Here is a 55,756-nt window from a genome sequence, read left to right as displayed (position 1 = left end):
GGCTGGGTCTACGGCAAGTTCATCCGGCCGGCGCGCTTCTGACGCGTTTGGGCGGCGACGATAAAGCGTAGGCGTGGCCGGCAAACAACAACCCCTGGTCACGTACTCCCGTATAAGACGCAGCGTTGCCTTGTTTTGTCGGGAGCTGAGGTATCGTGAACAATACCTATGGCAGACTTGCCTCTCATGTTTATAATTTAGACAAATATATTGGAAAGTCCTTCGGCGACATCGAGTATTACCGGCAGAGGCTCCACGGTTGTCGTGGGCCGATCCTGGAACCGGCTGTCGGCAACGGTCGAGCGCTGATCCCGTTGCTGGAGGCCGGTTTCGATGTCTCCGGGTTTGATGCTTCGCAGGACATGCTCGACTATTGCCTCGCCCAATGCGCTGGCCGAGGCTTCGCGCCGGCCCTGTCGCGCCAGACCTTCGAGAGCTTCACCTATGACAAGCGTTTCGAGGCGATTGTCGTGCCCGCTGGTTCCTTGCAGCTGATCGCCGATCATGCAGCGGCATCGGCCGTATTGAAGCGCTCTTACGATCACCTGGCGCCGGGTGGTCGGTTGATCTTCGATCTCTACCCGGGCGACATGGTCGCGGACCTGCAGCCGAATGTGCGCAGCTGGCAGACGGAGGCGGGCGAGCTTTTGACCCTGACTAGCCAGCGGGTGAAGACCGACATCATCGGTCAGACGACCGTATCCCACCTGCGCTACGACCTCTGGCACGAGGGTCGGCTGGCGTCGAGCGAGCTTGAATTCTTCACCATGCGCTGGTGGGGCGTTCAGGAAATGGCGCTGACGCTACAGGCGGCCGGCTTCGTCGATCTCGTCGTTTCCGGCGACTACACCTTCGGCCGTGCTCCAAAGGAAGGTGACCATGTTGTCACCTTCGAATGCCACCGCCCGGCATAGTGCACCGAAGCAAACCGGCAAAAAGAGCCACGCCCGGTCGCCCGGGCGTGGCTTCGGGCTATCAGCGGCAACGGGCCGCGGCGTTGCCCTGGTCGAGCTTGGCGCCATTGACGGTCAGAACCGAGCCCGGCGACTGGGTGATCGTGCCGGCCGACCAACCATTGTCGAGTGTGCAATCCTTCGGCGTGTTGGTGACGTTGACATTGCCGGTGACGTCTTCGGCCGGGCCCGAGAAGTAGAGGCCGGCCTTCCCGGCCTTGTCGACGGTCATGTTCTTCAGCACGATGTCGCGCACCGGTCCTCCAAGGAATTCGAACTCGTTGCCGTAGATGAAGGCGCCATAGGTGCCGGCATTCGTTACCTTGACGTCCTCGAGCGAAATCCCCGAGACCGGATTGAAGAAGATGCCGGCGTTGCGGGTGCCGTCGACGGTCAGTCCCTTGACGTTGACGTTGGTGGTCGTCGCATCGAGGTTCGGGCTAGAGACCAGCATCAGTCCGTTGATGCCGCCAAAGAGCCGCATGTCGTTGATCGCGACATTGGAGGTACCTTGCAGCACCACGAGATCCATGTCCCGGTCCTGCTTGGCATTGTCGACCGTCACGCGGTTGAGGCTGACATCCTTGCCGGCGACGAGCAGCACGCCTTCGCGGCGGGAGTTGCTGATCGTCACGTTATCGAGCGTGACGTTTTGCGTGCCGGTGACCAGTTCGTAATCGGTCCGTCCGACTTTCCTGAACTCGCCGCCGGCAAAGACCCCATAGGTGACCTTGTCGATGACAGTATCGCGCACCGTTACGTTGCGGCTGCCGACGGAGCTGACGGCGGCATAGGGTGCCTTGTTGGGGTTGTAGATCGAGAATTCGCAGGTCGTGTTGTTTTCGCAGATGTAGAGGTCGTGGATGCGGCTGTTCTGGACCAGTGCGCCATCGACCCGCGTGAAGCGGATGCCGTCGTGGTTGGTCGCGGCAATATCGACATTGTCGACGGTAACGCCCTTGGCGTCGGTCGCCGAAATACCCGCAAGACCGCCGCGGACCGAAAGCGACGAGATGGTGCTGCCCGACGCCATGGCAATGACGTCCTGGGCCGGGTTGTAACCGGTGATCGTCGTGGCTGCGCCCCGGTTGACGAAGGTTGCGGTCGCGCCGCTGCGCGCGCCGTTAACGGCGATTGCGCCGCCGCCGCCAAGGAGCGTCTGGCCGTTGCCGAGCGCGAGTGTCCGGTCGAGACCGAGGTTGCCGTCTGCAAGGATCAGCGCGTCGGCGCCGGCAGCGCCGATCAGGGCGTTGATGTCGGAGGCATTGCCGGAGGCCGATGAAACGGTCACGACCCGGCCGGCGTTACGGCCGGTGCCGGCAAGCTGTGCGGCCTCGACGTCGCCGGTGGCGCCGGCATGGGTGCGGATGCGGGTGGCGCGTTCGACACGCTGGGTCATCGGATCGAAGGCGTCGGCGGTCGAGCCGGTCGCGCCGAACGGGATGCGCAGCCGTGCCATGACGGCGCCCTTCAGCTTGTCCTCGTTGTCATAGGTGCCGGTCACGCCGAGCGAGACGGTCGATTCCTCTGAAAGACCCGGCAGGTCGGCAAAGGTCAACTCTGCACGCAGCTTGGCGCCGAACATGTCGCCGAGGTTGCGGCCGCCGTACCAGTAGCTGCCGCCGAAAACCTTCAGCTGAACGTTGGAGTCTTCGGCGAAAACAGGCAGGCGCCCGCCGATTTCGGCGTCGATGCCGCGCCGCGCCCGTTCCTTGCCTTCCTGGAAGACGAGCACGTGGTCGCGCACATAGGCGGCATTGAAGGCGCTCAGTGTCTTGGCGCCGGTCAGGGGCAGGTAGAAGTTGCTGCGCATTTCGAGGTCGCCGCTGAGCGCCTCGAGACCGAAGGACAGCTGGCTGAAGGAATTGCCGTAGTCGCTCTTCAGATAGTCGTAATAGCCGTAGCCGCCGATGACCCACTGGTCGTTGGCGCGGAAGCGATAGCCCGCACCGATGGAGCCCTGTCGGACGGAGTCATTGGCGACGGTCCCGCGTGTATCGATGAAAATCGCATTGCCCGAATCGAGCACGAAGGGGAGGAAGAAGCCGCCGCCGGCAGCTGACCCTCCGCTGAAGAAACCGCCTTCGATTTCCGCCTGCGGACGAAAATCCACCGCCAGCGCAGGGCTCGAAAGAAGTGTGCTGCTTGCCAGGGCAGCCGCAAGAAAATTCTTATTTTTCATATTATTAACTCCGCATGTATGCGGCCTTGGGCGAGGCCGGTTGGGCATGCGGTTAAAATATGTGAGTATAATACTCAAGTTTATTGATCGGTCGTCGGCGAACTATCCAGCGGCGTGTTGACGCAGGCCGCCCGGGTGTGGACGGACGGCCATCGTGTGGGGCCGGTCAGGCCTTGAGGGCCGCGGAATTGTCTTTGGCGTAGGTTTCCAGGCTGCGCGGCGCGTGGCCGGTCAGCGTCTTCACATCGCCGGTCGGGTTTGCCACCCAGCCTTCGCGCACGGGATGGAAGATCGAGGCGAGGAAGCGGGCGTAGTCTTCGGGCACGCCAGCGCCGACCAGCATGCCGACGAAGGTCCCGTCATCGACCGGCGTGTAGGCAACCGGCTTGCCGGTCACACGCGACAGGATCGCTGCCGCCTCGCCATAGCTCAGCGCTTCCGGCCCGGTGAGGTTGAAGGCGCGGCCGTTGAAGGTGTCGCTCGTCAGCGCTGCGACGATGCTTTCCGCGATGTCGCGGGTGTCGATGAAGCTCGTCTTGCCTTCGGCCGCCGGAACCGCGATCGCGCCGTGGCGGATACCTTCTATCCAGTAGCTCTGGAAATTGTCGGAAAACCAGTTCGGCCGCAGGATGACGAAGGGCGCTCCGCTTTTCTCGAGCTGCAGCTCAAGCTGGCGATAGGGGATCTTGTCGTCCGCATCGACGCCGATGACGGTCATCAGCACAACCTTGATGCCGCGTGCGGCAGCGGTGGTCATGATCGGTCCGACCAGCCCGACCGGATCGAGATATCCCGCCGGCGTCAGCACGAACAGACGGTCGACGCCTTCGAGCGCCGGGCCAAAGGTTGCGGCATCCTCGTAGTCGAAGGCGACGGCTTCCGCGCCGTCAACGGCTGTCGCCTTGCGGGACGCGGCCTTGACCGTCTCGCCACGCGCGACCAGTCCCAGCACCACCTTGCTGCCGATCGTTCCGTTCGAGCCGAGAATCAGAATCTTGCCTGCCATCGTGTTTCTCCTAAGTATCCAAATGAAACCATGTTGCTAATGGATACTAGATATTCGTGCGGAAAAATGCTGTAAAGGAGGCAGTTTTTGGTGACATGGTTTCCGCCCGGAAACCGCGATGGGGTGCCCGATGGAGTACGACGTCTATATCCAGACCTGTCCGACCCGCCTGGTGCTGGACAGGCTTGCCGACAAGTGGGCCGTGCTGGTGCTCGGAAAGCTCGATGAACAGCCGGTGCGCTTCAACCAGTTGAAGCGCGAGATCGACGGCGTCTCGCAGAAGGTGCTGTCGCAGACCCTGAAGAAGCTGGAGCGGGACGGGCTCGTCAGCCGCAGCGTCTTTGCGACGGTGCCGGTGACGGTGGAATATGCGATCACGCCGCTCGGCCGCACGCTGACCTCGACGGTCGCGGCGCTGACGCGCTGGGCGGAGGAGAACATAGAGGCCGTGCTGCAAGCCCAGCAAAAATACGACCGCAGCGCCTGAGGCGGCTGCGGCCGGCAAGTTTGCCACGGGCGCAAAGGCGCCTGTGGCCTGGGAGAGAGGATCAGGCGACGAGCTTGAGGCCGATGCCCCAGGGATCGACGAGGGTGTGGCCACTGCCGTTGCGGCTGACGGCGATTTCCAGCGCTTCGAGCTTCGCAAGCGCTGCCGTGAGTTCAGCCGGCTCCTTGTACTGGATCGTGTAGTCCGACAGTCCTGTCATGTGGCCTTCACGTTTCGGCGCGCCGCGCGAGTTCCAGATGTTGGCGGCGACGTGATGGTGGTACTTGCCCGCGCCGAAGAAGCTCGCACCGGGATAGCGTGCCATCAGCCCCAGGCCCAGCACATCGCGGAAGAAGGCGTCCGCCTGAGGAATATCGGAAACCTGCAGGTGGATATGGCCGATGGCCGTCCCGTCCGCCATGCCGCCCCAGTTGTCCTTGGGCGCTTCGTCGTAGAGCGCCTGCAGATCGAGCGGCAGCGTATCCATGCCGACGGTCCCATCCTGCTTAAACGTCCATTCGGCCCGCGGTCGGTCGCGATAGACTTCGATGCCGTTGCCTTCGGGATCGGCGAGGTAGATCGCCTCGCTGACCAAGTGGTCGGACGCGCCCTGCAGCCGGACATTGTTGTGTGCGACATGGGCGAGCCAGCGGCCGAGTTCTTCGCGGTTCGGCACGAGAAAGGCGTTGTGGAACAGGCCGGGCGCGTTGCGCGGTGCTCGCGCGGCGTTGCCCTCGGTCGTCAGCGTGAGCAGCGGGCGGCCGTTGACGCCGAGCGTCTCGCCGCTCTTGCTGGCTTCAATCGGGCTGAGGCCCATGATCTTCTGATACCAGGCGGAAACGGCCGGCAGGTCCTGGACGACCAGATGCGCATGCTCGACATGCGCGGGCATGGCAAGCGCATGGTCGGTCGGCATGTGGAAAGTCTCCTGCGAGGTCATATCGGTCTCCTTGGCATCGAAGCTACGGCCGGTTCGCCGTTTCAGTTTCGTCGAAACTGCTCGGAATATGGGCCGCCTCGTTCGTTCACGGAAGACTGTCAGTCACTTGATGTTGTGTTCGACGCGCGTTGACAGTGATTGTCGTCGCCCTACCTCATTTCGAGTGGGGCCATGCGCGCGCAGCGCTTTCGATTTGATTTCAATCAAAGCCGAAGATGCCGTCGAGGCGCAATCTTGAGACGAGGGATTGGCCTGTGGCAGCAGCCTGGCGATCCGCGTGGGCAACAGAAGGAGTACAGCATGTACAAGAAGATCATCGTCCCGATTGCCATGGATCAGCTCGAACACGGCGAGTCCGTGCTTGGCATTGCCGAAAAGCTGATCGATGAAGGGGGCGAGATTATCCTGCTCAACGTCGTCGAGGACCTGAACGCCTATGCGCAAGGCTACATGATCGTCGACTTCCCGCTGGAAATGGTCGAGGAATCCCGCAAGCAGGCGCTGAAGACGCTCGAGGCGCTTAAAACCAAGCACGGGATCAAGGGCCGCATCGAAATCCGGACCGGCGGGGCCGCCGGCACCATCAACGCCTTTGCCAGCGAAGAAAACGCCGATCTCGTCATCATCGCATCCCATCGGCCGGGCCTCATCGACTACTTCATCGGATCGACGGCAAGCCGGGTCGTCAGCCATTGCCCCTGCGCCGTTCTCGTCGACCGGTAAGCCACGAACAACAAGAGCGCATGCGGCGCGTGACCTTCGCGCCGCCACCGCCAAGGAGTCTTCAGATGGACAAACATGGGCTTGACGACTTTCACGACCGCCTGACCCGTCGCAAGGCCGAGCTGCAGGGGCGTCTGGTCAAGATCGAGCACGATCTCGATGAGCCGATGAACGCTGATGTCCCGGACCGGGTGACCGAGCGGGAAGGGGACGAGGTGCTCGAAGGCCTTGGCCTTGCGGGCCAGGAGGAAATCCGCGGGATCGACGCCGCGCTCGATCGGATCGCCGCCGGCACCTTCGGAACCTGCGTGCGCTGTGGCCTGCCGATTTCGGCGGCGCGCCTGCAGGCCGTGCCTCATGCCCCGCTCTGTCAGGACTGCGCCGCCGAGGTCGCCCGCGGCGGGCGGTAACGTCAGGCGGTCCTGCCGCTTCCCAAATCCACTTTCAGCCGGGGCAGGAACCGCCCGGGGATCACGCTCGACGCGACGACCCCGTCATCGACGGCCCCCATGCGGCGGTAAAAGTCGGCCGCACCGGGGTCCGCGTCGATCGTCATGACCGTTGCACCACGCATGCGCGCCGCGGCGACGCACCAGTCGAAAAGCCGTCGGCCAATGCCTGCCGCCCGTGCTTCCGGTTCGATGAACAGCTTGTCGAGTTCGACGTGGTTGCCGCTCCCGCGGACCTGCGCCAGGCCGACGATGCGTTCGCCGTCCGTGGCCACCTGCAGGTCCGAATCCGTCCAGTCGTCGGCCGTGAGCGTCAAGGCCGGTCGGCATGCTTCAAGAAAAGCCTCGTCATAGCCCCAAACAGCCTTCGATCGCAGGCAGAGGTCGCTGAGCACGTCCGCTTCTTCCGGCTGAGGGGTGCGCAAGACTGACATGATGATCCTCCCGATCGGCGTGTTCCGGCCGTTCATGTGGTCATCGCCGTGGCCTTGGGCAAGTCTCCTTCCAAACTTCGCAGATTTGTTATGGCATTGTTGTAATGCGTTGCAAAAGTTGATGCTTTTGCCGCGCCGCTCCTTCTTTGCGGCGGCGAAGCCTTGTGGCAGTGTGGTGGAAACGTTGTGGTGCGACGGGCATGCGCGCTGCTGGAGAAGAAAAAGCTCGGGGAGAGGGAAGACGTGGAGTTCGCAGGCGTCAAATGGAACTATGACCGCTCGGAACTGATTGCCGACGGCATCGTTCATGGCATCGGCCTGGCGGCTGCACTGGTTGGCGTGACCGCGCTGATCTTCTACGCAACGCTATGGAGCACGACCGGGCAGCTCGCCGCCGCGGCCGTCTATGGCGCGGGGCTGCTTGCGACCCTCTCGATCTCCTTTCTCTATAATCTCTACCCGGTTTCACGCACCAAGTGGTTCCTGCGCCGCTTCGACCATTCCTCGATCTTCGTGCTGATTGCCGCCACCTATACGCCGTTCCTGCAGCGTGGCCTTGATGATCCGTTCCTGTTCGTGATGCTGATCGGCATCTGGGCGATCGCCGGTCTTGGCGTCGCCATCAAGTGCCTCTTTCCGGGGCGCTTCGACCGGCTGGCGATCCTGCTCTATCTCGCCATGGGCTGGAGCGGCGTGCTCGCCGTCGGCCCACTGCTGTCGGCGCTCACGGCGACGACGCTCGTGCTGATCCTGATCGGCGGCATCATCTATTCAGCCGGCGTGATCTTCCATGTGTGGGAAAAGCTGCGCTTCCAGAACGCCATCTGGCACGGCTTCGTCGTAACAGGAGCGGCGGTGCACTATTCGGCCGTGCTGACCTGTTTCAGCGCCGCGTCCTGAGGGGCGATCAGTTCGGCGCTTCGCCGGCCGCCGCAGCGATCGGTGGATGCTGACAGCCTTCCGAAGGCCTCAGGGCCTCCGCCATGCGCGAAATCACGCCGTCGAAGCTGGTGAGCCGGGTCTTGCGGTACTGCAGGCGGAAATAGGCGGCGCTGCCGTCGCAGAGCGCGATGGCGCGGGTATAGAACACCTCGTCACCGCGCGCGCCCGAGAAACTCGCCCAGGCCGCCGTCACGCGGGAATAGGAAATCCGCCAGTCACCCTCCCGCTCGTAACCCATGCGGTCGTTGACGTCGGTCTCGAAGTCACCGTCCATGAGCGTGCTGCCGAAGACCGAAAGGGTCGCGCCGTTGTCGCTGGCATGAAAACTCGCGCCATCGCCATTATCGCCCTCGCTCTGCAGTTCGAAGCCGGGCGGAATGTCGAGCACATAGCCAAATCGGGCGTTGGCGTAGGGAACCCAATCCTCTGCCGCCGACGTCGTCAGGGCGGAAGGGAGCAGCAAGGCGAGGGCAGTCAGGATGCGTAGCATGCGGACCTCCTCTCGCTTGCTCGATCTATTACTTCTAGCGCGGTTGGCGCCACGGGGCGGTTCCCGGCGGAACAGCACCCCATGCCACTCCTTCCAGGCTCCGGTGTCAATCCTCGGTAAACGTCATCGCATGGCCGTTCAGGCAATAGCGCAGCCCCGTCGGCGGCGGGCCGTCGGGAAAGACGTGACCGAGATGGGCGTCGCAATCGGCGCAGCGGATTTCCGTGCGCACCATGAAGTGGGAGCGGTCCTCGATCTCGCGGATCGCCTGATCGTCGATCGCGGCGAAGTAGCTCGGCCAGCCGCAACCGGAATCGAACTTGGTGTCGGAGCGGAACAGCGCCCGGCCGCAACAGACGCATTCGTAGGTGCCGGTTTGTTTGTTGCTGAGGAAAGGACCGGTGAACGGACGCTCGGTGCCCTGCTGTCGCGTGATGCGATACTGCTCCGGCGAGAGCTGCGCCCGCCACTCCGCATCGGTTTTCACCACTTTCGGCGTCTTTACGGTCGTCATGAAAGTCTCCTGTCGTTGCGGCGACTATATAGGAATGCGCGACCGCGCGCGCAAACATCGCCAGCGCCCGTTCCGTGACGGACCTCAAGCGATTTCGCGGCGGATCACCGCCGGCCCGGCGCCGAGCCTGCGTTTGCTGTCGTTGTAAAAGGCGATGAACTCGGCCGCCGGCAGCGCCTTGGAGAACAGCCAGCCTTGGCCGTATTGCACGCCCCGCTCGATGAGATAGTCGGCCTGTTCCTGCCGCTCGATCCCCTCGGCGACGATGTAGAGATCGAGCGATTTGGCGATGTCGATGATATGGGGTGTGATCGAGCTGGTGGCCGAATCCGTGCCGATCGTGTCGATGAAGGACTTGTCGATCTTCAGCGCATCGAGCGGAAGCTCCTGCAGGTATTGCAGGCTCGAATAGCCGGTGCCGAAGTCGTCGATGGCCACCGAGTGGCCGCGCCGGCGCGCTTCCTCGATCGTCGTCCGGGCGGATTTCACGTCCATGAAGCCGCGTTCGGTTGCCTCCAGCCAGATCTGTTCCGTGATTATGCCGGTGTTTCGAAGCGCCGTCTCGATCACCGGAAGGATGCGCCCGGATTTCAGATCGTCGGCAGCGAGGTTGATGGCGATGTGCAGCGAGCGGTCTGCGACGAGCACGCTCTTCAGCTCGGCGATCGTCGCATAGAGAACCTGATCGGTGATCTCCTCGATCAGCCCGTTTTCCTCCGCAAGAGGGATGAAGAGATCCGGCCGGACCATCTGCCCATCCGGCCGCCGCCAGCGCACCAGAGCCTCCGCGCCGACGCAGATACCGGTCTTGAGCTCGATCAGCGGCTGGTAGTGCACGATGAACTCGCGCCGATGCACGGCAATCGAAAGCTCGCCGAGCGGCGACAGGCGACGCCGGGACAGCCAGACGACGAGGCCGACCATCAGCGCCGCGACCAGCGCCCCGCCCGGCAGCAGCAACAGGCGTTCCCGATCCATGTCGCTGAGAATGGCGATACTGGGCGCAGTGGCAACCGCGATCCAGTTGGCGTCCCGTGACGTTGCAAAGAGGTCGTCGGCATTGCTGCCGGTCTTCGGAAGATCGGCAAGCTGCTCCGTGAGCCGCGGGTCAGGATCGTTGAGGGTACTGACCAGCACGCCGTTTTTGGTGGCGACGGCAAGCCGGGTGCCGGGCTCCGCGATCACGTCCACGAAACGGACCGGGTTGGTCAGCACCGTATAGGAGCGGTACCGGAACGCCGTCATGGGCGCGCCGGTGCTGATTGTCGGATACATCCGCGGGATGACCTCGACGCCGTTGCTTGCGAAGAAATCGGCCGGTGGTGCGCGGGTGAGGCGGCGCGGCGGGTAGCCCCACGAGGTGCACCTGAGCAGCCCGTTCTCGAAATAGCCGATGTCCTCGATGGCGGTGGTGTTGACGACCAGCGAGCGCAGCGCCGCGATATGGGTGGCCATGCATGGCGGAAGGTCGAGCCGGTCGGCTGTCTTCAGCGCCCGCGACGCCTCATCGAGCGCGGCGTCGGCGCGCATGATGGCATAGTCGGCGAGGCGGGCAAGCCGTGCCTGCTCGCTACGCACGGCGATCGACCAGGAAAGGTAATAGGCCGCCAGCATCGGCAGGATCGCGCCGAGGGCAGCCAGGATACTGGCGATGACGACTATGCGAGATCGTTCCAAGCGGGTCCCGCCCATTCGATGTGTGGTCTTCTGTTTCGTGCCTGCCGCTAGCGACTGCGGCACCGGCAACCGCGTCTCAGCCGTTGCAAGGTCTGCCGGCGTCGTCGTCGCGTCTGTTCATTCTGAATTGAGGGTGTCTGCAAATACAACTATCACGTCTTGCAGTTCGGTTTCCAGAATGTTCGATCGATCCCCCGCCACCCGATGAAGATGTTGCTAACAGCATTTTAATTGTTGTTGGCGGCCGCCGCCTAAAGCGCGCGAATCTGGTATTGCAGGGGCTCCGCTTCGGTTCGTCCGGCCGAACTGGCAGACACATAACGCCGATTTTATCTGGATAAGGCTTGAGACCCCAACACCCTTCTTTTATGTCGGGGGTTCGATCGATTATACGATGAATTAGAAGGAGCAGGCCTGGACGATGGATGTTGCGGCCCTGACATTTCTGGCCCTTGCACTGCCTTTCGTCGCGGCATTGCTCGCGCCGCTTCTGACGCGCCTTCTCGGCCACAATGCGGCCTGGGTGCTTGCGCTGTTCCCCTTGGGCGTCGTTCTGCACTTCGCCGGTTTCTGGCCGGAAGTGGCCAAGGGCGAGGTGGTTACGGGCGGTTACGCCTGGATACCCTCGTTCAATGTCAGCTTTTCCTGGCTGATCGACGGGCTGTCGCTGACATTCGTCCTGTTGATTGCCGGCATCGGCATGCTGATCGTGCTTTATGCCGGCGGCTATCTGAAAGGCCACCCGCAGCAGGGACGGTTCTTTTCCTTCATCCTGATGTTCATGGGCTCGATGCTCGGCCTCGTGGTCTCCGACAGCTTCCTGATGCTGTTCGTGTTCTGGGAACTGACCTCGATCACCTCGTTCCTGCTGATCGGTTTTGATCATTCGCGTGAGGCGGCGCGGCGCGCGGCCCTGCAGGCGCTGGTCGTGACCGGGGGCGGGGGCCTGTTCCTGCTCGCCGGACTGCTGATCATCTGGAACGTCAGCGGCGTCACTCAGCTCTCGCTGCTGTCGGCCTTCGGGCCGGAGATGCGCGAAAGCCCGTTCTATCTGGCGGCACTCCTTCTCGTTCTCGGTGGCGCTTTTACCAAGTCGGCGCAGTTCCCCTTCCATTTCTGGCTGCCGAACGCGATGGAAGCCCCGACGCCCGTCTCCGCCTACCTGCACTCGGCGACCATGGTGAAGGCTGGCGTATACTTGCTGATGCGGCTGAACCCGGTGCTCGGCGGCACGCCCGAGTGGCAGATCCTTCTGCCGCTCTTCGGGGGTGCGACGCTCGTCATTGGCGCGGCTCTTGCCTGCCGCCAGACCGATCTGAAACTGATGCTCGCCTATACGACGATGGCGTCGCTCGGCCTGCTGGTCATGCTGATCGGGCTTGACGTGCCCCATGCGATCGAAGCGGCGGTGCTCTACCTCGTCGCCCATTCGCTGTTCAAGGGCGCCCTGTTCATGGTCGCCGGCATCATCGATCACGAGACCGGCACGCGCGACGTGACGAGGCTCGGGGGCCTTCGCTCCGCCATGCCGCTCACCTTCGTCATCGCGCTTGCCGCGGCGTTCTCGATGGGCGGGCTGGTTCCCTTCTTCGGCTTCATCGCCAAGGAGGAGATCTACTACGCTCTCTCCGGTTTTGATCGCCGTTCCCTGGTCTTTGCCGCAATCGCGATCCTCGGCAACGCGCTGATGTTCGCGGTGGCCTTTGCAGTCGCGCTGAAGCCGTTCATCGGCGCCAAGGTCGAGACGCCGAAGGCGGCGCACGAGGCGCCGATCCTGCTCTGGCTCGGCCCTGCGCTGCTCGCGGCGAAGGGGCTCTCCGCCGCCTTGCTTTCGGGGCTGACGCACGAACTGGTATCGGCGCCGATGGCGTCGGCGGTTGCCGGCGAGCCGCGGGCGGTGACGATATCGGTCCTTCCTCACGTTGGCCTACCCTTGATGATGTCGATCGCGACCGCCGTAATCGGCATCGGCTTCTATCTGAAGCTTGACCGCGTGCGCGCCTTCATGGCGACGATCCTTTCCGATATCGGCTGGGGTCCGGATCGCGGCTTCGATCAGTTCATTCGCGGGCTCGTCCGTTTCTCCGTCGCGCTGACGCGACGGCTGCAGTCGGGGCGCCTCGAAGTCTACATGACCGCCACCTTCATCCTGGTTGCCTTCGTGCTCCTGGTCGTGCCGATCGCCTATGGCGAGTTCCCGCGCGCGCCGTTCTTTGCCGCAGACGTGCCGCTGCATGAACTGGCGATCATGGCGATCGCGGTCATCGGCCTCGTCGCGGTGGTGCTTGCCGCCGACCGGCTGACCGCCATCGTCTCGCTCGGCATCCAGGGCTTTGCCGTCGCCGTCATCTTCCTCCTCTACGGCGCACCGGATCTGGCCTTTACCCAGTTCATGATCGAGACGCTTTCGGTTGTCGTGCTTGCGCTGGTGATGACGCGGCTCCGGCTTTCGCCGTCGGACCATCGTCCGCTTGCGCAGAAGATCCCGGATCTCGCCATCGCACTCGCCTGCGGTCTTGGCTTCGGGCTGATGCTGCTGAAGGTGACGGGGGTGCCCTTCGATACGACGCTCACCGACTTCTTCAACCTCTATTCGAAGTCGATCGCCCACGGCGCCAATGTGGTGAACGTCATCATCGTCGATTTCCGCGGCACGGACACGCTCGGCGAGATCGCCGTGGTGATGGTCACGGGCCTTGCGATCCTGTCGCTCGTTCGCCTGAGGGCAGGTTCGCTCCGGCGTATCGCCGATAACGATCCGGATGCGGAGGAGGGCGCATGAAATCGGTGATTTTCCGCGCCGTCGCGCCGTTCCTGACAAGCCTGATGGTGTTGTTTTCGATCTTCGTCCTGTTGCGCGGCCACAACGAGCCGGGCGGCGGTTTCATCGGCGGCCTCATCGCGGTGTCGGCGCTGGCGATCTACGGCATCGCCTGCGGCGTCGAGACGGTGCGTCGTGCGATCTATTTCCACCCGATGGCGATTGCCGGGGCGGGCCTCCTGGCCGCGACGGTCGCCGGCCTGGTCTCTATCGCCGCCCGCGTGCCCTTCATGACCGGCCTGTGGATCTATCCTTCGGTGCTCGGCCTGGAAGTGCCGCTCTCGACGGTGATGCTGTTCGATTGCGGCGTCTATCTGGTGGTCGTCGGCGCGATCAGTTCGATTGCGCTTTCGCTCGAAGAGCGGGGAGGCGAGTAATGGAGGCCTGGTTCGCTCTGCTTGTCGGCATCTTCTTCACGGTCGCCGTCTATCTGCTCCTGTCGAAGTATATCATCCGGGTGCTGCTTGGCGTCGCCATCCTCGGCAATGCCGTCAACCTCTTGATCTTCACCGGCGGTCGGCTGACCCGCGGCGTGCCACCGGTCGTCCCTGGCGATCAGAATGCGCTCGTCGGTCCCGCCGCCAACGCCCTGCCGCAGGCGCTGATCCTGACGGCGATCGTCATCTCCTTCTCCTTCTTCGCGTTCCTGCTGGTTCTCGCCTGGCGGGCCTACGAGGAGCTGCAAACCGACAACACCGACGAGATGCGCGTTGCCGAGCCGAAGGACGAGCCGGCCCCGCCGCTTGGATACTGACCGACCCATGGCCGCTACAACCTCTCTTCCCGCAGATCTCTCCGCCGCGCTCGTGCTCGAGCCCGTCGCGTCTGCCGACTGGCTGGTGATCCTGCCGGTTGCCTGGTGCCTCGCAATCGGCGCGCTGCTCGTAATGCTGCGCCGGAAGATCGATTGGCATCCCTACGTCGCCGTTGCCGGACTGGCCGGGCTCGTTATCATCGACGTGCTTCTTCTGCGCCATGTCCTTGCAAGCGGACCGGTAACGATGGTGATGGGGCGCTGGCTGCCACCCTTCGGCATTGCCTTCACCGTCGACCTGACCGGCGCGCTCTTTGCGCTCACCGCCTCCGTCGTGGCGCTAGCAGGCGGCATCTATTCGCTTGCCGATATCAACGACAGCGGCCGGCGCTACGGCTTCTATCCGTTCCTGATGCTGCTGATGGCGGGGGTGTCCGGCGCCTTCCTGACCGGCGATGTCTTCAATCTCTACGTCTGGTTCGAGGTGCTGCTGATCTCGTCCTTCGGCCTGATCGTGCTCGGCTCCGAACGCGAGCAGATCGACGGCGCGGTGAAGTACGGCTTCCTCAACCTCGTTGCGACCACCCTGTTCCTGATCACCACAGGGTATCTCTATGCAAGCTTCGGCACGCTCAACATGGCCGACATCGCCCGCAAGGCCGAGGGGCTCGCGGGCACTGCGCCGCTGATGACGCTGACGGCGCTGTTCCTGCTTGCCTTCGGCATGAAAGCCGCAGCCTTCCCGGTGAATTTCTGGCTGCCGGCCTCCTATCATACGCCGCGCGTGGTGGTCTCGGCCCTGTTTGCCGGCCTTCTCACCAAGGTCGGGATCTACGCGCTCATCCGCGTCACCGTCATGCTGCTGCCGGTCGAGCGCGAGGAACTGAGCTTCGTCATCGCCATTGCCGGCGCGCTGACGATGCTCGTCGGCGTGCTTGGTGCGCTGGCGCAGTCGGACTTCCGCCGCATGCTCGGCTATCTCGTCGTCTCCGGCATCGGCTCGATCCTTGCCGGCGTCGCCGTCGGCGGCCCGGGCGGTATCGGCGGCGCGATCTTCTATGCGCTGCATTCGATGCTCGTCATGACCGCGCTTTACCTCGCGTCCGGTGTCGCAGCGAGGCTTGGCGGCAGCTTCTCGCTTACCTCGCTGGCAGGCCTCTATCGCCGCCATGCCGGTTTCGCGGCGCTGACGCTCATGCTGGCCTTCGCCGTCTCCGGCCTGCCGCCGTTCTCCGGCTTCTGGCCGAAGGTCATGCTGGTCAAGGCGGCGCTCGATATCGGCGCCTGGTGGCTGGCAGCCGTGCTGCTTCTGACCGGCTTCCTGACGACCATCGTCACCGGCCGTTTCTTCCTGCTCGCCTATTGGCGCGATGCGGGGTCCACTGAGGGCGCCTCTGCGTCCGCGACGATCGCGCCGGCGGCACTATTGCCGCTTGCCGCCTTGACTGTGCTGGCGCTCGCCATCGGTCTTTATCCCGAGCCGCTGCTATCCATGGTTCAGAATGCTGCCGCGGGCCTTTCCGAACCGTCGGCCTACCTGAACTCGGTCTTCCCGGGAGGTGCCCCGTGACCAAGTTCCTGACCATCAATCTCGTGTTCACGGCCATCTGGGGCGCGATCAGCGCCAGCTTCTCGCCGGCCAACCTGATCCTCGGTTTTGCCGTCGGAGCGTTGTCGCTCTTTCTCATCCGGCGCGAGCTTGAGCCCGTTGCCTACCCGGTGCGCCCGATCAAGCTCTTCCTGCTGACCGCGCTGTTCTTCAAGGAACTGGCGATCTCGGCGACCAAGGTCGCCTTGTTGGTCATCCAGCCGAAGATGGTGCTGAAGCCGGGCATCTTCGCCTATCCGCTGACGGTCAAGAGCGACTTCGAAATCGCGCTGCTGGCCAATCTCATCACGCTGACGCCGGGAACACTGTCAGTTGACGTCTCCGACGACCGCCGGACGCTCTATGTCCATGCGCTCGACTGCGCCGATCCGGGCGGCCTCAGGCGCGATATCGCCAATGGCTTCGAGCGACGGATCAAGGAGGCATTCGAATGACCCTGTCGGCGCAGATTCTCGCCCTTGCCACCGGCTTTGCGTTTGTCGTCCTGTCCGCAGCGCTCCTGATAACGGTCTGGCGCATCATTCGCGGGCCGACGCTGCCGGACCGCGTGCTCGGCCTCGATATGCTGGTCGCGATCGCCATCGGCCTCATCGCCGTCGTTGCCATCCGCACTGGCTTCAACCTCTATATCGACATTGCCATCGCGCTCGGCCTTGTCGGCTTCCTGGCGACGGTTGCTTTTGCTCGCTTCGTGCTGGCGCGCGGCCTATCGCCCGAGAAAGCCGTCGCCGACGGACGCGTGCCGCAGGCCAAAGGCGGGTCCGCGCCAAGGGGCAAATCGACGCAGCGCAAGCGCAAGGGAGGACGCCGATGAGCCCGGTGCTCGATATGGCCGTTACCCTGCTGGTTGCCGTCCTGTTGGTCGGCGGTGCGATCTTTTCGCTGCTGGCGGCGATCGGCATCGTCCGTTTCCCCGATCTCTATACGCGCATGCATGCGGCCTCCAAGGCCGGAACAATCGGATCGGGCCTGTTGCTTCTGGCCGCGGGCGTGCATTCTCTCGATCCGGCTATTTTGATTCGCGCGCTTGCAGGCTTCTTTTTCTTCGTTCTGACTGCGCCGATCTCGGCTCATCTCTTGGCAAAAGCCGCACATCAGGCAGGTTACAGGCTGACTAAGCTGTCTGTCATAGATCAGCTTCCGCAAAAGGAAGAGCCGCGTCGCGACTGATCGACGACAGTTCTGAAACTGTATTTCAGAACATTACGATCGAGTGTGGCCATTTTAGCAATTTGGAGATAAACTTGCTAAGTGCCGCTAAATTTATGTTTGGACATTTCGCGCATCGATGTTAATCGAGTAAATGTAAAGTGTCGTCGTGGAAAATACTTTGATCTGAAATTCCAGCTTGAGTTGTGAATGTTGATCGTTGCTTTGAGAGTTCGGTCGTCACCGGTGACTCGGCAGCAGGTTTTGTAATCAAGTTCCAGCTCTTGATATCGCGGCCGGTGTTTCTCCTTGCCGCGTTGATGGTCCATCCCAAGGCAGCCAAGGCTTCCTGACGGCTCTTGCAAGCGTTCCTCCCCCGAAACGCCGTTTCGGGTTGTGCTTAAGTCCGATAGGAGAAAGAAATGACTGAAACAGCGCTTGGCGCGAGCCATGAACTTCTGGTTGAGCTGACGGCGGAAATCGTTGCCGCCTACGTCAGCAATCATGTGGTTCCGGTCGCCGAGCTTCCCACGCTGATCGCAGATGTGCATTCGGCGCTGAACAACACGGCGGCTCCCGCGCCGGTCGTCATTCCCGTCGAAAAGCCGAAGCCGGCCGTATCGGTTCGCAAGTCCGTTCAGGACGACCAGATCACCTGCCTCGAATGCGGCGGCACCTTCAAGTCGCTGAAGCGCCACCTGATGACCCACCACAATCTGTCGCCGGAAGAATACCGCGAGAAGTGGGACCTGCCGACCGATTACCCGATGGTCGCGCCCGCCTATGCGGAAGCACGCTCGCGCCTCGCCAAGGAAATGGGCCTCGGCCAGCGCCGCAAGCGCCGCGGCAAGTAAAACTGGTCGTCCCGCTGAAGATGCGGGCAGCCCGTGATGGCTGCCTGGCCGTGAGCGGGAAAATTCAATCACGATGGCCGGGCCTCTGCGCCCGGCCATCGTGTTTCAGTCGCCTGGTCCACGGGCGCCCGCCACAAATGGATGCAGCATCTCAACGTATCATGACCGCCCTTGGCGTCTGATGCGTGGGGCATCCAGCGCGGTTCAAAAATATGCATTGATCTCCGGGTATGGCGCCGCATGCTCAAAGAGCGCCTCGGACCGCCCATCAGCGAGGAAGTTCGTCACCAATGTCGACGTCTGCAGCCACAACGTCTGGGGAATCCATGACCCGACGCTGATCCGAGAAACACCAAGCTCGGATAGTTCAGTGGCGGCAGGCAGGCCGGGCCAGGCAATGACGTTCAGCAGGAGTTCGGTGCCTTTTGCGATTTCACGAATCTCGGTGCGATCGGTCACCCCGAGCACGAACAAGCCGTCGGCTCCCGCGTCCCGGTACTGCCTGCCGCGGGCAAGCACCTCCTTCACACGGTCGCTGGCGGCTGCGAGTGCTCGCGCGTAAACGTCCGTGCGCGCGTTGATGTAGAGTCTGATGCCAAGCCGCTCCGCCGTCTCTCGGGCCTGCTCGATCTTGCGGCAGAGCAGATCCGGCGTGCCGGCGCCATCCTGGATGTTGATCCCAACCGCGCCGGCCTCGATGAAACGAGCGGTCGTCCCGGCGATCTCCGCCTCGTCATCGGTGTAGCCCGCTTCAATGTCGACGCTGAGCGGCACACTGATGACGCGGGCGATTGCTGCGACGCTTGCCATGCTCGCCAATGTCTGCGCGTCAGGCCGCCAGGCGAAGCTCCGCCTCGTTCTTGATGCGGCGGATCATCGAGCGCAGGCCGTTGGCGCGCTGGGTCGAAAGGTGTTCGATCAGGCCGATCTTGCCGAAGGTGTCGATCGCGTCGATCCTGGCGATTTCGGAGGCATGCTTGCCGGAGTAGATGGCCAGCACGATCGCGACGAGCCCGCGCACGATATGGGCGTCGGATTCGCCTTCGAAGTTGAGGACGGGATCCTCGGGATTGCCGGCCGCATTGGTCACGAGCCACACCTGGCTGGCGCAGCCCTGAACCTTGTTTTCCTGCGTGCGCTTGGCTTCAGGCATCTCCGGCAACGCCTTGCCGAGCTCGATCACAAAGCGATAGCGATCCTCCCATTCTTCAAGAAAGGCGAAATCGTCGATGATCTGGTCGAGCGTCGTCATGGTCCGGTCCATTCGTCGGGTGATTATAAACTCGCCGGCCCTTGCCGCGAACACTTTCATCCCTGTTCTTGCCCGCCGCCGTCAGGCGCTCGGGCTTTCAGCCATCATATAGGCGATGGCAGAGCCATTGAGAACCGGCAAATGTGCGACGGATACGGCAACCGCTTTCCCTGTCAGACCGAGATACTTGTCGGGATGCTGAGGGAAACGGTCGTGCCACCGCCGGCGCCCTCGATATTGCCGGTGGCGGCCGAAAGCGCCTGGCCGGCAGTACGGGCCTCATCCGCATCACGGCCGGATCCCTTGGCGCGCAATTCCTGCTCCGCCTTGCGCAGCAGTTGCTTCACCTGTTCGGCAACGGATTTGAGTTCGGCTGCCACCTTCGCCACGGGATCGGAGCCGTCGTTATCCCCGCCGAATTCGCGATAGGCGCGTTCGGCAAAGCTTGCCGGTCCCGATGAGGGCTCAGCCTCACTGTCAGCCGCGGCGGCATCGGCTTGCGCGCCGGACGCGTCCGCTTGCCCGCTACCGGCATCGGCAAGCTCGGTAGCTGCCGTGGAGGCCGCAGCCGCGGCGGATGAGACGCCGTTGACAGCTCCCCCGCCGCCGGCGCCGGCCAGTTGCTGGGCGGCCGTGCCGAGCTGTTGTGCAAGCTGCTTGGCAAGCCTTGCAAGCGTTTCCGGGTCCGATGCGAAGAACCGGAGCATTCGGAGCTGCTCCTTGACTTCGTCGAGCTTCTTCTTGACGGCAGCAGCGCGGTTCGCAGCACTTTCGTCGTCGCGGCCAAGAAGCAGGGCGGTTGACGCAGGGCTCTTGCTTTCGCCCACTGTTCCGGGGGCGGCGCCGGACGTTGCCGGGCGTGTCACGCCAGCGTTCGAGAAAAGCCCATAGATCTGCATTGTCTGCCTCCGCCTGTCGGTGCGGCGGACCTAAACAGGCAGGGCTTGCGTGTGGCTGTGCGGCGAGAAAATCAGCGGTTGCGGGCGCAAAAGAAAACGCCGCGAGGGGATGGGTTCCTCGCGGCGGCCGCAACAGGACGGCAAGTCAGGCAGTAAGTCAGAAATGTGCGGAAGGGGTGCTGTTACTGGATAACGGCAGCCTTGGGGTCGAGGCGCTTTTCCGGAACCGGGGTGCGCTTGAAGACGGGTTCGGCGTCGATGGTGCTGACCTCGGTCGCCGGAGCCGCCACATCCGCCGCCGGCGTGACCGTACCGGTCGTCACCTTGGCATCCGGCGTCGTTGCATCGGTTTCGGCAAACTGGGTATCGAGGAATTCGTAGGCGATGCGGGCGCCTTCGCGGGCCCGGTGACCCAGGGCAACGAAGGTTTCGGCACCCTTCTCGCAGACATCCGGCTTCTGGATGCAGATGGCGCTGATGTACTGGAACGCCTCATTGGCAGCGGAGAAGGTGTCGCCCAGTTCTACTTTCGGGGCGTGTTCGAGTTTCTGCGCGCTCGAAGGGTCGAGGAATGGCAGCAACACCAGCACCAGCGAAAACCAGAATGTCGCCTTGATGAGAAACCACATGTTCTGCCCATCCTTCGTTCGGCTGCCGCGGCCCGCCAGTCTTGTAGCCGGCTTTTGCACCTTCGGCATCCCGCAGCGCCGTGGTATCCCCTGATACCCGTTCACGCCACCTTCTAAACCTTAGGAGCCTGCCGGCGTTCTCTTGGTGCCCGGCCCCTTGTTGAGATCGACATTACGGTGGGAATCACAAGACGGCTTTTCGAAATCGAGCGGCATTTGCTTCAAATTTTAATGAAATGCCGGTGTCCGGCGATTTGCGGGGGCATTTGTGTCGCATTTTAGCGTTTGCCGTTAAGGTTCGTGGCAGAGCCGCGCGCGGCAACCCCGAAGGCAGCGGGAATCGCACCGCAAAACCCGCGCCACAATCGTTAACACAGTGCAGAAAATGCACAGAAATCCGCTGCTTACGCCCCATTAACCACAAGAAATGAAGGTCGCCCGATTTGGCTCAAAACGGGATTTTTCGACCGTTTCGCACGGTTCCAGCACGGCCGCGTTTATTCTTTCATTAAGCCGGGGATGCGAGATTCCGACATGTCACGAGGCGGCTTGAGTCTCGATCCAAAGGGTCGTGAAAACACAGAGTGTCGGTCTCGCAAGAACAACAAATGTAGCAGGGTAAAGCGTGAGCGTATTGCGTAACATGGCTGGCAGATGGACGTCCCGTGTGGACGAGGTCGCGGCCCTGTGGCTTCCCCGTCGTGAAGCGTCTTCGCCGGCCGACCTCCGCCATGCGAAGCGCCTGCGTACTCTCGCGGCTGTTTCCTTGACGGCTCTGCCGGTGGTGCCGCTTGCCCTGTCGCTCGCCATGCCCGTGTCTTCGGCTCTCCCTCTGGGCACCGCTCTTTGGGCCTCGGCCTCGCTGCTTGCGGCCGCTGGCGCGATTGTTCGCGGCCGCGCGCCGGAAGAGGTGGCCGCCGTATCGGATCCGGTCGTGCCGGACCTCTCTGCCGCCTATGACCTCTTTGCGGGCCTGGTGACCGTGCACGATCTGCGCGGCAACGTGCTGTCCGTCCATGGCCGCGACGCGGCCGAGCATCTGACCCTGATGCGCGATCCGGCGGGACGCGGTTTCATCGAGCAGATCCACGTTTCCGATCGCATCACCTTCCTGAGCGCGATCGACATCCTTCGCCAGGGCGGCGACCGGGCGACGGTCGACATCCGCATCGAGCGGCGCACGTTGCCGATCGAGGGCGAACAGTTCGTTTACATGTCCTGCGAGCTGGCGCCGCTGCGCGACGACAATGGTCGCCTGGTCGCGATCCTCGCCCAGTCGCGCGATGTCTCGCAGGAAGCGGGCCTGCGTGCCGAAGCTGCAGCCAGAACCGCTGAGGCGGTATCGGCAAACGATGCCAAGACTCGGTTCCTGGCCGCCGTCAGCCACGAACTGCGCACGCCGCTCAACGCCATTCTCGGCTTTTCGGACGTGCTTGCAGGCGAGTATTTCGGCAAGCTCGAGAACGATCGCCAGCGCGAATATGTGGGCCTGATCCACAAGTCCGGCGAGCACCTGCTTTCCGTCGTCAACACCATGCTCGACATGAGCAAGATCGAGGCCGGTCGCTACGAGTTGATGCCCGAGCCCTTCGGTGTCGCCGAGGCGGTTTCCGCCTGCGAGGCGATGCTGTCGCACCAGGCCACGGAAAAGGGCGTCAAGCTCGCAAGCCGCATCACCCGCGGCATCGGCGAGATCAACGCGGACCAGCGCGCCTTCCAGCAGATCCTCATCAATCTGGTCGGCAACGCCGTCAAGTTCACCGATCAGGGCGGCGTCGTCACGATCGACGCCGAGGCAGACGGTGGGATGCTGAAGCTGTCCGTCAGCGATACCGGCATCGGCATTGCGGCCGACAAGCTGGCGCTGCTTGGTCAACCTTTTGTCCAGATCCAGAACGACTATACTCGCCGCTACGAAGGCACCGGCCTTGGCCTCTCGCTGGTCAAGGGCCTGGTTGCGCTGCACGGCGGAGAGCTTTCCATCCGCAGCCGCGAGGGCGAGGGGACCGTTATCGTCGTCACGCTGCCGCGCGATGGCTCCGGTATCGCCTGCGCGGAGCAGGAAGAAGCACGTGCGCCGGTGACGGTGGAGTTTCCGCCGCGCCTAAAGGATTGTGATGTCGCCCCGGCCGCCGAAGGGGGGCGGTTCGAGGGGAAAAGTTTGAACGAGGAACGGGGATATGGCGCCGCGCAAGCGAAAACAGCCTGAACGGAAGAAGGCCGCGCGGCAAACGCCCGGCCTGGCCGTGCGCGGGCTGGTCCTTGCCGGACGGGGTGCTGGGCTTGCCGGTCGTCTGATGGCGCGCCATCCGCTGGTGTCCGGCGGCTCGGCCGCCTTTCTCGTCGTGTTCTCTTTCGTTGCTGCTAATGCCATGTGGTATCAGCACGGCACGCACCCGTCGCCGCTTCTGCGCACCCGCGTTCCGCTTGTCAGCGCCGAAACGGCGCAGCGCATCGCGATCGCCAAGGGCGAGGAGATCGAGCCGCGAAAGGTAACCACCTTCGTCATCGAGCGCGAGGGTGAGGCAAAAGCTGAAAACGTCGAGGATGTGATCGCGGCTGCATCCGCGGATCCGCAGTCGGAAAAGCCGTCGCCCGAACGGGTGGCGAGCGTGCCGGATCCGGCGCAGTCGAAGCTTGTCTCGGAGATCCAGAAGGAACTGGGCCGCATCGGCCTTTATGACGGCGCGCCGGACGGACGGAGCGGCCCGCGGACGGCTGCGGCGATCCTCCGCTTCGAGGAGCGGGCGGGCCGCACGGGGACCGGCGCGGCGAGTGTCGAGCTGCTCCAGGTCTTGAGATCTGCACCGGCTGAAAAGGCTGCCGCGGTTCCGGCTGGACGGCCGCTTTCGGAAGCCAAGGGCGGCGGCGTGGAGATTGATCCGGTCGCTGCAGCCATCCGCTCGGCCGAAAAGGAAAGCACCTTCGTTCCGCGTGCGGAAATTCCGGTGTCGAGCGAACTGGTGCTGAACATCCAGAAGGGTCTCAGCAACCTCGCCTATGCGGACGTGGCGGTCGACGGCGTTGCCGGAGAGCAGACGCGCGCAGCGATCCGCCACTTCGAAAAACATTACCGCCTGCCGCAAACCGGCGAACCCAATCCGCAAGTGCTGAAGAAGCTCAAGGAAATCGGCGCGCTCTGACGCGTTTCACGCGCGCTCACCCCTGTCGTCGCTCAGGCGCGATTTGCCTCCTTCGCCGCGCGCGTGTATCAGCCTCCCATGCGCCTGAAGTCCCATATCTTCGTCTCGTCCCTGCTGCGTCGTGCGTTTTCGCTCGGTGGCTATGCGGCGGTGCTGCGCAAGGGAGCGGAGGACGCTGGCGCAATCTTCATTCGCCAACGGACGCGGGTGGGTACCGAGACGCTCTTTGCCCCGGCGCCGCAGAACTTCTTCGCCGACGAGATCGATCTCGGCCGCAAGTTCGAGGTGCGGCTGCAGGACAGCGACGCCGAAAAGGTCGATGCGGCGCTTGCAAGCGAGATCCGCTTCGATCCGGATTGCTGGATCGTGGAGATCGAACTGGACGACCGCGGCGACCTGTTCGAGGTCGTTGCCGACGATGGCAAAGGCCGACCCTGACACCTCTTGCCGATTGCGCCGGCCTGCTTGACTCTCCACTTGGTGGAGGCCGTAGGACGCGTTCATGGACGATCAAATCTTTTCGATAGGCGAAGTTTCGAAGCTGAGCGGCATACCGGTCCGGCGGCTTCGGTTTTACTCGGACAAGGGGTTGCTGCCACCCTCCGCACGGACGGAGAGCGGCTACCGCATGTATTCCGGGGCCGACCTGGCGCGGCTAGACCTCGTGCTTGCCCTGCGTGAAGCGGGCGTGAGCCTCACGGACATCGGCAAGATCCTGGCCAATAGAACCTCGCTTGCCGACGTTCTGGCGTTGCGGCTTCGGACGCTCGAAACGGAGATCCGGTCAAAGCGACGGATCGCCACGGCCCTGCGAATGGCTTTGAAGATCCATGAACCCTCCCCAACGGATCTCAGGAGATTGTGGACCGTGACCAGGATTTCAAAGACGGAATTTCGTGCCGCGCTCGAGCGTTTCTATGATGACGTCGCCGGCGGCGCGCCGATGGAGGCGGCGTGGAAAAAGAAGATGATGGATGCCGGTACGCCGGATCTGCCCGAAGACCCGACAGCCGAACAGATCGACGCCTGGTCGGAACTGATGGAGATGCTGTCCGACAAGGCTTATGCCGCCGAGATGCGCGCCCACATGTCGAACCTGTGGACCGAGGAATTCGACCCCGCCGCCTACGCCCAGGCGGCGGACGCCACTTTCGCGCGGGTGAGGGCAGCAATCGACAATGGCCTGGGGCCTCAGTCGGCCGTCGCCAGAGAAATCGCCGCCGACTGGCTGGCGCAGTCGGCAAGGGCGATGAAGCGGGCGCCGGATGAGGCTTTCCTGGATTGGCAGCTCGAACAGTACCGCAAGCACCACGCGCGTTCGGCGCGTTACCAGGAATTGATGGCAATACTGCAAGGGCAAGCGCCGCAGGCCCCGACCGGTCGTGAGTGGAGTTGGATCATCGACGCGATGAAACAGCTCTTCTAGGGTAGGGACCTCGGCTCCATTGGGCCGACATTGCCGGACACATCTCGCGTGGCGTGGGCGGAAGCATGTATCAGCCGCGGCGGCGGCCAAACAGTCGCTGCGGCTGCACGTTGACGGACGTGGCTGCAACCTTGCGCGCGCCGACGTGGCGCGTGTCGTTGGCGGTGTTCTCGGCAAAATAGGCTTCGTGCCGTGCCGCGGGCGTAGCTTCTTCGGCTTCCGCCTTGAGCCAGGCATCCAGTTGCGCGCGGCAGGCGCTGCGGTCCATGGCGCCGATCAAGGCTGCCGCATGGCTGGTGTCGCCAAAGGGCTCGCGAAGATGCGGATAAAGGGCCTGAAGCACGAAACCGGCATCGGCCGCCTCGATGTCGAGCGCGACCAGGCTCGTTGCCAGCAGCTGTCCGGAAATATCGAGCAGGATACGCTCGACCTGCGCATCCCTGGTGTCGAGGGCCTGGCCGAGGACACGCGAAAACAGGATGATCTCGCCGCTCCTGGCAAAGCGCACGAGCAGTGCAGCCATGACGTCGGTAATCGTCGTCGACGACGGCGTCTGTGGAATATCGCGCGAACGGGCGCCGGCAAGTGCCTTGATCTCGCGGCGAAGCGCTTCTTCGCGCGCCGAGCGCAACGAGGCGGCCTCGTCTTCCTGGCTCGTTTGTTCGGCTTCTGCCGCGTTCACGGCGCTGCTGCGCGCTGCCAGTCCCGGCGGGTTGTGATGTTCGACGAGCGCATCGACGACGAGGGGGGAGAGGTTCGGGCGGCGGCCGATGGCGGCCGCATGTTCCGGCCCGCGCTCGCGGATGATCGTTATCAGCGTCCGGTCCGCGATGGCCTTCGAGCGGGTCAGGAAAATCGCTGCGATGGCAATCGGCATGCCGCCGATCAGTGCTGCGACAGTCTCCGGAATTTGCTGGCATTGCGAAAGGGCTGCTGCGGCCTGGCGGCGGGCTTCGTTGCTGGAGCCGAGGAACAGCGGCTCGAACAGCTCGGCAAATTGCTTCATGTCGGACTTGCGAGGGAAACGCAGGCTTTCGAAACCGGTGACGGTCGCCATCAGGACGACGTCCTTCAAGCGGCCAGTCTGTGGCCTTTCCAACTCACGAAAGCGATCCGTCACGATAATTCCCTGCACGCAAAACATGATCGCCATTGCCGGCGATCCGGAACGGCACACGTCGCAAAAATTAGAAGAAAAGCGTTAGCGCACTGTTAACTATGGATGTTGGAGCTTTATTCAGGCTTGCGGCACCCCCAGGGCGCGCGATGCGCCCATGGATCGCGCTATCGCACGGCAAAACTCGGGGACATCCGCAGCCATAGCCTTAAAAAATCCACATGCTGTCATGAGTTATCGCGGCGACGGTGAAGGGCCCGGACGCCCGCCGACGTTTGGGGCCATGTGAAGAGGGGCCTCTCCATGGGAGATATGGAACTGTGAAGAAATTTATTCTGCGCGTAGCGGCGGTCTGCGCGCTCCTTGTGGCCCCGGCGATTGCGCAGGCTGCCGAGGGTTTTGCCACCGCCAACGTCAACATGCGCTCCGGCCCGAGCACGCGCTACCCGGCGGTATCGATGATCCCGGTGGGCGAATCAGTCGAAATCCACGGCTGCCTTGCCGACCTTCCCTGGTGCGACGTGTCGTTCTACGGCGGTCGCGGCTGGGTTGCCGGGCGTTATGTCCAGGCCGACTATCGCCGCAACCGCGTCTATGTCGAGCCGCGCTATTATCGCCCGCTCGGCATTCCGACTGTCGTCTTCCAGTTCGACAGCTATTGGGATCGCAACTACCGCGGCCGCGACTTCTATCGCGAGCGCGACCGTTGGCGGCGCGGACCGGATTGGGTCGATGACCGGCGTGATCGCCGCGACTGGGAGCGGCAGCGCGAGCGCGACCGCCGTGACTGGGAGCGCGATCGCCGAAAGGAACAACGCGACTGGGAACGCAGGCAGCGCGACGAGGACAAGTGGCGCGACGACGACTGGCGCCGTCAGCGCACGGAACGCGAGGACCGCCGTGACTGGGAACGCCGCAGCGATGGCGGCGTGCGCGTTCGGCAGGACGACGGCACCGTCTATGAGCGCGCCCGCCCGGCTCCGATGGTGCGTTGCCAGATCGACGATCCCTACTGCGAGAACTGATCCGGGCGCCACGCATCGGCGCGGCCCGGTGTGATGAAAAGTCTGAATGGAAAAGAGCGGGCGGCCCTGGTCGCCCGTTTTGCGTTTCGCAAGACCCGCTTTCGACCGACTTTGGCGGAACCAAACGCCAGCCGGCGCGTTGAGCCCGCGCAGACAAGGGAGCGTTGTAATGGTCGAAAAGAAACTGCAGGCGGTGGAAAAAGTTGCCGTGAGTGAAGCGGAATCAGGCGCTCGCGCCGAGGTCGATGCACAGATCGCCGAGTTGCGCGCGGAAATCGCCCGGCTGACGGAAACGGTCTCAGCGATCGGAACGAGTACGAAGGCGGTTGTGCAGAGCGAGGCGGATCTCCTCGCAGAACGCGTGAGAGAGCGTGTGCGTGACGAGCCGCTATCGACCCTGGTCGCCGTTGCGGGTGTGTCCTTCCTGTTCGGTTTGATGTCCCGCCGTTAGCGGGAGAGGCGAGCCTTCGCCCGGATTGCCGCTGTTACCTTGGATACATCGCCAGGGCCGGTCGGCAGACATACTGAACGCAGGTTGGGATTGCAGAGCGTGTATTAGTAATCTGTTAACCAACCTGTGGCTCAATCGAAGTGGACCCGGTATTATCGGGCTGCGTCGTGAACCAGAACAGCAACATCCGGGCAACCGGAAGAAGGAGCAAACGAGAAAGGCGCGCCTGTCCAGGGAAGATCTGGGAAAATGCGCTGGCCCGAGAAGGGCAGGGTGAAATCTGTACGGTAGTTCATCCGTCTCAAGACTTTGTGGAGACGAGCATGGCAGACGTGATCAGAATTCAGGACCGCAAGGTCCGTATACCGCCGCACCGGCCTCCGGCCATTTCGGGTGGAGCGAAAGTGCTGCTGTTCACCGGCATCCGCTACGAGCGCCTCGATCGCGACCCGCAGCCGACCGCACCGGACGGACGCCGCATCAAGAAGCAGTGAGCCCCAGCGCTCCTGTGCAATAGGCGACCGAAACGGTCGCGTTCCAAGTCACTGTTCTTGCCCGCTATCTCGGGCCTATCCCCTATGCACCGCTGCGCTCGACGTGGCATCGGATCATCGCCGCGTATCTCGGCGCAGATTTATAAGCTTGCTGCCGTTGCCCAACGTCCATCCAGGATCGTCTAGCGACGGAACGGCTCGCAGGTCGATTCCGCAAGGAAGTTGCGGACCTGTTCTTCGAAGCTGTCGACCGGTGCCATCGCTCTCAGCACGGCAAAGCCATCCTGTTCCTTCATCTCGATCATGATCGATTGTGCGAGCGCTTGCGGCGGAGACTTTCGCAGCTCGACCAACTGGATCGGCGTTGCGACGATGAGGTCGAGCTTGCCGTTGACCGCGGTGTGGTCGTTCATGCTGAAGACTTCATTCGAATTGCCGTCGAAGACGGCGAGCGACCAGAACGGCACGTTGCCGCTGGCAAGGAAACGCGCCGGTCCGTCCGAGATCGAGAAGCTGCAGACCGCGGTTCTCAGATAAGGATCGTCGTTGGCAAGGCCGGTGGGGCCAGGCGTGCTGGTCAGCGCAAAGAAACTGTCCATCTCCAAAAGCCCGAGGACGCGGGTATAGGCGTCACGGCCCGTGAACTGCGGCAGCGCCAGCACGATGATGATGTGCAGCAGCGCAGCGCCGACCAGGCCGAGGATCGTGGCAAAGAGAACGCTACGCATCGCCGCAACCCGTCTTGGTGATCACCGGCATGGCGAGATCGATCAGGCCGGACGAGCCGGCCGTCGGCGTATCGAGCAGCGTCAGCACCAGCCGGAACGTGCCCGCGTGGCGCACGGCCAGCCAGTTGTCGGGCTGCGCGTTCGGCGACACATGGATGGTGAAGTTGCTGTTTTCACCGCGCAGGACCGTCCAGGAGTTGAGCGCGGAGGGGAGGTCGGAGCCGGGCCGCAGCGGCAGGCCCTCTGCATTCGCGGCGTAAAGCGTCCAGAAGCGGGCCTGTGGCGTTAGCCCAGCAACATCATAGGAGCAGGCCGCCTGGAGCTTTTCGCCCTTGCTGTCGGACTGGGCGCTGAACATCAGCCCTTCGGCACCGCCATAGAGCAACTCGCCCGCGCGCGCCCGATGCGCCTTGGCATAGGGGTCGGCATTGGCCGTCTGCGCCTCGGGAAAGGCGACCCAGGGGCCGATCGCGATCGAGCCGAAGCCGACGGTCGCTTTCAGCGCCCATACCGCCGAGGCGATGCCGCCGCCGAAGGCGATGGCAAGGGTAAGCGCGACGAGGAAGGGGATTCGAAACAAGGGCGACTCTACCGGATATGGTCCTGCGGCGTAACGCCGGCGGGTTGACCCTCTATCTCGCCGAAATCCCGGCCCGGCGCAACGGCGACGGCCTCGAAGCGGATTGCGCGGCAGCGATATGCGACGGGAGCGGACATGCTGGTGTCAGTTGCTGGCGGCATCGACATTCGCCTGTCCAGAGCGCGGTTCTTCCGCCGCGCCGAGAGCGGCGACCTTGCCGCCGGCCTTCTCGGGTGCCTTCAGAGCCGGTGCCTTTTCGAAGGTCTCGCCAATGCTTCGCAGCAGCCGGGTGACGTCGGTCGAAAGCGAGCGCGGCCGCACCAGCGGCGGCAGCGCGTTTTCGTCCGGCTTCGCTGACGCCACCTGCGGCGGCTGCTTTGCCGGCGCCGTGGGCGCGGTGATCCCCGGGATCGTCCGGTGTTCGATGCCCTGCTCGGCGTAGTCCATCAGCCGCTTGAAGGTCATTGCCGGCAGCGAACCGCCGGTCATGTTGTTGGTCGAGGTGTAGTCGTCGTTACCGAACCACACCGCGGTCGTATAGTCGCCAGTGAAGCCGACGAACCAGGCGTCGCGATAGGCCTGCGTCGTGCCGGTCTTGCCGCCGACGACGATGCCGTTGTCGAGCGCGGCCTTGCGCGCCGTGCCGATGATCGGGATCTGCGTCAGCATGGAGTTCATCGACGTGTTGGCGGTTTCGGAGAGGATGCGCCGCGCCGGCGGCGCATCGCGTCCGAAGTCGTAGAGAATGTCGCCGTCATAGTTGAGGATCTGGCTGATCCCGTGGCGTCGTGACTGCATGCCGCCGGCCGGGAACACCGCGTAGGCGGTCGCCTGGTCGAGCACGGTCACTTCCGATGTGCCGAGCGGCATGGTCTTGTCGGTGCGGATCGGGGTCTCGATGCCCATGTCCTTGGCCGTCTGGGCGATCAGGTCCGTGCCGAGCTTGTCCTTGGCGAGGCGCACGGGAATGGTGTTGATCGACTTGGCGATGGCCGTCAGGATGGTAATGCGGCCGGCATAGCTGCGGCCATAATTCTGCGGCGACCATCCGCGCCAGGTGATCGGTGCGTCGACGACGACCGTTTCCGGCGTCATGCCTTTTTCCATCGCTGCCGCGTAGGTATAGACCTTGAAGGAGGAACCCGGTTGGCGCAGTGCGCGGGTCGCACGGTTGAACTGGCTCTCGCCATAGTCGCGGCCCCCAACCATGGCACGCACGGCACCGCCGTTTTCGACCATCACCAGCGCACCCTGCTTCACGCGGAAGCTCTCGCCATATTGGCGCAGGCTCGATTCCACCGAATCCTCGGCGGCATTCTGCAGGCCCATGTCGATGGTGGTGCGCACGATCAGCGAATGTTGCGCGAAGGGGCGGGCGATGCGCTGGACTTCGTCGAAGGCCCAGTCGAGGAAGAAGTCGGGCGCCTTCACCTGGGCGCGGTCGATGACCGTCGCCGGATTAAGTCGCGCGGCGATGACCTGGCCTTCGGTCATCAGGCCGCCCTGGACGAGGTTGGTCAGAACCTCGTTGGCGCGTCCGCGTGCGGCCGGCAGGTTGACGTGCGGCGCATAGCGCGCCGGCGCCTTGAAGAGGCCCGCAAGCATCGCCGATTCCGCAAGGCTGACATCGGTGATCGACTTGCCGAAATAGAACTGCGCCGCGGCCGCCGCACCGAAGGTACCGCCGCCCATATAGGCGCGGTCGAGATAGAGCCGGAGGATTTCCTTCTTCGACAGGTTGCATTCCAGCCAGACGGCGAGGAACGCTTCCTTGATCTTGCGTTCGATCGTCCGCTCGTTCGACAGGAAGAGGTTCTTGGCGAGCTGCTGCGTCAGTGTAGAACCGCCCTGCACGACACCGCCGGCGCGGGCGTTTTCGGTCATGGCACGGGCAAGGCCCAGGAAGTCGATGCCCCAATGGTCGAAGAAGCGCCGGTCCTCGGTCGCCAGCACCGCCTTGATCAGGTGATCCGGCAGTTCGTCGATCGGCACCGAGTCTTCGTGGATAATGCCGCGATGGCCGATCTCGTTGCCATAGCGGTCGAGGAAGGTGACGGCGAAATCGCTCTGGGCGCGCCAGTTGCCCTTGGTTTCCTCGAAGGCCGGAAGGGCGAGTGCCAGCATCAGCACCGAGCCGACGGTGCCCCAGTTCATGCCTTCGCCGAGCACCTCGAAGACGGCCTTCTTCCAGCCCGTGACGCGGAAGCGGCGGAAGAAGATGGTGGTGTCCTCCCACCATTGCCCCAGCTTGAAGCCGGCATTCCAGACCGTGGAATCGATCCAGGAGTCGATCCTGAGAAAGATGTGCCGTTTCTTCGGCCGATTATCGTCTTTCCTCGGTTCCCGCACGGTCTCAACCACCTGAAGGCTCTACGGCATCATGCCGGCGCCATGTAATATTTGCACGGCGTCAAATTCCAATCTACTTGCATATCGCGCCGCCGGCCTTAAAAAACCGGCAATTTTCTGCGAAATTTCTGTATCGCGAGCGATTTGACGAAAGTGTGATGACGATGGGCGAAATGCCTTTCTGGAAGGCGAAAAGCCTTGAAGACATGACCGATACCGAGTGGGAAAGCCTCTGTGACGGCTGCGGCCTCTGTTGTCTCAACAAGCTCGAGGATTGGGACACGGGCGAGATCGCCTGGACCTCGATCCGCTGTACGCTTCTCGACGGCGAGAGCTGTCGCTGCAAGGACTATCCCAACCGCCAGGCGACTGTGCCCGACTGTATCCAGCTGACGCCGAAGGCCGTGCGCGAAATCACCTGGCTGCCGCCGACCTGCGGCTACCGGTTGGTGGCCGAAGGGCGCGATCTCTACTGGTGGCATCCGTTGATTTCGGGCGATCCGGAAACGGTTCACACCGCCGGCATTTCCGTGCGCGGCCGCACCGTTGCGGAAGACGGCATCGATGTCGACGATTACGAGGATTATCTCGTCACCTGGCCGCTGGAAGTGGGACAGGAAAACGCGGACTAACAAGGGGTTAGCCGAAGTGGCGGAATCGTTTTGGCAGTGCGGCGCCGGCAGGGCCGTTCTGCCGCAACGCACCTCTAGTGGCTGCCGCCGTTCTTCTTGACGAGGCTTTTCGGCGCAACATTGCGCCACGCCGTTTCCATCGATTGCCGCACGAGATCCTCGTCGGCCTGGACGAAGTAGAACGACGTCCAGCCGCGATCGCCCCAGCCTCCGGGCACTGCCGCACAGACGCCCGGCTCCATTTCCAGAAGCATGCGCTGCTGGTCGGGGGTGAACTTGAAAACGGCACGACCGGCCTCCGGCAGGGTCATGAAAATACGCTTCCCGACGCGAAAATCTCGCGTCCCGAAATGCGCATTTTCCTCCGTTCCAGGCAGGCTCAGCGCGAGTCTTTCGATCTCTTCCGTCAGCATGAAGAAAGATTAACATGCTTTTGCCGAATGGCAAAAAGGCTGAAAATCACTACAAAAATTGCAAGGGGTGCCCTTGATGCGCGCGCTCGACAAGGGCGCTAGCGGAGCCTGATCGGGCTGCCTGGATGGGCTTTGGCATCGGTGGTGGCGCGCCCGCCGCACGGGGCGGGAAAACATCGCGACCGGCGGTGATAGCCTCACCGCCGGTCCGCTAAGGACTCACCGAAAAGCGCTCTGAACGAGCGCTGTCCGACGACAATCTAGGGAAATCGAAGGGCAGGGCCGGTGACGCGCAGGCGCGCCACTCAGGCGGGCCTCATTCCGCCGGTGCGACCGGCTTCGGCGTTGCGTCGCTCGCGGCGCGCATCTCACGCCATTCGCTCTCGAAACGGTCGAGCAATGATTGCGGTACTTTGGACTGCTGAGATGCGGGCTGGTTGTTTGCGAGCGTCTGCATGCGATCCTCCCGGGTTCTGTGACGGTTTCGTGATGTATGATGTGGCGGACAATTTCACATCGCAAAGGCTTTGTAAATCAGTGGCTTAAATCATTTAAACGATTGAAAAATCTTTAAATCGATTAATTTTTCGTTTATACACAGCACGCATCGCGCCTGGTCGTCAACAGGTTTAAGTTGCAGCTATTTTTGAAGTAATTTGCGCGCATAGATTGTGGCAAAAGGGTCGGCCGGTTCGCAGTGCTTTGTCTAAGAAGACGACACTGCTGCGGGCGTGATCGGTGCCGTGGTGACGCATTGCCTCGCAAGGGCCGAGGGCCGTAATGGCCGAGCCTTGTTTGAAAGGGCGCCGAACCTGAATCAGTCTCTGAAGTGTTTGAATCTCGCTGCGAGCGACAGCCGCCAAGCGATTCAAAAGAATCGGCAAAATGGGTGCGAAGCCATGCCGCCCTCGATCGGGAACGGCGCTGCTTAGGTCAGCAAAAAGATCCTAGCAAAACATGCTTAACGAAAGCTGACGGTTGGGCTGTTCCGTCTGGTGGCCTTGGGTTCCCGGCCGCGTTCCTCGCGTGATCGCGTCGCCCAAACTGTCGCAGGAAGCGGCTATGGCTAGGCAACGGATTGACCGATGCGGGTTTCCTCCAGGGAAGAATCGCCGCAATCTAAGGTCGGATTTCGGGGGAGATGATGCGTTTCCCGATAGTGCTTGCCGGTCCGAAAGGCCGACATTCATTTGCCATTCAGCCTCGTTCGTTTATTCCTTCTGCCATGATGCTTCCCAAGTCGAAAGTGCGTTCATGTCTTCACCAGTGATCATAGCCGCGCTTGCTGCAGGCCTCGCCGGCTTCAGCCCGCCAGCGATCAGCGTGCCGTCGGATATTGTCGTTCGTGTGGCCGGCGATTGCAGTGCGGCTGCCGCGCAGGTCGTTGCCGACACCGGCGGCGAGTTGCTGTCGGCGCAGCCGACGTCCGACGGTCAGTGCGTGATCACCGTGCTTGTTCCCGGCAATGGCGGCAGGCCGAAGAAGGTAACCGTCAAGGTGCCGATGTAGGCTATCCCTGCAGCGCCGCGTGCCGTATCAGGCGTACGAAGGTCGCTGTAGCACTTTGAATGGCTGCGTGTTCTTATCCTTAAATCGGCCAGATTTGGCGAAACATGCAGCAGGATGGCCGCGAGAGGAAGTAAAGACGGATGCGCATTCTGATTGTCGAGGACGACGCCAACCTGAACCGGCAGCTCGCCGAGGTGCTGAAGGAGGCCGGCTACGTCGTTGACCAGGCCTATGATGGCGAGGAGGGGCACTATCTCGGCGACGCCGAGCCCTATGATGCCGTGATCCTCGACATCGGCCTGCCGGAGATGGACGGCATCACCGTCCTTGAAAAATGGCGTGGCGACGGCAAGACCATGCCGGTCCTGATCCTGACGGCGCGTGACCGCTGGAGCGACAAGGTGGCTGGCATCGATGCCGGCGCCGACGACTATGTCGCCAAGCCGTTCCACGTCGAAGAAGTTCTCGCCCGCATCCGCGCGCTGATCCGGCGCGCTGCCGGCCATGCGAGCTCGGAGATCGTCTGCGGCCCGGTCCGCCTCGACACCAAGGGCTCCAAGGCAACGGTCGATGGCGTGGCATTGAAGCTGACGTCGCACGAGTTCCGGCTGCTCTCCTATCTCATGCACCACATGGGCCAGGTGGTTTCGCGCACGGAACTGGTCGAGCATATGTACGATCAGGATTTCGATCGCGATTCCAATACGATCGAAGTGTTCATCGGCCGGCTGCGCAAGAAGATCGGCAACGATCTGATCGAAACGGTGCGCGGTCTCGGATACCGAATGCAAGCGCCGGGCAATGGCAATTAGATCGCTCACCGCCCGCGTCCTGGTAGTTTCGACCGTCTGGGCGGTCGTCTCTCTGGTCGTGATCGGCGTGGTCATTTCCGAACTCTATCGCCAGGGCTCCGAGCGCGGCTTCAAGGATTTGCTGAGGGCGCAGCTTTTCAACGTCGTCAATTCGATCTCCGTAAACGAGAGGACGGTGCTCTCGGGCAGCCCGCAGCTCGGTGATCTCAGGTTTTCCCAACCGCAGACCGGCTGGTACTGGGTCGTCGATCCGATCGGCGAGTTCGATACGCCGCCTTTGATCTCGACCTCGCTCGGCAACGGCAAGCTGCCGATCGCCAGCGTCGACGAGGTGCCCTTCGATACCGGCTATGTCCGCTTCTACACCACCAAGGATCCCTTCGGGAACGAGGTCGAGGTCTCCGAGACCGAGGTCGTTCTCGACATCCAGGGCCATACGGCGCGCTTTCGCGTGGCGGGCAACCGCGATGTGCTCGAGGCCGACATCAACCGCTTCACCCGCAACCTGACGATCGCGCTCTCCATCTTCGGTCTTGGAGGGCTCGGCGTGAACGCGCTCACCATCCTCTTCGGTCTTAGGCCTCTCGATGAGGTCCGGCGCTCGATGGAAAAGATCCGCGCCGGCGAAAGCGAACGGTTGGATGGTGCATTCCCGCGCGAGATCCAGCCGCTCGCCAACGAGGTCAACGCGCTGATCGACAGCAACCGCCGCATCGTCGAGCGCGCCCGCATGCAGGTCGGCAATCTTGCCCATTCGCTGAAGACGCCGATCGCGGTGCTGCTGAACGAGGCGCGGGTGCTCGAGGCATCGCACGGCGAGCTGGTGCGCACCCAGGTCGATGCGATGCAGACCCAGGTTCAGTCCTATCTGAGCCGCGCCCGGATCGCGGCGCAGCGCGAGTCCGTGCTGGCGCGGACCGAAGCGCAGCCGGCGCTCGAACGCCTCGTGCGTGTCATGCGCAAGCTCAATCCGGAAAAGCAGGTTCATCTGTCTATCAACCCGCCGGGACTGGTTCTTGCCATGGAGCTGCAGGACGTCGAGGAGACCGTCGGCAACCTGCTCGAAAATGCCGCCCGCCACGCCCGAGCAGAGGTATGGCTGAACGTCAGGCCGGCGCCGAGCGAGGTTCATGCCAAGGAACCAGGACGGCAGTGGATCGTTCTCGATATCGACGACGATGGGCCGGGGCTCAACCCCGACCAGATCGCCGTGGCGATGAAGCGCGGCAAGCGGCTCGACGAAAGCAAGCCGGGAACCGGGCTCGGTCTTTCGATCGTCAGCGAGATCGTTCGGGAGTACCAGGGCACAATCACCCTGTCGCGACGGGACGAGGGAGGCTTGCGGGCGGAACTGGTTTTGCCGGCGGCCGTTTAGAGGGTGCGGGAGAAATACGTGGGTCTGGCGTCGCTCGCATGCGAATCCATCGTGATTTAGGGGTCACACCCGTGCTTGAAAATGTCACACCCGCGGGGCCCGCCGTTGCCTCGGCGCGCGGGGAATGCCAAAAGAAAATCAAGGACTAGTCGTCACCGTGCTCGAATGGAACGAGCTTAAGGATGCGGCTTCGGATAGGATGATTGAGTGTCGCGGATCATGAGGAACCAGGCAGAAATGACACGGGCTATTGTCGTCGGCGGCAGGATCGTTGTGGTCGCTTCGGCCGTCGCACTGGCCGGATGCGGCACGACGGGCAGCAAGGGCGCGGCCGGCAGCCTCGGCTCGACGGCGACGCGCGGCGCCACCTCGACCAATTACATCGCGGCACTCCAGGGCGGGGTGATCGCGCGTCTCACCGATCTCGACATCGGAGCATCCGACCGCCAGAGGGCGCTTGAGGCGGAGTACCGCGCACTTGAAGCGGCCCCCGGTGGCCAACCGGTGACCTGGGACGGGCGTGGCGTCAACGGTTCGGTCGTTGCAGCCGCTCCCTATCAGGTCGGGTCGCAGAACTGCCGCCAGTATAGCCACACGGTTACCGTCAAGGGCCAGCCAAAGACGGCGCGGGGCGCTGCCTGCCGCAACCCGGATGGCAGCTGGACGCCGCTGACCTGAGGCCTGGCAGGCCGGGGTCTTCCGGATGCGCCCGGGCTGCTCGATCCGCCGTTGCGGCGAAACGCCTCAAATCTCCGTCATAAGGGGTTTTCGTGTTGGAATGGCATGGGGGCCATAGTATTGAGCTTCCATGTTGTTCTGGATCCTCGTCGCCACCCTGACGGCGGCCGTCGCTGCCGTGCTCATCCTGCCGCTGCTGCGGGCAGGGGAAGCCCCGTCGTCTCCTCACAGCCATGACATCGAGGTCTATCGCGACCAGCTCGAAGAGTTGAAGCGCGACCAGGACAGCGGTCTGATCCGCGGCGATGATGCCGAGCTTGCTCGCGCCGAAGTGGCGCGCCGGCTGCTGGCCGCTGGCGAGAGCGACAGCGAGGCGACGCCGGCCGCTGCGCCGCGTCGCAGTGTCAGCCGTCTGGCCCAGGCCTTCGTGCTGCTCTGTCTTCCGGCCGTCGGGCTCTGTCTTTACTTGCTGACCGGCAGCCCGGGCCTTCCGGCGCAGCCGCTCGCCGCACGCCTGGCCGATCCCAATGGCGACATCAACATCCTGATTGCCAAGGCCGAGAACCACCTGGCGATAAACCCGAACGACGGCGCCGGCTGGGATCTGCTTGCGCCGATCTACATGCGAAACGGCCGTGTCGAAGATGCAGTCGATGCCTATGACCGGGCGATCCGCCTGCTTGGCCCGACGCCGGCACGTCTCGGCGGCTATGCCGAGGCGATGGTCGTGCAGTCCGACGGCGTCGTGACGAGCAAGGCGCAGGACGCACTGAAGCAGGCGCTGACGCTCGATCCCAATGACCCGCGCTCGGAATTCTATCTTGCCCTCGGCCTCAAGCAGGAAGGCAAGAAAGCGGAAGCGCTGACTGCCTTCAACCGACTGGTCGCGACATCACCCGCCGACGCACCCTGGCTGCCGCTCGTCAAGCAGCACGTGGCTGAATTGGGGGGCGCCACCAGCGCTGCAGCGCCGGGCAATCCGAGTGCCGATGATGTGGCTGCGGCCCAGAGCATGAGCGCCGGCGATCGCCAGGAAATGATCCGGGGTATGGTCGGCAGCCTGGAGAGCCGGCTGAAGGAAAATCCGGATAATCTCGAAGGCTGGGCGCGGCTGATCCGCTCCCATGTTGTCCTTGATCAACGAGACAAGGCGCTGGCCGCGCTAAGGGAAGGCCTAAAAACCTTCCCGGCCGATGGCGACGGCGGCAAGCAGCTGCTGGCGCTGGCGCGCGAGCTCGGGATTGCCACCGACGGAGTAACGCAATGACGCGCAAACAAAAAAGACTGGCGATCATCGGCGGCGGCGTCGGTTTCCTGTTGCTTGCAGCCTTCCTCGTGATGTTCGCTTTCAGCCAGGCGATCGCCTATTTCTATGTGCCGAGCGACCTCGAAAAGGCCAACGTGCCACCGGGAACCCGCATCCGCCTCGGCGGCGTCGTCGAAGCCGGCTCCGTCAAGCGCGGCGACGGCAAGACGGTGACCTTCACCGTTACCGATACGCTGAGCGGTGTGCCGGTCACCTATACCGGCATCCTGCCCGACCTGTTCCGCGAGGGGCAGGGCGTTGTGACGGAGGGAACCTTCGTTGCGGGAAGCTCGGTCTTCGTGGCAGACTCGGTTCTCGCCAAGCATGACGAGACCTATATGCCCAAGGATGTCGCCGACCGTTTGAAGGCCCAGGGCGTCGAGCTCAGCGGGAAGGAAACCATCAAGTGATCATCGAGCTCGGACACTACGCTCTGGTTCTGGCGCTGGCGACTGCGGTCATTCAGGCGGCCCTGCCGATCCTCGGCGCACGGCTGAAAGATCGCGGCCTGATGGAGCTGGCCTCCAGTGCCGCCGTCGCCTGCTTTCTGCTCGTCGCTTTCGCCTTTGCCGTCCTCACCTTCGCCTATGTGACCTCGGACTTCTCGGTCCGCAACGTCTGGGAAAACTCCCATTCGCTGAAGCCGCTGATCTACAAGATCTCGGGCGTCTGGGGGAACCATGAAGGCTCGATGCTGCTTTGGCTGTTGATCCTGACGTTCTTCTCGGCGCTGGTTGCCGCCTTCGGGCGCAACCTGCCGGAAACGCTGAAGGCAAACGTGCTTGCCGTCCAGGCCTGGATCGCGATGGCCTTCGCGCTCTTCATCTTGCTGACGTCCAATCCGTTCGCGCGGTTGATGCCGGCGCCGGGCGAGGGCAAGGACCTGAACCCGATCCTGCAGGATGTCGGTCTCGCCATCCATCCGCCGCTGCTCTATCTCGGCTATGTCGGTTTCTCCGTCTGCTTCTCCTTTGCCATCGCGGCCTTGATCGAGGGTCGCATCGACGCCGCCTGGGCGCGCTGGGTCCGTCCGTGGACGCTCGCTGCCTGGACCTTCCTCACCGCCGGCATCTCCATGGGCTCCTACTGGGCCTATTACGAGCTCGGCTGGGGCGGCTGGTGGTTCTGGGATCCGGTCGAAAACGCCTCCTTCATGCCCTGGCTTGCGGGAACCGCGCTTTTGCACTCCGCGCTGGTCATGGAAAAGCGCGAAGCCCTGAAGATCTGGACCGTGCTTCTCGCGATCATGACCTTCTCGCTGTCGCTGCTCGGCACCTTCCTTGTCCGCTCGGGCGTCCTGACCTCGGTTCACGCCTTCGCCACCGACCCGACCCGCGGCATCTTCATCCTCGCCATTCTCGTCTTCTTCATCGGCGGTGCGTTCACGCTCTTCGCATTGCGCGCTTCGCATCTGAAGGCCGGAGGCATCTTCGCGCCGATCTCGCGTGAGGGCGCGCTGGTCTTCAACAACCTTATCCTGACGACGGCGACCGCGACGGTCCTGACAGGCACGCTCTATCCGCTGGTGCTTGAGGCGCTCACCGGAGACAAGATCTCCGTCGGCCCGCCCTTCTTCAACATGACCTTCGGCCTGTTGATGCTGCCGCTGCTCTTTGCGGTGCCCTTCGGCCCGCTGCTTGCCTGGAAGCGCGGCGACTTTGCCGGCGTTTCGCAGCGGCTCTTCGCAGCGGTCGCCATCGGTCTGCTCTTCGGTGTCGCCTATTATTACTTCATGAATGGCGGCCCGGTTCTGGCGCTCTTCGGCATTGCCCTTGGCGTCTACGTGATTGTCGGGTCGTTGACGGACCTTGCGCTGCGCTCCGGCCTCGGCAAGGTCGCGGGCAATGTTGCCTGGCGGCGCTTCTCCGGCCTGCCGCGTTCTGCCTTCGGCACGGCGCTTGCACATATCGGCCTTGGCGTCACCCTGATCGGCATCGTCGCCGTCACGGCCTTCGAAACCGAAACAGTCGTCGAGATGAAGCCGGGCATGACGGTCGATGCCGGCGGCTACACCCTGCGCTTCGACGGAATGCGCAATGGCAGCGGCCCGAACTATTCCGAGGAGTCCGGCCACTTCACCATCAGCCGCGGCGGTGTCGCAATTGACGAAGTCTGGTCATCGAAGCGCCTCTACCAGGCGCGCCGCATGCCGACGACGGAAGCCGGCATCCGCACCTTCGGTTTGAGCCAGCTCTATGTCTCGCTCGGCGACCAGATCAGCGAAGGCGGTATCGTCGTGCGCATCTGGTGGAAGCCGATGATCCTGTGCATCTGGGGCGGCACCCTCTTCATGATGGCGGGTGGCTTCGTCTCCCTGAGTGACCGCCGCCTGCGCGTCGGCGCGCCGGCCAAGGCCAAGCGACCGAAGACGGTGCCGGTGGGGGCTGCGGAATGAAGCGACTGCTCCTGGCACTCCTGCTTGTACTTGCGCCTGTCGGCTCAGCCTTTGCCGTCAACCCGGATGAGGTGCTTGCCGATCCCGCGCTCGAAGCGCGGGCGCGGGCGATCTCGGCGGAACTGCGCTGCATGGTCTGCCAGAACCAGTCGATCGACGATTCCAACGCCGAGCTTGCCAAGGACCTGCGCGTGCTCGTGCGTGAGCGGCTGGCGAACGGCGACAGCGACACGGCAGTCATCGATTACGTCGTGTCCCGCTATGGCGAATTCGTACTGCTGAAGCCGCGCTTCGAGACGAAGACCCTGATCCTCTGGGGTATGCCGGCGACCCTGCTCCTCGTCGGGGCGATTACGCTTGTTATCGCCTCTCGCCGTCGCGGCGCCCAGGCCAAGGGCGCGCCGCTTTCCGAGGACGAAAAGGAAAAGCTGGAGAAGCTGCTTCAGCCTTAACGCGGCGCTCGCCGAACGCGCATCCGTTGCACCGGCCCCGCACTAATCTTTTGATATCGCTGGAGATCCCCGCCAGCGGCTGAGAATGCCGCTCGCGCCAACGCGCAATTCCCGGTAGGCCCTTGGTCGAGCCCGGGCCAGCTCTTCGCAACATTACCAAAAATTCATTTTCCGGACAGAACTCAGTAAGGTCCCATCCGTTACATCTTTGGTCATCGGCTGTTCCTCCAGTCAGCCAAAACGAATTCCGCCTTCCCTGAGGCGGTTTCGCAACCAGGTTTCGGTGCCGTCTTCGACGGCATCAAGGAAGAGAAAAGGCAAAACGGATGTTTACGACCAAATCCCTGCGTCCCTCCCTCAAGACCGTTCTGAAGACCTCGACCGTCGCCGGCCTTGCCGCCGTTATGCTGACCTCGGGTCTGCCGGCCAGCATCTCGCAATCCTTTGCCGATCCGGTGAAGGTAGAAGCGCCGTCGGTGCCGAGCTTCGCCAACGTCGTCGAGGCCGTTTCGCCGGCGGTCGTTTCGGTCCGCGTTCAGTCGCGCGCCAATCCGGTGTCGGAAGACGGAAGCAGTTTCGACTTCAACTTCAACGGTCGCGGCTTCGATGATCTGCCGGAAGACCATCCGCTGAAGCGTTTCTTCAAGGAATTCGGCCCGCGCGGTGACGATCGTGCCGACCGCGGCCCCGGCCGACGCGGCCCGCATGGCGAAGGCCGCCTGCGTCCGACCGCTCAGGGCTCCGGCTTCTTCATCTCCGATGACGGTTACCTCGTCACCAACAACCACGTCGTTTCCGACGGCTCGGCCTTCACCGTCATCCTCAACGACGGCACCGAGCTCGACGCCAAGCTGGTCGGCAAGGACAGCCGCACGGATCTCGCCGTGCTCAAAGTCGATGACAAGCGCAAGTTCACCTATGTCAGCTGGGCCGACGACAGCAAGGTCCGCGTCGGCGACTGGGTGGTTGCCGTCGGCAATCCCTTCGGTCTCGGCGGCACGGTAACCTCGGGCATCGTCTCCGCGCGTGGCCGCGACATCGGCTCCGGCCCCTATGATGATTACCTGCAGGTCGACGCGGCGGTGAACCGCGGCAACTCGGGTGGCCCGACCTTCAACCTCTCCGGCGAAGTCGTCGGCATCAACACGGCGATCTTCTCGCCGTCGGGCGGTGGCAACGTCGGTATCGCCTTTGCCATCCCGTCGACCGTTGCCAAGGATGTGGTTGCCGACCTGATCAAGGACGGCTCGGTTTCCCGCGGCTGGCTCGGCGTGCAGATCCAGCCCGTCACCAAGGACATCGCCGAATCGCTCGGCCTTTCGGAAGCAAGCGGCGCGCTCGTCGTCGAGCCGCAGACCGGTTCGCCGGGCGAAAAAGCCGGCATCAAGAAGGGCGATGTCGTAACCGCGCTGAACGGCGATACGGTCAAGGATCCGCGTGACCTTGCCCGCAAGGTTGCGGCGATCCGCCCGGGCACCACGGTCGACCTGGCCCTGTGGCGCGACGGCAAGGCGGAAACCGTCAAGCTCGAAATCGGCACGCTGCCGAAGGACGACAAGGAAGCGGCCAAGAGCCAGGACGACCAGTCCGATGAAGCCCAGCCGTCGAGCGAGCAGGCACTGGCCGACCTTGGCGTCTCGGTCGTGCCGTCCGACGATGGCAAGGGCGTCACCATCGCTTCGGTCGACGAAGACTCCGATGCCAGCGATCGCGGCCTGAAGCAGGGCGAAAAGATCGTCTCGGTGAACAATCAGGAAGTGAAGTCCGCCGACGACATCCTGAAGGTCATCAACACTGCCAAGAAGGACGGCCGTAGCAAGGCGCTCTTCCAGATTGAGGCCCAAAACGGCAGCCGCTTCGTGGCCCTTCCGATCGACAAGGGCTGATCGCGGCAGTCAGATGATTGACCGGAGCGCCGCGATTTCCAAGTGATGTCGCGGCGCTCGCCGTTTGGAGCGGGATGTGAAAAGGTGTGTGCGGTTTTCCGCCCGCATCCCGCTCTCCCTCGCGAGAGCACTCGCCAACCCGGTTGTCGAAAGTCGAAACCGGTTGAGACAGACAGGGGTCCGGGACTATGGTCGCGCGTATGAAGATTCTCATCATTGAAGACGATCTCGAGGCGGCAGCCTACCTGGCGAAAGCCTTCCGCGAGGCGGGCATCGTGTCCGATCACGCCAGCGATGGCGAGAGCGGCCTGTTCATGGCCAGCGAGAACAATTACGACGTTCTCGTGGTGGACCGCATGCTGCCGCGTCGAGACGGTCTCTCTGTCATCACCGAGCTTCGCCGCAAGGACATTCACACGCCGGTGCTGATCCTGTCGGCGCTCGGCCAGGTGGACGACCGGGTAACGGGTCTGCGCGCAGGTGGCGACGATTATTTGCCGAAGCCCTACGCCTTCAATGAGCTGCTCGCCCGCGTCGAGGTGCTCGGCCGCCGCAAGGGCACGCCGGATCAGGACATGGTTTACCGCGTCGGCGATCTGGAACTCGACCGCCTGTCACATTCCGTGCGCCGGCAGGGAAAGGAAATTCCTCTGCAGCCGCGCGAATTCCGCCTGCTCGAATATCTGATGAAGAACGCCGGCCAGGTCGTCACTCGCACGATGCTGCTGGAGAACGTCTGGGACTATCACTTCGACCCGCAGACCAACGTGATCGACGTGCATGTTTCGCGGCTGCGCTCGAAGATCGAGAAGGACTTCGATGTGCCGCTGCTGCGCACCGTGCGTGGCGCCGGCTACATGATCAAGGATGACCGGGCGCCCGCATGAGCAAGCTTCGCGTTCTCTTCAGAACGACCGCGGTCCGGCTTTCCGCCCTCTACCTCATCCTCTTTTCGCTCTGTGCTGCCTTTCTCGTCATCTACGTCACCGGCATGTCGGAGCGGCTGCTGCAGCAGCAGACCCGTGACGCCGTTACCGCCGAGGTGGCGCAGATCGAGCAGGTCTATAGCCGCGCCGGCATGAACGGCCTGTTGCGCTCGCTCGAGCGGCGGGCACGCCAGCCGGGCGCCAATCTCTACGTGATCGCGGGACCGAGCGGCGAAATCCTCGCCGGCAACGTCGCGAGCCTGGAGCCGGGCCTGCTCGACAGCGAAGGCTGGACCGAGCGTCCCTTCGCCTATCAGCGCTATACCGACGAGAGCAAGAAGGACACCCATGTGGCGCTTGCCCATGTGCTGGTGCTCGACAATGGTCTGCGCATTCTCGTCGGCCGCGACCTGCAGGAGCCGCAGAAGTTCCGCGCGCTGGTGCGCCAGGCGCTGATGGTGGCGCTCGGCGTCATGGGGCTCGGCGCGCTCGTTATCTGGTTCGGCATTGGTCGCAACGCTCTGAAGCGTATCGACCGCATGTCGGAGGCGAGCACCAAGATCATGGCCGGCGATCTGTCGCAGCGCCTGCCGATGAGCGGTTCGGGCGACGAGTTCGACCGGCTGTCGGAATCGCTGAACGCCATGCTCAGCCGCATCGAGAAACTGAACGAAGGGCTGCGACAGGTCTCCGACAACATTGCCCACGACCTGAAGACGCCGCTGACGCGGCTGCGCAACAAGGCGGAAGCAGCCCTTGCGCGCAAGGGCACGAGCCAGCGCGGCGCGCTGGAGGAGATCATCGGCGAATCCGATCAACTGATCCGCACTTTCAACGCGCTTCTGATGATCTCGCGCGTCGAGGCCGGCTCGTCTGCCGCCGAGATGAGCGACATTGACCTTTCGCAGATCGTCGCCGATTGCGTCGAGCTCTACGAACCGGTGGCCGAAGATGGCGGTCTGAAACTCGAAGCCGACGTCGCCCCGGCTCTGGTGATTTCAGGCAACCGCGAACTGATCGGCCAGGCCCTCGGCAACCTCATCGACAACGCCATCAAATATGCCGATGGCGCCGAGAACCCCCTGATCAAGGTCTCGCTGGAAAAGCGCGAGGGGAGTGTGTTGCTGTCGGTTGCCGATCACGGTTCGGGCATACCGGCGGCGATGCGCGACGAGGTGATCAAGCGCTTCGTACGCCTTGATGAGAGCCGGTCCAAGCCAGGCACCGGCCTTGGCCTGTCGCTGGTCGAGGCAGTCATGGAAATGCACCATGGCGCGCTGCATCTCACAGACACGGTTCCGTCCGCCGAAGGCGGCAAGGGTCTGACGGTTCAGATGGTTTTCCCGGTGGCGGCAACCTGATAGACCGGTTCTGGGAGAACGAGGTGGAGTGAGGCAGCGCGCGCGGTCGTTGCGCGCTTCCGCTCCGGCCAGAGGGAGACGGCATGCAGGAACAGGTGCAGAAGTGCTGGGCGGTCGAGACGACACCGATCCGTCCGGCCACACAAGCCGACGCCAAAACAGCGCTTTCGGTCTTGAAGGATATGGCCAAGGGCCACGAAAAGGTCGCAAGCCTGCTTGCGTCCGACACGCCGTTCAAGACTTTCATCGTCTCGGCCTTTGCCCTTTCCCCATTCCTGCGCGATACCGGCGACAGCCGACCGGCTATTCTCGAAGAACTTCTGTCGACCGAACTCACGGTCTTCCTGAGCGAGCGCGTGCGCCGCGCCCGTGATGCCTGGAAGCCGAACGAGGGCGGCGCGGCATTGCCGGATACGGAGATCATGGCGCGGCTGCGACGCGCCAAGCGTGAGCTCGCCTTCGCGGTTGCTCTCGCCGATCTCTCGCGCCATTTCGACGGGCGCGAAACTACCCGCTGGCTCAGCGAATTCGCCGGTGCGGCCGTCTCCGCGACGATCGACCACCTGCTCTTGAGCGCGCACGAGACCGGCAAGCTGAAGGTCAAGGATGTCGCAAACCCGAGCGCCGGTTCCGGTGTCGTCGTGCTCGGCATGGGCAAGCTCGGCGCCTTTGAGCTCAACTATTCCTCCGATATCGACCTCGTCGTTTTCTACGATCCGCAGTCCGGCATCATCGTCGACCGCGACGATGCCTCGGAAACTTTCGGCCGGCTGCTGCGCCGCTTGATCCGCATCCTGCAGGAGCGTAGCGGCGACGGGTACGTCTTCCGCACCGACCTGCGCCTGCGCCCGGACCCGGGTTCGACGCCGCTGGCGATCCCGGTCGAAGCGGCGATGCTCTATTACGAAAGCAGGGGGCAGAACTGGGAGCGCGCCGCCTTCATCAAGGCGCGGCCGGTCGCCGGCGACATCGAGGCCGGCGAGCACTTCCTCAAGGACCTGGTCCCCTTCGTCTTTCGCAAATATCTCGACTATGCGGCGATCGCCGACATTCATTCGATCAAGCGGCAGATCCATGCCCACAAAGGGCACGGTGAGATCGCGGTCAAGGGCCACAACATCAAGCTCGGCCGCGGCGGCATCCGCGAGATCGAGTTCTTCGTCCAGACCCAACAGTTGATTGCCGGTGGCCGCATGCCGGACCTGCGCCAGCGCGCAACCGAGCCGATGCTGCGGGCGCTCGTCAAGGCCGGCTGGATCGACGAGGAGACGGCCGACGAACTTGTCGAGGCCTATTGGTTCCTGCGCGATGTCGAGCACCGGATCCAGATGGTGCGCGACGAGCAGACGCACGTCTTGCCCGAAACCGAAGCGGAGTTGAAGCGCATCGCCTATATGCTCGGCTTCGAGGATACGGCCGCCTTTTCCAAGGCGCTGTCGCGCGTGCTCAAGACCGTCGAGCGCCGCTATGCCCAGCTCTTCGAACAGGAAGCAAAGCTGTCGACCGAGACCGGCAACCTCGTCTTCACCGGCCAGCGCGATGACCCGGACACGTTGGAGACGCTGAAGAAACTCGGCTTCCAGCGGCCTTCGGATATCTCCCACACGATCCGCACCTGGCACTATGGCCGCTACCGCGCCACGCAGTCGGTGGAGGCGCGCGAGCGGCTGACCGAGCTGACGCCGGAGCTGCTGCGGGTCTTCGGCGAAAGCCGCCGCGCCGACGAAGCGCTGTTGCGGTTCGACAACTTCATCTCCGGCCTGCCGGCGGGCATTCAGCTCTTCTCGTTGCTCGGCAACAATCCCGGCCTCCTGTCGCTGATCGTCAATGTCATGTCGTCGGCACCAAGGCTTGCTGAAATCATCGCCGCGCGCCCGCATGTCTTCGATGGCATGCTCGATCCGGGCCTACTCGCCGAACTGCCGACGCGGGAGTATCTGGCACCACGCATCGCCAATTTCGTCGGCGGTGCACGCCATTATGAGGAGGTGCTCGATCGCCTCAGGATCATCGCCGCCGAGCAGCGCTTCCTGATCGGCATCCGGCTTTTGACCGGCGCAATCTCCGGCGCGCAAGCCGGCCGCGCCTTTACCGATCTTGCCGACCTCATCATCGCTGCGGCGGTGAAGGCGGTCGAGGATGAAGTCCGCTCCGTTCATGGCAATTTCCCCGGCGGCCGTATCGCCGTCGTCGGGATGGGCAAGCTCGGCAGCCACGAGCTGACCGCGGGCTCGGACGTCGACCTGATCCTGCTCTACGACTACGACGAGACGGCAACGGAATCCGACGGCGCCAAGCCGCTCGATCCGACGCGTTACTTCACGCGGGTGACGCAGCGCCTGATCGCCGCACTTTCCGCGCCGACGGCGGAAGGCATTCTCTACGAGGTCGACATGCGGCTTCGTCCCTCCGGCAACAAGGGGCCGGTCGCAACCAGGATCAACGCCTTTGCCAAGTATCAGCGCGAAGAGGCCTGGACCTGGGAGCATCTGGCTTTGACCCGGGCGCGCTGCATCTGCGGCGACGACCGGCTGATGGCCGAGGCCAACGGGATCTTCGCCGAGATCCTCGGGCGCAAGCGCGATGTTGCCAAGGTCAGCGCCGACGTGATCTCCATGCGCGAGATGATCGATAGCGAGAAACCGCCGAGCGACATCTGGGACTTCAAGCTGATCCCGGGGGGCCTCGTCGATATCGAGTTCATCACCCAGTATCTGGCACTCGTGGCACCGGCCAAGGGCGTTCAGCCGCTGACATCGGGCACCAATACCGCCGACGCGTTGAAGCTGCTTGGCGATGCGCTGATGAACCCGAACGATCTCGATGTGGCGCTGGAGGCGCTGCATCTTTTCACCGAACTGTCCCAGATCGTGCGGCTTTGCATCGACGGTGAGTTCGAGCCGAAGGAAGCGCCCGCGGGCCTGATCGATCTTGTCTGCCGGGCAGGGGACTATCCGGACCTGAAAACCCTGGAGGGAGACGTCCGCAGGCTTTCCAAGTCCGTGCGGCGCGTCTTCCAATCGGTCGTTTCGGGGTGAATGGGGCCGCGCGGAAAGCGGAAGGCGCGCGGAAGCCCGCGCGCTGATTGAGACCTTGCCTTAGGTTCGGTCCGGAATCCTGACCGAGATGATGGTCCCGACATTCTCGGTCGAGTGTATTCTCATGCTGCCGCCGTGCAGGCGGGTGAGCGAACGCGAGATCGCGAGCCCAAGGCCAGATCCGCCCTTGCTCTTGGCGTACTGGCTCTGCACCTGTTCGAAGGGTTGGCCGATCTTCTGAAGCGCGTCGCGCGGAATGCCGATGCCGGAATCGGCGATGGTGAGCGTTACCGCGCCCGTCACCTTGCGTGCCCGAAGCGAAATCCGCCCGCCCTCATTGGTGAACTTCACCGCATTGGACAGGAGGTTGAGCAGCACCTGCTTCATCGCCCGACGATCGGCGATCATGGTCAGGCCCGACGAGATCTGCTGCACCACGTGGATGTTCTTCTGCTCGGCCGGAATGGTGGTGAAGCGCAGCGTTTCCTCGATGAGGGGCGCGAGATCGATTGTCTCGCGGCTGATGCGCATGTGGCCGGCCTCGATCTTCGACATGTCTAGAATGTCGTTGATGACGTTCAAGAGATGCTTGCCGCTCTCATGGATGTCGCGCGAATACTCGTTGTACTTCTCCGAGCCGAGCGGCCCGAACATCTGGTTCTGCAGGATTTCCGAGAAGCCGAGGATGGCGTTGAGCGGCGTGCGCAGCTCATGCGACATGTTCGCGAGGAACTCGGACTTGGCGCGGTTTGCCGCTTCCGCGCGGTCCTTTTCGACCTGGTAGTTGGAGTTCGCCACCGAAAGCTCGGTCTTCTGCCGCTCCAGCGTCATGCGCGAGGCCGAGAGGTCGCCGATGGTTGCCATCAGCCGCCGTTCGGATTCGCGCAGGCGCACCTGGTGGCGCTTCAGGAGCGTGATGTCGGTGCCGACGGAAACAAGGCCGCCGTCGCGCGTGCGCCGCTCGTTGATCTGCAGCCAGCGCTCGTCCGCAAGCTGGACTTCGCTCGTCTGCGACTGGTTGCTGTGATCCGGGTCGGCGATCCGCCGCTCGACCACTGGCCGCGCTGCCGCCGTATGCACGGCGATGCGTTCGGTGCCGGGAACCAGCACATGATCCGGAAGCTTGTAGGCCTCCTGGAAGTGGGTGTTGCACATCACGAGGCGGTCGTGCTTGTCCCAGAGCACGAAAGCTTCGGAGGTACATTCGATGGCGTCGGCGAGCCGCTGGTCGGCCTCGGCATAGCGCTGTGCAAGCCGGTGCTGTTCGGTCACGTCCATGGCGATGCCGATCAGATGCGCCCGGCCAGAGGCGGTGCGGATAATCTCGGCGCGGGCGCGCAGCCACACATAGTGACCATCCGCATGGCGCATGCGGAACACTTGGTCGATCTGGCGCGCGTCGCCGCGGGCGATCGTGCGGGCGACGCTGTAGATGCCGTGATCGTCAGGATGCATCAGCCGTGCGGCGTCGCCGAAGGAGAGCACGCTGCTCTCGCCGGGCATGCCGAGCATTTCGTACATCGAGCGCGACCAGAACAGCCGCCGGTTGGCGAGATCGAAATCCCAAAGGCCGCAGCGGCCGCGCGAGAGCGCCGTCTCGACCCGCAGGTTCGATTCGGCAAAGACGGAATCGGCATCGCGGGCGCGTTTTGCCTGGATGTAGTAGGCGTAGAGCACCATCAAGAGGATGGCCGAGATGCCGGCAAACAGCGTGACGTTCAGCGAAACTTCGTCTCGCCAGGTCGTCTCGAGCTGGGTGACCGGCGTTGCGGCCAGCACGACGCCAGCCGCATCGGGCAGCTGCGCCAGCGCCACGATGTGGTCGGCGCCGGCGATCGCCGTTTTCATGATGCTCGAATGCTCGCCGAAATATTGTAGCGTCGCGATGTCGGGCGCGGCCGCGGCGAGCGTGCGGCCGATGAGCGGGCCACCGCCCTCCGTGCTTGCGAAGATCCGCCCGTCCTTGCGAACCGCGAGGATGAACGTGCCGGGATCGAGCATGCCGGTCGGCAGAAACTGGCTGAAGCGTTGCTCCGCCTCGGCGCGCCGGCCCTCGTCAAACAGCGCGACGCCGTCCGTCTGGAAGGCGGCAACGGCGATCGCCGCGGCAAGGCCGACGGTCTGGCGCGAGCTTTCCTCCATGCGGGCGTGCTCGTCCATGATGCTGGACATGCGCGAAACCGCCACGATAATCAGGAACGCAATGATCAGGATCGGGATGGAGCGCTTGAGAACGGGCTCCGCGTTTGCCAGGCGGCGCGAAGCCGGCCCGGCAAAGATCTTCGCCTGCGAGATGAACTCCTGCTCCAGGCCGGTGACGCCTGGAAGCTTGAGTCGCAACCGCCCGTCGGCTGCGCTCGCTGGTCGCGCGTCCGCCATCTTTCCCAATGCTCTAAACCCTCTGATGATTCGGCGCGCCGCTCGCCCGAATCTGACTCAATGAATCACAGGGCGATTCGCCTTGTCCAGAGGCGCTGGTAAAGATTTGTTAACCATTTCTTATCGTTGGAAAATAATAGGCCGGGTCGCGCTACAGCGCCGCGCGTCTTGTTCAGACGCGCAAAGGTCGCTGTAACGCTTTGATTTGCCGCATGTCTTTTCCCTTAAATCGAGGACGATTTAAGGAGACATGCAGGTGCGGCCCGGCCCCAGGAAAATCAGGCTTTGGCGATGCTCAGGCCTTGAGCATGCGCTCGACGATGTCGCCGACATCGGCCGAAAGTTTCGATGCGCCGGCGATCTCCTTCAGCGCCTTGCGGGCATGCCCGGCACGCTTGTCCTCCAGCGAACGCCAGGAGCGCATGGAGGTCAGGATGCGGGCCGCAAGCTGCGGATTGCGCGGGTCGATATCGAGGATCTGGCGCGCGAGGAAGCGGTAGCCTTCGCCGTCGGCGCGGTTGAAGCCGGTCGGATTGGCAAAGGCGTAGGTGCCCACCAGCGAGCGCACGCGGTTCGGATTGTTGCCGTTGAACAGCGGCTCGTCCATCAGCGCCTTGATGCGATCGAGTGTCCCAGCGCCCGGGATCGTCGCCTGTACGGCGAACCACTTGTCGATGACGAGCGCGTTGTCGGCGAAACGCGTGCGGAATGTTGCAAGCGCCTCTGCCGCCTCGGCCGAATCCGGGAAGCGGTGCGCGAGCAACGCCAGCGCATGGCTGAGGTCGGTCATGTTGTTGGCCACCGCAAAGGCCTTCGCTGCGCGCTCGGGCCCTTCTTCGGCCTGAACCAGATAGGTGAGCGCGCTGTTGCGCAGTGCCCGCCTGCCGGCGCTTGCCGCATCCGGGCTGAACTCGCCGCCGGAGACGAGCTCGTCGGCGAGCTTGAGGAAGGTGTCGCGTCCGGCGACGGCAACGGCCGTCAGGATCTGCTGACGGGCCGCGTGGATTGCGTCCGGATCGTTGTTGGTGCCGATCTCGCGGGCGATATCAGATTCGCTCGGCAGTGCCAGCGCCTGCGAACGGAAGGCCGGCTCCAGGCTGTCGTCGGCGGCGGCCCGGATCAGGCCGTCGATCAGCGCTTTGTCCGCGGTGACCGGCTTGCCGGCGCGGACATTCGCTGTCGCCTCGACGAGATTGGCAAGCGCGATGGCGTTGAGCGCCTGCCAGCGGGCGAAGAGGTCGCTTTCGTGGTGCGCGATCAGCGCGAGGTCGTCGGCGCTCTGCTCGATATGCAGGTTGATCGGCGCGGAGAAGCTGCGGTTGAACGACGGAACCGGGCGCGAGGGGATGCCCGAGAAGACGACCGTCTGCTTGCGCTCCGTCAGATGCAGGACATCGTCGGTCATGTCGGCGCCGGAAACGGCGGTAAGGGCCGCTTCGCTGCCGTCTTCGAGCAGCAGGCCCATCTTCAGCGGAATGTGCATCGCTTCCTTGGCGCTCTGTCCGGGCGTGGGCGGCACGGTCTGTTCGAGCGACAGGGTAAAGGTCTGCTTGGCGGCGTCATAGGCGCCCGAAGCGGTGACCAGCGGCGTTCCGGCCTGGTGATACCAGAGCGCGAACTGGCGCAGATCCCGACCGCTTGCCGCCTCGAAGCAGGCGACGAAATCCTCGATCGTCACCGCCTGGCCGTCGTGCCGGTCGAAATAGAGATCCATGCCCTTCTTGAACAGATCGCGGCCGAGAATGGTCGCGATCATGCGGGTGACTTCCGATCCCTTTTCATAGACCGTCGTCGTGTAGAAGTTGTTGATTTCGCGGTATTTCGTCGGGCGTACCGGGTGGGCAAGGGGACCGGCATCCTCGGGGAACTGCTCCGACTTCAGATGACGCACTTCGGCAATGCGCTTGACTGCGCGCGAGCGCATGTCGGCGGAGAATTCGTGGTCGCGATAGACCGTCAGGCCTTCCTTCAGGCAGAGCTGGAACCAGTCGCGGCAGGTGATGCGGTTGCCGGTCCAGTTGTGGAAATATTCGTGCGCGATGATCGCCTCGATATTGGCGTAGTCCGCATCGGTTGCCGTTTCCGGGTCCGCAAGCACGTATTTGTCGTTGAAGACGTTGAGGCCCTTGTTCTCCATGGCGCCCATGTTGAAGTCGGAGACGGCGACGATCATGAAGATGTCGAGGTCGTACTCGCGACCGAAGGCCTCTTCGTCCCACTTCATCGAGCGCTTGAGCGCATCCATGGCGTAGGAGGCGCGGGGCTCCTTGCCGTGTTCGACATAGATCTTCAGCGCGACGTCGCGGCCGGACATGGTCGTGAAGGTGTCCTCGACCACGCCGAGGTCGCCGGCGACCAGCGCAAAGAGATAGCTCGGCTTCGGATGCGGATCGAACCAGGCGGCGAAGTGACGGCCGTCGCCCATGTCGGCGCCGCCGAGATAGTTGCCGTTCGAAAGCAGGAGGGGAGAGGACGCCTTGTCGGCGATGATGTTGACCGTGTAGACGGCGAGCACATCCGGACGATCGGGGAAATAGGTGATGCGGCGGAAGCCTTCGGCCTCGCATTGGGTGCTGTAGACGCCGTTGGTGCGGTAGAGCCCCATGAGCTGCGTATTGGTCTCGGGCGAAAGCAGCGTGGTGATGGTGATTTCGAACGGGGCGGTTTCGGGCAGGCCGCGGATCGTCAGCGTATCGTCGGCGACATCGTAGAGCGACGTCGCAAGCTCTTCCTGGTCGAGCAGCAGGCCGGTCATGGTCAACTCATCGCCATCGAGCACGAGCGGCGCGGCACTGTCGACACCTTCGCGGCGATGGAAGATCAGCCGGGCCTCGACCTTGGTCTCCTTCGGGTCTAGCTCGAAGGTCAGATCCACTCTCTCCAGAACGAAGTCAGTCGGCCGGTAGTCTTCCAGATGAATGATCTGGCCAGTATTTGTCCGCATGGTCAGTCCCGCTTGCACCGTTCTACTGGAGAATTTGTAGAGGGCGCCTGTGATGGTGAAAAGGCCAAGGGGCGAAAAGCTGGGCTGTGCCACACGATTGTGATGCCGGCGACCGCACTTCCGGCAGAAAAGACATGGCGTCCGTTATTCTTCCCGCTCCCTTATCGGACCGATGTGTACCGAAGTGGGACTAACAAGACATGAATTGGAAAGGTTTTTTTCGGGGCGGCTAAAGAAAAGCCGGCCGTCCTACTGTCGAAGGTTAATCGATCAAGAAAAAACGTCATTCATCACGAAGTTTGATCCGACTTTCCTGCGAAGCGTCGCTAAGGTGGTGGGGTCCTGCAGCGGTTCTCTCCGCTGAAAAATCTCCAAACCAGCCCGCGTGCCTGCTGATTGCCGGTCAAGGCTGTTCGAAAAGTGCCCTCAATGAATGCGGAAGTCGAAAGCCCGATGAAGGGGATCCTGCTCAAGGTCCTTTCCGTCGTCATTTTCGTTTGCATGTCGACGCTGATCAAGGCGGCCGGAAACGAGATCGCCACCGGCCAGATCACCTTCTACCGCTCGGCCTTCGCCATGGTGCCGATCCTCGGTTATCTCGCTCTTCGCGGACAGTTGCGCGACGCCTTCAAGACCAAGGACATCACTGGCCATATCGCTCGCGGCTTCATCGGCATTCTCGCAATGAGCTTCGGCTTCTACGGTCTTGTGCACCTGCCGCTGCCTGAGGCCATCGCCATCGGCTATGCCATGCCGCTGATCGCGGTCGCCTTCGCTGCAATCTTTCTCGGAGAATCCGTCCGGCTTTATCGCTGGTCGGCGGTCGTCATCGGGCTCGTCGGGGTGATGATCATCACCTGGCCGCGGCTGACGCTGTTCGAAGAGGGGGGCTTCGGTTCGTTCGAGGCCATGGGGGCGGCCGCGGTGCTGGTCTCGGCGGCGCTCGGCGCCGTTGCGATGGTGCTGGTGCGAAAGCTCGTCAAGAATGAGCGTACCCACACGATCGTGCTTTACTTTTCGCTTTCGGCCTCGGTCTTCTCGCTCGCGACCTTGCCTTTTGGCTGGCCGTCGATTTCGCGCGAAGCCTTCCTGCTCTTGATGTTTGCCGGTTTCTGCGGCGGTGTCGCCCAGATCCTTCTGACCGAGAGCTATCGCCATGCCGACATGTCGACGATCGCACCGTTCGAATACACCTCGATCGTGCTCGGCCTGATCATCGGATACTTCCTGTTCGACGATATCCCGACGGCCACCATGCTTGTCGGCACGGCCATTGTCGTCGGCGCCGGCATCTTCATCATCTTTCGCGAGCACCGGCTCGGCCTCGAGCGCCGGGGCGCCCGCAAGCATGTGACGCCGCAGGGCTGAGCCACGGCCTATGGTCGCGGGTTTTCCCAGGCCGGGACCGTGTCGTCGTCGATCAGCGGTTCCTGTGCGGCCTGCAGGGCAGCCGGGCTCGTCACATCGGGACCGGGTGTCGGCATGACGCTCGTTGCCTGGAAGTCGGTCTTGACGACGAGCCCCTTGTGCTGCTCGCGCTGTAGAATGCGCCAGGCGGCATAGCCGCCATAGA

Annotated in this window: 55 protein-coding genes (2 of these 55 running past the window's edge); 35 read left to right on the top strand and 20 right to left on the bottom strand. The window is 63.2% G+C overall.

What is annotated here, in order from left to right:
• Together OKW20_RS01905 and OKW20_RS01900 are read left to right on the top strand one after the other, a co-directional pair.
• Positions 1–42 carry the final stretch of an SH3 domain-containing protein gene (locus OKW20_RS01905; protein ID WP_429169842.1) on the top strand. The gene continues 324 nt to the left of window position 1, outside the view, so 42 of the gene's 366 nt are visible here — the last part of the coding sequence; its start codon lies beyond the left edge, outside the window; it ends in the stop codon at positions 40–42.
• Between the two features lie 113 nt (positions 43–155).
• Positions 156–914 carry a class I SAM-dependent methyltransferase gene (locus OKW20_RS01900; protein ID WP_429169841.1) on the top strand — a complete coding sequence of 253 codons (759 nt, stop codon included), beginning with the start codon at positions 156–158 and terminating at the stop codon, positions 912–914.
• Positions 915–975: 61 nt separating this feature from the next.
• On the opposite strand, the gene OKW20_RS01895 is transcribed toward OKW20_RS01900, so the two are convergent.
• Both OKW20_RS01895 and OKW20_RS01890 read right to left on the bottom strand, forming a co-directional pair.
• Positions 976–3,135 (bottom strand): inverse autotransporter beta domain-containing protein, encoded by a 2,160-nt coding sequence (locus tag OKW20_RS01895; protein WP_429169840.1) that lies wholly within the window; start codon positions 3,133–3,135, stop codon positions 976–978.
• A gap of 166 nt (positions 3,136–3,301) precedes the next feature.
• The gene (locus OKW20_RS01890; protein ID WP_429169839.1) at positions 3,302–4,141 is read right to left on the bottom strand and encodes an SDR family oxidoreductase; all 840 of its coding nucleotides are present in this window, start codon (positions 4,139–4,141) and stop codon (positions 3,302–3,304) included.
• A gap of 118 nt (positions 4,142–4,259) precedes the next feature.
• Here OKW20_RS01890 and OKW20_RS01885 point away from each other — a divergent pair, with 118 nt between their 5' ends.
• Positions 4,260–4,628, top strand: coding sequence for a winged helix-turn-helix transcriptional regulator (locus OKW20_RS01885; protein WP_371258899.1), 369 nt, complete (start codon positions 4,260–4,262; stop codon positions 4,626–4,628).
• A 61-nt stretch (positions 4,629–4,689) separates the two neighbouring features.
• Here the strand turns inward: OKW20_RS01885 and OKW20_RS01880 are convergent, their stop codons facing one another.
• A complete protein-coding gene (locus OKW20_RS01880; protein WP_429169838.1) occupies positions 4,690–5,568 on the bottom strand; it encodes a VOC family protein in 879 nt (292 codons plus the stop codon).
• Between the two features lie 300 nt (positions 5,569–5,868).
• Here OKW20_RS01880 and OKW20_RS01875 point away from each other — a divergent pair, with 300 nt between their 5' ends.
• Together OKW20_RS01875 and OKW20_RS01870 are read left to right on the top strand one after the other, a co-directional pair.
• On the top strand, positions 5,869–6,291 hold the full coding sequence (locus tag OKW20_RS01875) for a universal stress protein (protein ID WP_043620117.1): 423 nt from the start codon (positions 5,869–5,871) through the stop codon (positions 6,289–6,291).
• 65 nt (positions 6,292–6,356) lie between these two features.
• Positions 6,357–6,701 carry a TraR/DksA family transcriptional regulator gene (locus tag OKW20_RS01870; RefSeq protein WP_043620115.1) on the top strand — a complete coding sequence of 115 codons (345 nt, stop codon included), beginning with the start codon at positions 6,357–6,359 and terminating at the stop codon, positions 6,699–6,701.
• 2 nt (positions 6,702–6,703) lie between these two features.
• Here OKW20_RS01870 and OKW20_RS01865 read toward each other — a convergent pair whose 3' ends face one another.
• A complete protein-coding gene (locus tag OKW20_RS01865) occupies positions 6,704–7,483 on the bottom strand; it encodes a GNAT family N-acetyltransferase (protein ID WP_429169837.1) in 780 nt (259 codons plus the stop codon).
• On the opposite strand from OKW20_RS01865, the gene trhA reads away from it, so the two are divergent.
• Complete coding sequence (gene trhA / locus OKW20_RS01860; protein ID WP_043620113.1) at positions 7,418–8,074, top strand: PAQR family membrane homeostasis protein TrhA; 657 nt, start codon at positions 7,418–7,420, stop codon at positions 8,072–8,074. The two genes, OKW20_RS01865 and trhA, sit on opposite strands and share 66 nt — an antisense overlap.
• Positions 8,075–8,081: 7 nt before the next feature.
• Here the strand turns inward: trhA and OKW20_RS01855 are convergent, their stop codons facing one another.
• From OKW20_RS01855 to OKW20_RS01845, 3 genes are all read right to left on the bottom strand, one after another.
• Positions 8,082–8,606 (bottom strand): hypothetical protein, encoded by a 525-nt coding sequence (locus tag OKW20_RS01855; protein WP_429169836.1) that lies wholly within the window; start codon positions 8,604–8,606, stop codon positions 8,082–8,084.
• 106 nt (positions 8,607–8,712) lie between these two features.
• Positions 8,713–9,120: a peptide-methionine (R)-S-oxide reductase MsrB gene (msrB, locus tag OKW20_RS01850; protein ID WP_043620111.1), complete on the bottom strand. Its 408-nt coding sequence runs from the start codon at positions 9,118–9,120 to the stop codon at positions 8,713–8,715.
• A gap of 84 nt (positions 9,121–9,204) precedes the next feature.
• On the bottom strand, positions 9,205–10,797 hold the full coding sequence (locus OKW20_RS01845) for an EAL domain-containing protein (RefSeq protein WP_402323084.1): 1,593 nt from the start codon (positions 10,795–10,797) through the stop codon (positions 9,205–9,207).
• A 421-nt stretch (positions 10,798–11,218) separates the two neighbouring features.
• Between OKW20_RS01845 and OKW20_RS01840 the strand changes: the two genes are divergently transcribed.
• The 8 genes from OKW20_RS01840 (at position 11,219) to mucR (ending at position 17,984) form a co-directional block, all read left to right on the top strand.
• On the top strand, positions 11,219–13,579 hold the full coding sequence (locus tag OKW20_RS01840; protein WP_429169835.1) for a putative monovalent cation/H+ antiporter subunit A: 2,361 nt from the start codon (positions 11,219–11,221) through the stop codon (positions 13,577–13,579).
• A complete protein-coding gene (locus OKW20_RS01835; protein WP_192447473.1) occupies positions 13,576–13,995 on the top strand; it encodes a Na(+)/H(+) antiporter subunit B in 420 nt (139 codons plus the stop codon). The genes OKW20_RS01840 and OKW20_RS01835 overlap by 4 nt, the downstream gene beginning before the upstream one ends.
• Positions 13,995–14,372, top strand: coding sequence for a Na+/H+ antiporter subunit C (locus OKW20_RS01830; protein ID WP_043620105.1), 378 nt, complete (start codon positions 13,995–13,997; stop codon positions 14,370–14,372). The genes OKW20_RS01835 and OKW20_RS01830 overlap by 1 nt, the downstream gene beginning before the upstream one ends.
• Before the next feature lie 7 nt (positions 14,373–14,379).
• Positions 14,380–15,942 (top strand): Na+/H+ antiporter subunit D, encoded by a 1,563-nt coding sequence (locus OKW20_RS01825; RefSeq protein ID WP_429169833.1) that lies wholly within the window; start codon positions 14,380–14,382, stop codon positions 15,940–15,942.
• Positions 15,939–16,415, top strand: a complete 477-nt coding sequence (locus OKW20_RS01820) for a Na+/H+ antiporter subunit E (protein WP_429169832.1) — start codon at positions 15,939–15,941, stop codon at positions 16,413–16,415. Before OKW20_RS01825 ends, OKW20_RS01820 begins: the two co-directional genes overlap by 4 nt.
• The gene (locus OKW20_RS01815) at positions 16,412–16,795 is read left to right on the top strand and encodes a cation:proton antiporter (RefSeq protein ID WP_429169831.1); all 384 of its coding nucleotides are present in this window, start codon (positions 16,412–16,414) and stop codon (positions 16,793–16,795) included. The genes OKW20_RS01820 and OKW20_RS01815 overlap by 4 nt, the downstream gene beginning before the upstream one ends.
• A gap of 14 nt (positions 16,796–16,809) precedes the next feature.
• Positions 16,810–17,151 (top strand): monovalent cation/H(+) antiporter subunit G, encoded by a 342-nt coding sequence (gene mnhG, locus OKW20_RS01810; RefSeq protein WP_043620151.1) that lies wholly within the window; start codon positions 16,810–16,812, stop codon positions 17,149–17,151.
• A gap of 401 nt (positions 17,152–17,552) precedes the next feature.
• Positions 17,553–17,984 (top strand): exopolysaccharide biosynthesis transcriptional regulator MucR, encoded by a 432-nt coding sequence (gene mucR, locus OKW20_RS01805; RefSeq protein ID WP_043620098.1) that lies wholly within the window; start codon positions 17,553–17,555, stop codon positions 17,982–17,984.
• 204 nt (positions 17,985–18,188) lie between these two features.
• Here mucR and OKW20_RS01800 read toward each other — a convergent pair whose 3' ends face one another.
• The 4 genes from OKW20_RS01800 to OKW20_RS01785 all read right to left on the bottom strand — a co-directional run bounded on the left by OKW20_RS01800 (position 18,189) and on the right by OKW20_RS01785 (position 20,764).
• Complete coding sequence (locus OKW20_RS01800) at positions 18,189–18,794, bottom strand: isocitrate lyase/PEP mutase family protein (RefSeq protein ID WP_429169830.1); 606 nt, start codon at positions 18,792–18,794, stop codon at positions 18,189–18,191.
• A gap of 19 nt (positions 18,795–18,813) precedes the next feature.
• Complete coding sequence (locus OKW20_RS01795) at positions 18,814–19,236, bottom strand: SufE family protein (RefSeq protein ID WP_429169829.1); 423 nt, start codon at positions 19,234–19,236, stop codon at positions 18,814–18,816.
• Positions 19,237–19,409: 173 nt separating this feature from the next.
• Positions 19,410–20,135, bottom strand: a complete 726-nt coding sequence (locus OKW20_RS01790; protein WP_429169828.1) for a hypothetical protein — start codon at positions 20,133–20,135, stop codon at positions 19,410–19,412.
• Between the two features lie 182 nt (positions 20,136–20,317).
• On the bottom strand, positions 20,318–20,764 hold the full coding sequence (locus OKW20_RS01785; RefSeq protein WP_402323075.1) for a DUF5330 domain-containing protein: 447 nt from the start codon (positions 20,762–20,764) through the stop codon (positions 20,318–20,320).
• 643 nt (positions 20,765–21,407) lie between these two features.
• Here OKW20_RS01785 and OKW20_RS01780 point away from each other — a divergent pair.
• The 4 genes from OKW20_RS01780 to OKW20_RS01765 all read left to right on the top strand — a co-directional run bounded on the left by OKW20_RS01780 (position 21,408) and on the right by OKW20_RS01765 (position 25,333).
• The gene (locus OKW20_RS01780) at positions 21,408–22,973 is read left to right on the top strand and encodes a sensor histidine kinase (RefSeq protein WP_429171123.1); all 1,566 of its coding nucleotides are present in this window, start codon (positions 21,408–21,410) and stop codon (positions 22,971–22,973) included.
• Positions 22,945–23,907 carry a peptidoglycan-binding domain-containing protein gene (locus OKW20_RS01775; protein WP_429169827.1) on the top strand — a complete coding sequence of 321 codons (963 nt, stop codon included), beginning with the start codon at positions 22,945–22,947 and terminating at the stop codon, positions 23,905–23,907. The genes OKW20_RS01780 and OKW20_RS01775 overlap by 29 nt, the downstream gene beginning before the upstream one ends.
• Before the next feature lie 78 nt (positions 23,908–23,985).
• Positions 23,986–24,345, top strand: a complete 360-nt coding sequence (locus OKW20_RS01770) for a DUF1491 family protein (RefSeq protein ID WP_429169826.1) — start codon at positions 23,986–23,988, stop codon at positions 24,343–24,345.
• A 64-nt stretch (positions 24,346–24,409) separates the two neighbouring features.
• Positions 24,410–25,333 (top strand): MerR family transcriptional regulator, encoded by a 924-nt coding sequence (locus OKW20_RS01765; protein ID WP_429169825.1) that lies wholly within the window; start codon positions 24,410–24,412, stop codon positions 25,331–25,333.
• Positions 25,334–25,403: 70 nt separating this feature from the next.
• On the opposite strand, the gene OKW20_RS01760 is transcribed toward OKW20_RS01765, so the two are convergent.
• Positions 25,404–26,477 carry a DUF2336 domain-containing protein gene (locus tag OKW20_RS01760; RefSeq protein ID WP_429171121.1) on the bottom strand — a complete coding sequence of 358 codons (1,074 nt, stop codon included), beginning with the start codon at positions 26,475–26,477 and terminating at the stop codon, positions 25,404–25,406.
• Positions 26,478–26,770: 293 nt separating this feature from the next.
• On the opposite strand from OKW20_RS01760, the gene OKW20_RS01755 reads away from it, so the two are divergent.
• The 3 genes from OKW20_RS01755 (at position 26,771) to OKW20_RS01745 (ending at position 28,420) form a co-directional block, all read left to right on the top strand.
• On the top strand, positions 26,771–27,475 hold the full coding sequence (locus OKW20_RS01755; protein ID WP_429169824.1) for an SH3 domain-containing protein: 705 nt from the start codon (positions 26,771–26,773) through the stop codon (positions 27,473–27,475).
• Between the two features lie 169 nt (positions 27,476–27,644).
• Complete coding sequence (locus tag OKW20_RS01750; protein ID WP_043620087.1) at positions 27,645–27,926, top strand: hypothetical protein; 282 nt, start codon at positions 27,645–27,647, stop codon at positions 27,924–27,926.
• Positions 27,927–28,249: 323 nt separating this feature from the next.
• Positions 28,250–28,420: a hypothetical protein gene (locus OKW20_RS01745; protein ID WP_164475067.1), complete on the top strand. Its 171-nt coding sequence runs from the start codon at positions 28,250–28,252 to the stop codon at positions 28,418–28,420.
• Between the two features lie 182 nt (positions 28,421–28,602).
• On the opposite strand, the gene OKW20_RS01740 is transcribed toward OKW20_RS01745, so the two are convergent.
• The 3 genes from OKW20_RS01740 to OKW20_RS01730 form a co-directional block, all read right to left on the bottom strand.
• Entirely contained in the window at positions 28,603–29,148 is a 546-nt protein-coding gene (locus OKW20_RS01740; RefSeq protein WP_429169822.1) for a DUF1254 domain-containing protein, read from the bottom strand.
• A complete protein-coding gene (locus OKW20_RS01735) occupies positions 29,141–29,728 on the bottom strand; it encodes a DUF1214 domain-containing protein (protein ID WP_429112986.1) in 588 nt (195 codons plus the stop codon). Before OKW20_RS01735 ends, OKW20_RS01740 begins: the two co-directional genes overlap by 8 nt.
• A gap of 144 nt (positions 29,729–29,872) precedes the next feature.
• Entirely contained in the window at positions 29,873–32,089 is a 2,217-nt protein-coding gene (locus OKW20_RS01730; protein WP_429169821.1) for a transglycosylase domain-containing protein, read from the bottom strand.
• Between the two features lie 152 nt (positions 32,090–32,241).
• Here OKW20_RS01730 and OKW20_RS01725 point away from each other — a divergent pair, with 152 nt between their 5' ends.
• Positions 32,242–32,709: a YcgN family cysteine cluster protein gene (locus tag OKW20_RS01725; RefSeq protein ID WP_429171120.1), complete on the top strand. Its 468-nt coding sequence runs from the start codon at positions 32,242–32,244 to the stop codon at positions 32,707–32,709.
• A 74-nt stretch (positions 32,710–32,783) separates the two neighbouring features.
• Here the strand turns inward: OKW20_RS01725 and OKW20_RS01720 are convergent, their stop codons facing one another.
• Together OKW20_RS01720 and OKW20_RS01715 are read right to left on the bottom strand one after the other, a co-directional pair.
• Entirely contained in the window at positions 32,784–33,122 is a 339-nt protein-coding gene (locus tag OKW20_RS01720) for an MmcQ/YjbR family DNA-binding protein (RefSeq protein WP_429169820.1), read from the bottom strand.
• Between the two features lie 316 nt (positions 33,123–33,438).
• Entirely contained in the window at positions 33,439–33,579 is a 141-nt protein-coding gene (locus OKW20_RS01715; RefSeq protein ID WP_192447458.1) for a hypothetical protein, read from the bottom strand.
• Positions 33,580–34,376: 797 nt separating this feature from the next.
• Here OKW20_RS01715 and OKW20_RS01710 point away from each other — a divergent pair.
• The 12 genes from OKW20_RS01710 to OKW20_RS01655 all read left to right on the top strand — a co-directional run bounded on the left by OKW20_RS01710 (position 34,377) and on the right by OKW20_RS01655 (position 48,860).
• Positions 34,377–34,631, top strand: a complete 255-nt coding sequence (locus OKW20_RS01710; RefSeq protein WP_043620079.1) for a hypothetical protein — start codon at positions 34,377–34,379, stop codon at positions 34,629–34,631.
• A 140-nt stretch (positions 34,632–34,771) separates the two neighbouring features.
• Entirely contained in the window at positions 34,772–35,443 is a 672-nt protein-coding gene (feuP, locus tag OKW20_RS01705) for a two-component system response regulator FeuP (protein ID WP_034789361.1), read from the top strand.
• Positions 35,433–36,818, top strand: a complete 1,386-nt coding sequence (locus tag OKW20_RS01700) for an ATP-binding protein (protein ID WP_429169819.1) — start codon at positions 35,433–35,435, stop codon at positions 36,816–36,818. The genes feuP and OKW20_RS01700 overlap by 11 nt, the downstream gene beginning before the upstream one ends.
• 237 nt (positions 36,819–37,055) lie before the next feature.
• Positions 37,056–37,496, top strand: coding sequence for a membrane protein (locus OKW20_RS01695; protein ID WP_043620076.1), 441 nt, complete (start codon positions 37,056–37,058; stop codon positions 37,494–37,496).
• Between the two features lie 130 nt (positions 37,497–37,626).
• Positions 37,627–38,763, top strand: coding sequence for a c-type cytochrome biogenesis protein CcmI (ccmI, locus tag OKW20_RS01690; RefSeq protein WP_429169818.1), 1,137 nt, complete (start codon positions 37,627–37,629; stop codon positions 38,761–38,763).
• Positions 38,760–39,212, top strand: a complete 453-nt coding sequence (ccmE, locus tag OKW20_RS01685; protein ID WP_429169817.1) for a cytochrome c maturation protein CcmE — start codon at positions 38,760–38,762, stop codon at positions 39,210–39,212. Before ccmI ends, ccmE begins: the two co-directional genes overlap by 4 nt.
• Positions 39,209–41,197: a heme lyase CcmF/NrfE family subunit gene (locus OKW20_RS01680; protein ID WP_429169816.1), complete on the top strand. Its 1,989-nt coding sequence runs from the start codon at positions 39,209–39,211 to the stop codon at positions 41,195–41,197. The genes ccmE and OKW20_RS01680 overlap by 4 nt, the downstream gene beginning before the upstream one ends.
• Positions 41,194–41,649, top strand: coding sequence for a cytochrome c-type biogenesis protein (locus tag OKW20_RS01675; RefSeq protein ID WP_429169815.1), 456 nt, complete (start codon positions 41,194–41,196; stop codon positions 41,647–41,649). Before OKW20_RS01680 ends, OKW20_RS01675 begins: the two co-directional genes overlap by 4 nt.
• Before the next feature lie 326 nt (positions 41,650–41,975).
• The gene (locus OKW20_RS01670) at positions 41,976–43,535 is read left to right on the top strand and encodes a Do family serine endopeptidase (RefSeq protein ID WP_429169813.1); all 1,560 of its coding nucleotides are present in this window, start codon (positions 41,976–41,978) and stop codon (positions 43,533–43,535) included.
• A 188-nt stretch (positions 43,536–43,723) separates the two neighbouring features.
• Positions 43,724–44,422 carry a response regulator transcription factor gene (locus tag OKW20_RS01665; RefSeq protein ID WP_043625726.1) on the top strand — a complete coding sequence of 233 codons (699 nt, stop codon included), beginning with the start codon at positions 43,724–43,726 and terminating at the stop codon, positions 44,420–44,422.
• The gene (locus tag OKW20_RS01660; RefSeq protein ID WP_429169812.1) at positions 44,419–45,822 is read left to right on the top strand and encodes a sensor histidine kinase; all 1,404 of its coding nucleotides are present in this window, start codon (positions 44,419–44,421) and stop codon (positions 45,820–45,822) included. The genes OKW20_RS01665 and OKW20_RS01660 overlap by 4 nt, the downstream gene beginning before the upstream one ends.
• 83 nt (positions 45,823–45,905) lie before the next feature.
• Entirely contained in the window at positions 45,906–48,860 is a 2,955-nt protein-coding gene (locus OKW20_RS01655; protein ID WP_429169811.1) for a bifunctional [glutamine synthetase] adenylyltransferase/[glutamine synthetase]-adenylyl-L-tyrosine phosphorylase, read from the top strand.
• A gap of 60 nt (positions 48,861–48,920) precedes the next feature.
• Here the strand turns inward: OKW20_RS01655 and OKW20_RS01650 are convergent, their stop codons facing one another.
• Both OKW20_RS01650 and pepN read right to left on the bottom strand, forming a co-directional pair.
• On the bottom strand, positions 48,921–51,248 hold the full coding sequence (locus tag OKW20_RS01650; protein WP_043625732.1) for a PAS domain-containing sensor histidine kinase: 2,328 nt from the start codon (positions 51,246–51,248) through the stop codon (positions 48,921–48,923).
• Positions 51,249–51,534: 286 nt separating this feature from the next.
• Positions 51,535–54,183, bottom strand: a complete 2,649-nt coding sequence (pepN, locus tag OKW20_RS01645; RefSeq protein ID WP_429169810.1) for an aminopeptidase N — start codon at positions 54,181–54,183, stop codon at positions 51,535–51,537.
• 429 nt (positions 54,184–54,612) lie between these two features.
• On the opposite strand from pepN, the gene OKW20_RS01640 reads away from it, so the two are divergent.
• Entirely contained in the window at positions 54,613–55,551 is a 939-nt protein-coding gene (locus tag OKW20_RS01640; RefSeq protein WP_043625738.1) for a DMT family transporter, read from the top strand.
• Between the two features lie 8 nt (positions 55,552–55,559).
• Here OKW20_RS01640 and OKW20_RS01635 read toward each other — a convergent pair whose 3' ends face one another.
• Positions 55,560–55,756, bottom strand: partial view of an MFS transporter gene (locus tag OKW20_RS01635; protein WP_429169809.1) — the 3' end only. It continues 1,096 nt past the right edge of the window; only the last 197 of its 1,293 coding nucleotides appear in the window; its start codon lies off the right edge, out of view; the stop codon is at positions 55,560–55,562.

This window comes from Ensifer sp. LBL, from assembly GCF_050435225.1.
GTDB lineage: Bacteria > Pseudomonadota > Alphaproteobacteria > Rhizobiales > Rhizobiaceae > Ensifer.
Note: the sequence above shows the minus strand (reverse complement) of the source record. Positions and strands in the feature narration are given on the sequence as shown.

Bases quoted from the DNA above. Each gene is read 5' to 3' on its own strand.
- OKW20_RS01895 (WP_429169840.1), bottom strand. From the start codon at position 3,135: ATGAAAAATAAGAATTTTCTTGCGGCTGCCCTGGCAAGCAGCACACTT.
- OKW20_RS01890 (WP_429169839.1), bottom strand. From the start codon at position 4,141: ATGGCAGGCAAGATTCTGATTCTCGGCTCGAACGGAACGATCGGCAGC.
- OKW20_RS01885 (WP_371258899.1), top strand. From the start codon at position 4,260: ATGGGGTGCCCGATGGAGTACGACGTCTATATCCAGACCTGTCCGACC.
- OKW20_RS01880 (WP_429169838.1), bottom strand. From the start codon at position 5,568: ATGACCTCGCAGGAGACTTTCCACATGCCGACCGACCATGCGCTTGCC.
- OKW20_RS01875 (WP_043620117.1), top strand. From the start codon at position 5,869: ATGTACAAGAAGATCATCGTCCCGATTGCCATGGATCAGCTCGAACAC.
- OKW20_RS01870 (WP_043620115.1), top strand. From the start codon at position 6,357: ATGGACAAACATGGGCTTGACGACTTTCACGACCGCCTGACCCGTCGC.
- OKW20_RS01865 (WP_429169837.1), bottom strand. From the start codon at position 7,483: ATGAACGATGCCGTCGGCAATCAGTTCCGAGCGGTCATAGTTCCATTT.
- OKW20_RS01855 (WP_429169836.1), bottom strand. From the start codon at position 8,606: ATGCTACGCATCCTGACTGCCCTCGCCTTGCTGCTCCCTTCCGCCCTG.
- msrB (WP_043620111.1), bottom strand. From the start codon at position 9,120: ATGACGACCGTAAAGACGCCGAAAGTGGTGAAAACCGATGCGGAGTGG.
- OKW20_RS01840 (WP_429169835.1), top strand. From the start codon at position 11,219: ATGGATGTTGCGGCCCTGACATTTCTGGCCCTTGCACTGCCTTTCGTC.
- OKW20_RS01835 (WP_192447473.1), top strand. From the start codon at position 13,576: ATGAAATCGGTGATTTTCCGCGCCGTCGCGCCGTTCCTGACAAGCCTG.
- OKW20_RS01830 (WP_043620105.1), top strand. From the start codon at position 13,995: ATGGAGGCCTGGTTCGCTCTGCTTGTCGGCATCTTCTTCACGGTCGCC.
- OKW20_RS01825 (WP_429169833.1), top strand. From the start codon at position 14,380: ATGGCCGCTACAACCTCTCTTCCCGCAGATCTCTCCGCCGCGCTCGTG.
- OKW20_RS01815 (WP_429169831.1), top strand. From the start codon at position 16,412: ATGACCCTGTCGGCGCAGATTCTCGCCCTTGCCACCGGCTTTGCGTTT.
- mnhG (WP_043620151.1), top strand. From the start codon at position 16,810: ATGGCCGTTACCCTGCTGGTTGCCGTCCTGTTGGTCGGCGGTGCGATC.
- mucR (WP_043620098.1), top strand. From the start codon at position 17,553: ATGACTGAAACAGCGCTTGGCGCGAGCCATGAACTTCTGGTTGAGCTG.
- OKW20_RS01800 (WP_429169830.1), bottom strand. From the start codon at position 18,794: ATGGCAAGCGTCGCAGCAATCGCCCGCGTCATCAGTGTGCCGCTCAGC.
- OKW20_RS01795 (WP_429169829.1), bottom strand. From the start codon at position 19,236: ATGACGACGCTCGACCAGATCATCGACGATTTCGCCTTTCTTGAAGAA.
- OKW20_RS01790 (WP_429169828.1), bottom strand. From the start codon at position 20,135: ATGCAGATCTATGGGCTTTTCTCGAACGCTGGCGTGACACGCCCGGCA.
- OKW20_RS01785 (WP_402323075.1), bottom strand. From the start codon at position 20,764: ATGTGGTTTCTCATCAAGGCGACATTCTGGTTTTCGCTGGTGCTGGTG.
- OKW20_RS01780 (WP_429171123.1), top strand. From the start codon at position 21,408: ATGGCTGGCAGATGGACGTCCCGTGTGGACGAGGTCGCGGCCCTGTGG.
- OKW20_RS01775 (WP_429169827.1), top strand. From the start codon at position 22,945: ATGGCGCCGCGCAAGCGAAAACAGCCTGAACGGAAGAAGGCCGCGCGG.
- OKW20_RS01770 (WP_429169826.1), top strand. From the start codon at position 23,986: ATGCGCCTGAAGTCCCATATCTTCGTCTCGTCCCTGCTGCGTCGTGCG.
- OKW20_RS01765 (WP_429169825.1), top strand. From the start codon at position 24,410: ATGGACGATCAAATCTTTTCGATAGGCGAAGTTTCGAAGCTGAGCGGC.
- OKW20_RS01760 (WP_429171121.1), bottom strand. From the start codon at position 26,477: ATGTTTTGCGTGCAGGGAATTATCGTGACGGATCGCTTTCGTGAGTTG.
- OKW20_RS01750 (WP_043620087.1), top strand. From the start codon at position 27,645: ATGGTCGAAAAGAAACTGCAGGCGGTGGAAAAAGTTGCCGTGAGTGAA.
- OKW20_RS01745 (WP_164475067.1), top strand. From the start codon at position 28,250: ATGGCAGACGTGATCAGAATTCAGGACCGCAAGGTCCGTATACCGCCG.
- OKW20_RS01740 (WP_429169822.1), bottom strand. From the start codon at position 29,148: ATGCGTAGCGTTCTCTTTGCCACGATCCTCGGCCTGGTCGGCGCTGCG.
- OKW20_RS01725 (WP_429171120.1), top strand. From the start codon at position 32,242: ATGGGCGAAATGCCTTTCTGGAAGGCGAAAAGCCTTGAAGACATGACC.
- OKW20_RS01720 (WP_429169820.1), bottom strand. From the start codon at position 33,122: ATGCTGACGGAAGAGATCGAAAGACTCGCGCTGAGCCTGCCTGGAACG.
- OKW20_RS01715 (WP_192447458.1), bottom strand. From the start codon at position 33,579: ATGCAGACGCTCGCAAACAACCAGCCCGCATCTCAGCAGTCCAAAGTA.
- OKW20_RS01710 (WP_043620079.1), top strand. From the start codon at position 34,377: ATGTCTTCACCAGTGATCATAGCCGCGCTTGCTGCAGGCCTCGCCGGC.
- feuP (WP_034789361.1), top strand. From the start codon at position 34,772: ATGCGCATTCTGATTGTCGAGGACGACGCCAACCTGAACCGGCAGCTC.
- OKW20_RS01700 (WP_429169819.1), top strand. From the start codon at position 35,433: ATGGCAATTAGATCGCTCACCGCCCGCGTCCTGGTAGTTTCGACCGTC.
- OKW20_RS01695 (WP_043620076.1), top strand. From the start codon at position 37,056: ATGACACGGGCTATTGTCGTCGGCGGCAGGATCGTTGTGGTCGCTTCG.
- ccmI (WP_429169818.1), top strand. From the start codon at position 37,627: ATGTTGTTCTGGATCCTCGTCGCCACCCTGACGGCGGCCGTCGCTGCC.
- ccmE (WP_429169817.1), top strand. From the start codon at position 38,760: ATGACGCGCAAACAAAAAAGACTGGCGATCATCGGCGGCGGCGTCGGT.
- OKW20_RS01675 (WP_429169815.1), top strand. From the start codon at position 41,194: ATGAAGCGACTGCTCCTGGCACTCCTGCTTGTACTTGCGCCTGTCGGC.
- OKW20_RS01670 (WP_429169813.1), top strand. From the start codon at position 41,976: ATGTTTACGACCAAATCCCTGCGTCCCTCCCTCAAGACCGTTCTGAAG.
- OKW20_RS01665 (WP_043625726.1), top strand. From the start codon at position 43,724: ATGGTCGCGCGTATGAAGATTCTCATCATTGAAGACGATCTCGAGGCG.
- OKW20_RS01660 (WP_429169812.1), top strand. From the start codon at position 44,419: ATGAGCAAGCTTCGCGTTCTCTTCAGAACGACCGCGGTCCGGCTTTCC.
- OKW20_RS01655 (WP_429169811.1), top strand. From the start codon at position 45,906: ATGCAGGAACAGGTGCAGAAGTGCTGGGCGGTCGAGACGACACCGATC.
- pepN (WP_429169810.1), bottom strand. From the start codon at position 54,183: ATGCGGACAAATACTGGCCAGATCATTCATCTGGAAGACTACCGGCCG.
- OKW20_RS01640 (WP_043625738.1), top strand. From the start codon at position 54,613: ATGAATGCGGAAGTCGAAAGCCCGATGAAGGGGATCCTGCTCAAGGTC.